This is a genomic window from Actinomadura sp. 3N407, assembly GCF_052245875.1.
In the GTDB taxonomy this organism is placed as follows: domain Bacteria; phylum Actinomycetota; class Actinomycetes; order Streptosporangiales; family Streptosporangiaceae; genus Spirillospora.
Window position 1 is genome coordinate 1 of sequence record NZ_JBQQBP010000032.1, and the last position, 57343, is coordinate 57343.

Here is a 57343-nt window from a genome sequence, read left to right on the forward strand (position 1 = left end):
ATGCGGACGATCTCGTCCTTGTGCTCCTGGGTGAAATGCCGCCTCTGTCGTGCCAACGGCCTTCCTTTCCGGTTCTCTCCCCAACTCTAGTTGGGGCCCTGTCCGGAAGATCCGGGGCACCTCATGGCGAGCACCTTCGCGGCGCTGCCGCACCGGTTTACCTGCCGGCGCACTGCGGCGGATGCGGCCCCTGGCACGGCCGGACACGGTGCTGCGCTGTCACCGTGACCTCATCGCGGGCCGGTGCGCCGCCCGATCCAGATCCGCGCGGCCGGGCCGTCCACCGACCGTCCGCTCCGTTCGACTGCTGGTGCTTCGCCTGGAGCGGGAGAACCCGAGCGGGGGCTACCGGCGGGTGCACGGCGAGCTGCTGGTGCTCGGCGTCTGCCGCCTGACCTGGGCTGGTTTGGTGGGCGATACTGGGATTGAACCAGTGGCCTCTACCGTGTCAAGGTCGTCCGCGATCATGACTGACCTGCGGCTTTTCGAGATGTCGCAGGTCAGCGGCGGTCGTTGACGCTCGTTGGCACCCGGTCAGGACGGTTCGGGAACCCTCCGTGCTCCCGTTGCTCCCGGTTCAGGGCGGGAGCAACGGGAGCACGATGGGGAGTGGTGTGCGCGGCTCGCGATTTCGTGATGGGTGTTCCGGTCGAAGGATGATCAGCGGCTTGGGCGGGTGTGGGGCCTGTGAAGTCCCTGGAATCGGCGGATTTGACGGAGGTCGTCCGCAGGTGATGCTGCTGGGTGCTGACGTGTTGACGATGGGCAACCAATCGGCGGGGGTGCCGATTGGTTGCCTAACGATGCCGAGCCAGCAGTCGCTGGCCTTCGGGTCCACCCAGGTCTAGCGGATCGCGGGATGGTCGGTGGCCAGCCGGTCGATCAGGGTGGTGCCTGCGATCGAGTCTTGGACGGAGGCGGCGGTGACCAGCACCGCCACTAGCAGTCCGAGGGTGTCGACCACGATGCTGCGCTTGCGGCCGGCGATCTTCTTGGCGGCGTCGATGCTCTGGTCGGCGGCCGGAACTTTGGGTGGAGGTCTTGACGCTCTGGGCGTCGATCACGGTGGCGGAAGACTCGGCGGGGCGGCCTTGGTGGACGCGCACCAGCCGGTGCGGCAACCCGGGCAGTCGGGTGAACAGCTCCTCGTCGCGCCAGGTGCGGAAGTAGCCGTAGACGGTCTGCCAGGGCGGGTAGTCGTGCGGCAGGTAGCGCCAGGGGATGCCGGTGCGGTCGACATACAGGATCGCGTCCATGATGGTGCGCAGATCGTGTTCGGGTGGGCGGCCGATGTCCAGGGCTTGGACGATCCGCGGGCGGTGCACGGTGTTGCCGCGCCCGGCGGCAAGGTCGTCGAACGTCACGGCGTACCCTCTGTGAGACACGTCGGCTGATGTCATCGTTCATGGGAGGCCCCACGAGACCGCATCCCTTGGACTCGCCCGGTGCCCCGCCCGCCATCCCGAGGTCTTGGTCGTCGCCGTCAATTCGGATGCCCTCGCGGCCCTGGATCGGGCGCATTTCGACGATGCGGTGTTCGTCACCCGAGAGGGTTGGGCGCGCGAATCGCCTCAAGGCGCACTCCGAGTCCCGGTGGACCGGGCTACCGAGCCGGCTTCGGTCGACTGTCCCTTCGGGACGGACGCCGGCAGCCACTCCGCGGCGGGTCATGGGTGCCTGGCTGTGGGGCCGCGTGCAATTCTCTGTCGGCCGAACACCGCTGCGGATGACCCTTGAGGGCACACCTCGGTGTTGAGAACCCGGCTCATTGTGCAGTGAGAGTCACCGCGACCTCGGCGCCGTAGAAAACGCCCGCCCGAAGCGCGAGCCACGACCGCGGTGTCCGTGATGACTGCGATGCGGTCACTTCACTTCACTGCGCGACATGGGACGGCGGGCTCGACGCAGTTCGCCTTTGTGACACCCGTTGCAGTGCGCGACCAGAACGCCACATCGCGGGGTGAATGGGCCGCTGTTCCATAGGTGGCACGGAACCCCCTCTGCACGCGATGCGATCGGCACGCATGCTCAGTTGTCTGTCACGGTAGGGAGGGCGCATAGTCCGGTGGCGCGCTGCCACCAATCATGGCGGTCAACAGGGCGCTGCAGTCGAGGGAGCCAGCGACGATCTCATGGAAGCGGTTACGAGGAGTGCGTGGACCGAACCCGCTCACAACGAGCTCAAGAGCGACACATCGGTCGTCACCGAACACCGGAACCTGGATCAGGGTTGCGTGCTCCGCGGGCTCGGGGTGTCGGCAGTATCCGGCGTACTCGGTTGTGAGCGCCTCCCACAACGGTGCGAGCACGGCGCGATCACGGTGCGCGGATGAGACAACGGCGTCGAAGTGCTCACTCATCGTGTGGCCAAAAGAGATCGCGTATCCGTTCTCCCGGACCAGGGCCAGGGTTTCCTCGATGAGTTCGGTGTCGACTCGGCCCATGAGGTGTCGCGCATTCTCGACCCACGTGTGGCGAAGATCGGGGCCGCACCACGCGGCGAACGCCGGCGCCATTGGGGCCGCGAAGGGGAAGCACATGCCGATGTGGGGCGATCGCGCGTCCGCAGCGGTGAGGACGACGACCTCATCGCGGACGACGGTCGACAAAGAACACTCAACGCCAAGATCAGTCGCCAACTGTTCCACGGCGTCCCCGAGCACGGTGGCATGGCGCAGCCGTCCGCCCAAGTCGTCCAAGTCGAACTCCATCCGTGGGATTGTGAACGAGCCGTAGCCGCCGTTAAGGAACAGCAGCGGCATCCCGCCGGTCCGCGGACCCAGACCGAGATCGCTCACTTCCCCGAGTGCCATGACATGGTCGCCCGCAGGCAAGACGCTGTGAACGGTGGCGTCGAACCAGGCCACAGCATCCTTGAGCCGAGGGATGCCGTGCTCGTCGTAGTCCCAGACGTCCCCTGTGAAGCGGTCCTCGACTGCCGACGCAAAGAAGTCGCGGCAGAGGCTCTCGTGTCCCGCTCCGAGGACGGATGCGCGGAAACGGCCGCTTCTTTCGATGTGGGGGAACGTCGTCGAGGTCTTCTGCGCGAGGAAGCCCACCAGCGGCGGGTCCACCGACACCGAGTTGAAGGTACCAACGATCATCCCGACCGGCTGCCCGGCCTGATCGATGCTGGTGATGATGGTGATTCCCGTGGGGTACTGTCCCAGAACCGTGCGCCAGCGCGACTTCGGTGAAGAGGTGCTGGTCGACTGGGTGGCGTTCCGCCCGGTCTGAATTGTCATTGGGACTTCTCCCTTCAGTGGATCCGGTTAGTAGAGCTCGATCTTGAGCTTGTCGGAGAGCGCGCGGGACACGCAGAGTGCGATCTCGTTGCCTGCCGCCTTGTCAGCGGCCGACAGGCAGCTGTCGCGGTGATCTGCCTCGCCCTCGAGGATGCCTGAGACGCAGGAGCCGCAGATCCCCTCTTGGCACGACTTGAAGACCTCGATCCCGTTCTCCTCGAGTACTGACAGGATCGAGCGGTCGGGCGGGATCTGGAAGGTCTCTCCAGACGCGAGCTCGACCGTGAAAGCGCGATCAGCAGTGGTATCGATGTCTTCCGCCACGAAGTGCTCGACGTGGACGTGGTCGGCACCTACGACCGGTGTGAAGACGTTCGTGACCTGGGCCATGAAGCCGTCGGGGCCACAGGTGTACACATAGCTGTCTGCGGTGAGGGTCGTGGTCAGCGGTGTCAGAACGCTCGCGTGCTCTTCGCGGGGCCGACCGATATGCAGTGTGACGTTGTCGCGAAACTCCACACGCTGCTCGAGCAGGTCAGCGAAGGCGACGTCGTCCCGCGATCGGGCAAAGTAGTGCAGCTCGAAATCGGCCCCGCGGCTGTGGAGTTCGTAGGCCATGCTTAGCAGCGGGGTGACGCCGATGCCCCCGGCGACCAGGAGATGTCTGTCCGCGTCGTCGGCGATACGCATCAGGTTGCGAGGTTTCCCGATTTTGAGATGGTCCCCCGCTGAGACCTGGTGCAAGGCCTCCGAGCCGCCTCGGGACAATGCTTCACGCTTGACCGCTATCACGATGGAGGACTGATCGCTCGGGTCACTTGCAACGGAGTATTGCCGCAGCACGCCCGTCGGTCCTGTCACGTCGATGTGAGCACCTGCCGGGAACGGCGGGAACGGCGTCCCATCAAGCGTCTTGAGCCTCAGGGACCGGATCGCGGGGGTCTCGGCGATGACCTCTGCGACTTCCACCGGCAGCGCGTCGCTCACCGCACAGACTTCCTGTCCGCGGCGATGCCGCTGTCCGTGGGTAGCGTCAAGGTGCCGTTCATGTCGTTGTCTCCTGATGTGGTGAGCCGGATCACAAAGATGTTCGGACAGGCACGCCGACGATGCGAAGGCGTGGACCGCTCACCGGACCGTGGGCCCGAACCGTTTCAGCTACTTGTGATGCCATTCGGGTGTCGTCGCCACGGTTCGGCCGTGCCGAACACGCCAGACTTCGTCCCAGGTCGCTCGTCGCCGTCGCGTTCGGCGACCGCCCATGAAGGAGGTCAGCAGTTGTCAGTCTGGAAGTCGTTCCGTCCTCGGGGCACTCCCCATCCGGCCGCGCTCACACTCGCCAATGAGCGGGTCATCTTTGTCTCCGGGATCGGTGGCCACAGGGAGGACGGGACTCTCGGCGAGAGCGCGGCGGAGCAAGCGCGTCAGACCATCGCGAACATTGAGAACCTACTCAAACGTGAGGGGTCGGGTCTCGATGAGGTCGTCTGGATCAGTCCCTATCTGGTCGACATCAATGACATCGATGCACTCACCGCTGCGGTGTCGGAAGCCTTTGGCGACGCTCCGCCCGCGGCCGCGGCGCTGGTCGCCGACGTCCTACTCGCTTCTCCTGACATGAAGGTGGAACTCGAGGCCGTGGCGGTTCGTGGCTCTCGTCGAGAGCTCGTCGAGTCATAGCGACCGTCGCGGGAGTGAGCGTCGCGGTGCCAGATGTAGAGCTGCAAGGTCGACGCCGAGGCCGTGAAACTTGATTCGGGGAACTTTGTTCGACGAGCAGGCCCAGCTTCCGAGGCCTGCGTGGGGCCGCGGCGGCGTTTCATAGCCGCGGCCCCGGGTCGGTCCGAGCCACGGATCTCCACGGGGCCGCTTCCGCTGGCGCAATTCAGGCGCACTCCCACCGGCACCCGCCAAGGTCGCCAGTGGCCCGTACCGAGCCGCACCCGGTACAGCGACGATGACGGCCGGATGAGCCGGATCTCGGCCAGAGGAGCAACAAGGCGGGAGGCTGAGCGCAGCCTCATGACGGTTTCGCCGAGCGGTCGACCTACCGCTCGTCGGGTGAGGTCACGGCCGACAGTTCGTTCACGAGTCTCGTTGAAGGATGGCTCGCAAGTCTCGATCTCGAGGGCAAGCTGCCATCCAGTACCCGGGCGCTGTACGAGCGCAACATACGCCAGCTGGTCAAGGCGGTTTGAGGGGCAACACGCTGCCTGAGAACACTGTGAGCAAGGTCGACCAGTTGATCAAGAAGCTCGCCGTTGTCAACGGCGGCTGAATTCTGACCCTCTGGGGACGGGCGGGTTCCAGGGTGGTTTCGCATGATCGTCGCAACAGCGAGGCTTCATGATTGCAGACGTTCAGCGAACACTGTGGTGGGAGTGCGCCAGCCGAGGATCCGTCGCGGCCGGTGGTTGAGGAGGCCTTCGACGCGTGTGAGGTCGGCTGCGGTGAAGCGGCGCAGGTCAGTGCCCTTCGGGAAGTACTGGCGGAGCAGCCCGTTGGTGTTCTCGTTGGTACCACGCAGCCATGGACTGGCGGGCCGGGCGAAGTAGACGCCGTCGCTGAAGTGCCAGGCGAGCAGGTCGTGCCGTGCCATCTCCGAGCCTTGATCCCAGGTCAGACTCAACCGAGCAGCGTCGGGCAACGTGTCCAGCACGGAGACGACGGCGTCCACGAAGGCCTCGGCGGCGTGGCCGATAGGCAGATGGACAAGGCGCACGTACCGGCTGGTGCGGTCGACCAGGGTCCCGATCGCCGACTTGCTCATCCGCCCGACGATGTAGGGGTCGGACCGGGGCGCGGTTCCAGGGTTTCTCCTGGCCCGTCTCCCCGGCCCGCCCTCCGCACCGGACGAGCGCGTCTCCGCGCATCCGGCGCTCCACGGGCTCTCTGTGTCAGGTGGCGGCGAGGGCCGCCACGATGCCCGTCCATGGTGTGGGGATGTTGTTCGCGCGCCACCGGTAGCGAGTGACCTCGACCTGCATGGTGTCGAACATGACGATCCCCTTCTCCGCCGGTCGGTTGCCCGGCCTGCCGGTCAGGAACTTGCGGTGGAGCTCCTTCCATGTGATCCCGAGGTGTCGTTTGCGCAGCCATGCCGTGACCCGACGCCAGACGTAGGCGTCGAGGTAGTGGAACGTCGCTTTGGACACCCCGTGCCGGAAGTAGGTGCACCATCCCCGCAGCACCGGGTTGAGCTGGCGCAGCAGGGCTTCGAGCGTCAGGTGCCGTGATCTGTTGGTGAGCGCCCGCACCTTCGCCATGATCGAGAGCAGTGCCTTCTTCGATGGGTAGGTGTAGACGGTCTTCCTGCCGGTCCCTGCCTTGGTGCGCCGTTGGATACGGAACCCCAAGAACACGAACCCCTCGTCCAGGTGGACCACGCGGGTCTTGGACTCCGACAGCCGCAGGCCCAAAGGGGCCAGCACGTCGGCGACCTCCTCCCAGAGCGCATCCGCGTGAGCCTTGGAACCGCATACCATGATCGCGAAATCGTCCGCGTAGCGGATGATCCGGTAGTAGGCCCCGCCGTTCTTGCGGTGCTTCTCCCGCTGCCACCGTGTGCCGTGATCGTCCTTGGCGCAGAAAAACTCATCCAGCGCTGACAAAGCGATGTTGGCCAGTAGCGGCGAGGCGATGCCCCCTTGCGGCGTGCCGGACGCCGTCCCCTCGACCTGCCCCGCCTCGGACATGATGCCCGCCTTGAGGAAGGCCTTGACCAGGGCCAGAACCCGCTTGTCCCCGATCCGCCGCCGCACCCGGCCAAGGATCGCCGAATGGGACAACTCGTCGAAGCAAGCCGCGATGTCGGCCTCGAACACCCAGTGATAGTTCCGGGAGCCCAAAGCGTGGATCTCGGCAATCGCGTCCTGAGCCCGGCGCTTCGGGCGGAAGCCGTAGGACACCGGCTTGAAGTCCGCCTCGAAGATCGGTTCCAGCACCAGCACAAGGGCGGCCTGAACGAGCCTGTCCATCGCGGACGGGATGCCCAGACGCCTGAACTTCCCCGGTGACCCGGCCTTGGGAATCATGCGATCCCGGACCGGCAACGGCGTAAACGTGCGGGCCTTCAGCTGCTCGCGCGTATCGTTCAGGAACGCCGTGACCTCGGCCTCACCGCCGATGGCGGCCGGGATCACCCGGTCCACCCCCGGCGACCGTGCGCCCTTGTTGCCGCTCACCCTCGCCCACGCGACCGTGAGGAAGTCGGGGTGATGGATGAGGTTGTACAGATCATCGAACCGGCGACCAGGATCGTTGGTCGCCCACAGGTGCAGCTTGGCCTGCATCCGCCGTACCCGTCGCTCCGCCCAGAACGGGTCGGGCCACGGCTCACCGGTATTCACCAGCGTCTCCGTCCATTGCAGTGTCTCGCTTGCATGAATCCGCTGAACCCCTTCGCCATGTGCACGGGCTTTCCCCGGCTCGGACTACTACGGGTCCTCCGCCCCGCTCCCGGGCCATCGGCGGACAACGCGCCAACCCGCTGCGACCGGCCTGGACGGCCGGGCACGGACGGGAACCCAGGGACGGTTCCCACGTTCACCATGAACCGATCGTCGGGTGAGGTGGCCAGCTATGCCCCTGCGGTATCGCCACGACTACGCCGCAGACCTTCACCGTGGCCTCCCGGCTGGCGACCTGAAACCGGCCCAGGAGTTCCCCGCCCGTGATGACGGGCGGGTGCGCACCGCGATCCAGCCCATATCCACCGGATTTCGAGCTGGCGGGAAACTTAAGGGGCGTGACAGCGCTGGTTCCTCTCGTCCACCTTCCCGTCTCGCTTGCCGGACCCGAGCCATCCGGTAGTGCTGGCCCGTCCCGTCGTTGTCGGGGCTGCTTGCCGGCCTCACCGGCGTCTCCCGGATCGGCCTGCCCCCAGCTTCGTTACGCTGCTGCGACAGCGCAGCGACGGAGTCCTTTCACCTCCGCTCGGTTGCATGGCGCCTCGTGGCGCTCCAGATCACCTTCCCAGTCCCCGATCCGGCTGCGGAGCTCGACCACGGGTGGGCGAGCATCGATCAGCACCGCGGGAGAGATGAAGCGGATCTGGCGCTGATCGGTCCGCCGGCGGCGCTTGCGCAGCGGCCGCCCGGTACGCAATCGCTGAGTGAGTGTCCTGCTCAGGCCGCCTTTCCCGCCGTAGTAGAGGGCTTGGTAGATGGTCTCGTGACAGACGTGCCACCCGGGCTTGTCGGGGTGTTCAGCCCTCAGCCAGGCGGCGATCTGCTGCGGACTCCATTCCAGCTCCAGCTTCTCCTGCACCACGGCGCGCAGCCCGTCGTCGCGCACGAGCTTGCCGGCACGTTCACGGCGTGCGTTGCCTCGGGCACGGGCGTGCGCCAGGTCGGCGTCGTAGATGCCCTGGTCGTGCGGACGCATGTTGCGCTTCAGCTCCCGCGAAACCGTCGACGGTTCCCGGCCCAGCCGACGTGCGATCTCGCGCACCCCATGGCCACGCTCGCGCAGTGTGGCGATCCTCTGCCGCTCCAGCAGCGACAGGTACCGAGACGACCGGGACCCCTCGGCCACCCGGGCCGGGGGGATGCCGCCCCGCTCGGCCCGCCACCGGTATCCGGTCTTGCGGCCAATCCCCACCTGGCGGCACGCCTCAGCCGTCCCGACACCGGCGAGGATCAACTTCCAGTACTCGTCCTCTAGCTCCAGCTGCCGCTTGCGTCCCCGTCGTCCCAACTCCACACCCCTTCACATACCAGGAGTGTTGCGACAAGTACTGGAACCCGCCCGTCGCCTGGGGGTCAGTTTTCACCCGTCGTCGAGTGCGCCGTGAGGTGCTGTTGATTCGAGTGGAGGTGAGAGACCTTCACCGCCTTCCCTGTCGCAGCGGGGAGGTGGAGTTGAGGGCAGCCTGATCCGGGTGGTGCCGGGGAGGGCGGCAAGCGGCCCTGACAAAGCCGGGACGTGTCAGTACCGCCAGATGGGGCGGGTCCGGCGAACGTGACGGAAAGGAGTACGCAAGGAACCGGCGTTTACGTCTCTCAAGCGTGTACCGGCTCAAAATCTGGTGGATAGGGGCCGGGAGCGGTGCGCACCCGCCTTCGGGCGGGGAACTCCTGGGCCGGTCTTCGGCGGCCGGCCGGGAGACCACGGTGAAGTGCTGCGGGGTAACCGTGGTGATGCCGCAGGGACCGAGCCGGACTCCTCCTTCGTCGAGCGAATCACAGTGAACACGGGAACCGCCCTGGTCCTGCCCGTCCGCTGCGCCTCCAGTGCGGTGGTCGGGCTGGGTGCACCGACCGCCGACCGGTCCAGGGCGGGGCGGAGCCGCCGTAGTACTCCGAGGGCAGGAGAGCTGGCCACATGGGGAAGGGCGGCAGCGGTTTCGAGAAGGGACGGATGCTGCAATGCCGAAAGACGCGCCGCCGAACGGCGGCGCCCACGATGACGCCCCTGCGGGGTCGTGGTCGCGGGTATCGGAGATGCAGGCCAAGCTTCACCGTTGGGCGGCGGCCGATCCCGGCCGCAGGTTCGACGATGTGTTCAACTTCGTGCACGACCCGGCGACGCTGATCGTGGCGTTCGACCGGGTCGCGGGCAACACCGGATCCCGAACTCCCGGCGTCGATGGCCTGACGGTCACCAATGTCGAGGAGCGCATCGGGGTCCTGGGGTTCCTGGACGACCTGCGAACCAGCCTCAAAGACGGTTCGTTCCGGCCCTTGCCGGTGCGGGAGCGCACGATCCCCAAACCGGGCGGGTCGGGCAAGGTCCGCAGTCTCGGGATTCCCACGGTCGCGGACCGGGTCGTGCAGGCGGCGCTGAAGCTGGTGCTGGAACCGATCTTCGAGGCCGACTTTCAGCCGGTCTCCTACGGGTTCCGGCCCAAGCGGCGGGCACACGACGCCATCGCCGAGATCCAGCGTTACGGCACCAAGCAATACCGCTGGGTGCTGGACGCCGACATCGAGGCGTGCTTTGACTCCATCTCCCACTCGACCCTGATGGACCGGGTGCGGGCCAGGGTCAAGGACAAGCGGGTGCTCGCGCTGGTCAAAGCGTTCTGCAAGGCCGGGATCCTCACCGAACTCGGCCAGCACCAGAACACCTACGCCGGCACACCGCAAGGGGCCATCCTGTCCCCGCTGCTGGCCAACATCGCCCTGTCGGTGCTCGATGAGCACCTGCACGGGCCCTGGCGGCCGGGCGGGGCCATGAGCACCCCGAGCCGACGCGCCAGACGCCGCGCCAAGGGCCTGCCGAACTGGCGGATCGTCCGCTACGCCGACGATTTCGTCGTGCTCGTGCACGGCACCCGCGGCGACGTCCACGCCCTGCGCGAAGACATCGCTGATGTGCTCGCACCGCTGGGCCTTCGGCTCTCACAAGCCAAGACCCGCATCGCGCACATGAGCGAGGCGTTCGACTTCCTTGGGTTCCGCATCCAGTGGCGCCGCAAGCGAGGCACGAACAAGTGGTACGTCTACACCTTCATCGCCGACCGGCCCGTCCGGTCGTTGAAGGACAAGATCCGTGCCCTGACACACAGGCTGTCCCAACAGCGTCCCAGGGACGTGCTGATCAAGCTGAACCAGATCATGCGCGGCTGGGCCAACTACTTCCGGCACGCGGTCTGCAAACACACCCTGGACTCCCTGGAGAACTTCGTCTGGCACCGGGTGGTCCGCTGGTGGATGCACCTGCACCGCTGGAAATGGAAGGACGTCCGCCGACGCCTCACCGGCCCCACCGGCCGATGGCGCAGACCCACCGCGGACGGGATCGAACTGTTCAACATCGCCTCGGTCCCGGTCACCCGATACCGATACCGAGGCAGCAAGATCCCCAACCCCTGGACCACACCCAACCACACCTGACGGCAGAAGCCGTGGAGAGCCCGTTGCCGAGAGATCGGCACGGCGGGTTCGGCGAGCGGCCTGGGGAAACGGACCAAGAGCAATCCCGGCACCGCGCCCCAGGCCGACTCAACCAGCCGTGACGAAGAAAAGCCGGGCAGGCGCACACCGTGCTGAGCCTCACCCTCGGATTCGCCGTCCTCTACGACGCGCAGCGGAAGACCCCCGGCCGCGACATCGCTCGGATGCGCAAGTCCCCGAAGCAGGCGATGGCGCTGACATCGGCCAGGTCGAGGCAATTAGAGTGGGGCCGTGCGCGGCTGGCTCCGAGGCCCCGGATTCTCGGGTCCACCGCCGGACGGCTAACTGGAGCAGATCATCGAGGTCATGCTCGGCACCTCGGCATCACCCGAAGACGATGACGTCGACACGGACCGTGTCGGTGCTTTCGTTCACCACTGAGGTGCTGCGACGGCGCCTGGTGAACTGGTCTCCGAGGACCCGAGCACCCGATCTTCTTCAGTCGCAACGGCACGCCGCGAACGACCAACGACATCCGCCGTCGCCTGGAGCCAACCGGCAGCTGCGAGCGTCGGTTCACTGACCGGGCCACAGGCTCCGGAGCCGGCTGCCCGCTCAGCAAGACTGGCCGCTCAGCCGCCACTCCTAGTCGGTCAGGGGACACAAGTTAGCCATGACAGGCGTTGAGATGAAGTACGGATATGCGGACACCGCCTTGGGGCAGTTGCACTACGTGGAAGCGGGCCAGGGAGAGCCGATCATCGTCCTGCACCAGACGCCGCGGTCCCTTGACGAGTTCGCCGAGCTGGTTCCACTGCTGGCGCCCTCGCGCAGGGTCATCGCCATGGACATGTACGGCTTCGGGATGTCGGCCAAGCCCGATCCGTCCGAGCCGCAGACGATCGAGATGTACGCCACGGGCGTGCTGGCGCTGGCCGACGCTCTCGAGCTGGAGAAGTTCGCGGTCCTTGGCCATCACACCGGCTCTTTCGTCGCCTCAGAGGTCGCCTCGAGGGCGCCCGAGCGCGTCACCGCCGCGGTTCTGTCCGCCGGTGAGTACATGGATGCGGCGACCCGCGCGGCCGAGAGCGAGCCGAAGGTGGACACCGCCACTACCCAGGAGGATGGCAGCCACCTGGTCCAGTTCTGGCAGGACCGGTACCCGGCCTACCCGGTGGGCCGTCCGGACATCCTCAACCGGTTCGTCCGCGACGTTCTCGCTCCGGGACTCGACCCGAAGAATGGGCACCTGGCATGTAGCCGCTACATGATGGAGGAGCGCGTCGGCCTGGTCACCTGCCCGATCCTGATCGTTGCTGCAACAGAGGACCCGGTGTCCTACCCGCACACCGAGCGGTTGCAGAACGGGTACCCGAACGCAAAGTCCGTCCAGGTGGCGGAGATCGTCGGCGGGCACGTGCCGCTCATGGAGGAACGTGCAGAGGACGTAGCACAGGTTGTTCTGGCCTTCCTGGCCGGCGTCGTTGCATAGAACCACCCTTAGCGATTTCGGAAGGGCGCCCCGGGATCGGGGCGCCCTCCCGGCGTTGTGGGCGAGTGTGCCTCAGACAGCCATCTGGGGACGGTTCTGTTGCCACGGGCGAGCGGTCTCGAAGGCCCGAGCGGACGCCAGGACGGTGGCGTCCGTGAGGTGGCGACCCGCGATCTGGAGGCCGACCGGCCGGCCGTCGGAGGTGAATCCTGCCGGGACGCTGATCGCCGGCATCGGCAGCATGTTGAACGGGTAGGTGAGCAGCCAGCCAAGGATTTGCTCACGGACCGACGGGCCGACCCACGACGGCGCGAACTGGCTGAGCGGGAACGCCGCGCTCGTCAGCGTGGGTGAGAGCAGGAGGTCGAAGTCCTGCATGAAGGTTTCGAAGGCGTCGTACGCCATTCCCCGCAGAACGTCGGCACGACCGAAGTCCACCTCGGTGAGCTTCTCGGAGGCGAGCACCAACTCGATGAGGTTGTCGTCGACCTCGCCACGGAAACTGCGCCAGTCGGCGGCGTCGCGCAGGCCGGCGTACCCGGGAACCCAGACTCCCTCCCACATCGCCTTCTCGAGGTCGTGCCACGGCGGGGTGGCCTCCACCACCGAGGCACCCAGCTCGGAGAAGGCCTCCGCCGCCGCCCGCACCACCGAGGCGACCTCGGGGTCGATGTGGTAACCGGTGCCCAGGTCGGGAGAGTAGGCGATCCGCAGCCGCTCGGGGGTCTGTCGGACCGCGGAGGCGATCGCCGGCTCCGCGGGCAGGCTGAGGAAGTCGCTGGAGTCCGGGCCGGTCACGACGTCGTACATCAGCGCGGCGTCGTCGACCGTGCGGGTCAGGGGACCGTGGAAGAGGTTGGTCGCCGAACGGGAGAGGGTGATCCGCTGAGGGATCCGGCCCAGCGAAGGCTTGAACCCTACGACACCGCAAAGGGAAGCCGGGATGCGTACTGACCCGCCCCCGTCGGTGCCCTGCGAGAGCGGCGACAGACCGGCAGCGACCGCAGCCGCGGCGCCGCCGCTCGAGCCGCCGGCAGTGTGGTCATGCGCCCACGGATTGTGCGTCGGGCCGTACAGGTGGCTGTTTGTTCCGCCGTAGTAGCCGGCTTCGGGGGCGTTGGTCAGTCCGAGGAATAGGCCGCCTGCCTCGCGCATGCGGTGCGCTACGACCTCGTCGCGCTCCGCCATGCGGCCCACGAAGGGCTTTAGTGACAGCGTGGCCGGCAGGCCCGCGACATCTGTGAGGCACTTGATCGAATAGGGCACACCATGGAGGGGACCCAGGTCCTCACCTCGCCCGCGGCGGGCATCGAGTTCGGCTGCATCCGCGAGGACCGTGGACCGGTCGAAGTACACATAGGCATTGAGCTGGGGGTTCAGGGCCTCGATCCGGTCGGCGAAGACTGTCGCGACTTCGACGGCGGAGACGTCACCGGCAACCAAGAGGTCACGAAGCTCGGTGGCTTGGGCCCAAGCGATGTCGTCAGCATTCATTCGGTGGCTTCTCCTCGTTGGACGCCAGTGGATTGGTTGTGACCTAGTGCACGGCGGGGAGGCTCCATGACATCGGGGTCGGACAAGCTCGCCGCGTGCATCATCAAAATCGCACGCGCGGATTCACTGTTCAGACCCATCGGTCCGGCCAGCGAACCGGCGTCTCTGTCCTTCGGAGCCGCGATGGTTTGATCGGGCCCACGATCAGGAACGGCAACCGAAAGTGAGCGCGCGATGAAGATTGGCATGATCTCCGAGAGTCAGGTCAACAAGGGGATGTCCTTCGGTGTCCGTTTGCGTGAGGTCCTCAAGGAGCTCACATTCGCCGAGGAGATGGGGTTCGACTTCGCGGGCACCTCCGAGCAGCACTTCATGGACGGCCAGTGGGCCGTCTCGGCGCCCGAGATCGTCCTGACCGCGCTGGCGGAGCGGACGAGCAGCATCAAGTTGCGCTACATGGCGTGCGTCGCGTTGGGATTCAACCACCCGGTCCGTGCGGCGGAGCGGTTCGCGACCCAGGACATTCTTGCTCCGGGTCGGCTCGAGGTCGCGACCGCGCGATCGAACAACGCTGTCTACCAGCGCGGCTTCGGTGTCAACCCGGCGACGACCAGCGAGGAGCAGCAGGAATGGCTCGAGGTTGTCATCCGCTCGCTCCTGGAGCCCGAGGTCGAGGTCCACGGGAAGTTCTTCGACGTCGGTCCGGTGACGGTGACCCCGCCGCTCGAGCGCAAGACCCCTCTGCCGTTCTACATGACCACCACGAGTCCGGCGAGCCACACCGTCGCTGGCAAGCTGGGCCTGGGCTGTATGACAGCTGATACGTTCATGGGCTGGGAGTTTCAGCAGCAGCTCGTCGACGCCTACAAGAACGGCTTCGCCCAGGCCAAGCCGATCGGTGGTCTGTACGAGCCGACCTACGCGCTGTGCGGGTTCACTTTCCCGGCGTACTGCGCGGCCACCCGCCAGGAGGCGTTCGACCACGCCCGGGTGAACTCCCTGGGCCTGATCAACCACGTTATCGAGCTGGCCGAGGGTCTGTCCGGGACCGGCGCTCCGGGCTACCAGTATTGGGGTGAGCTCGCCGAGAACCTGCACAAGCACGGCCACGACCTCGACTACGTAGAGAAGAGCACACCGATGCTCATGCTCGGCACCCCCGACGACTTCATCGAGAAGATCAAGCGGCTGGAGGAGATGGGCATGACTGAGGTCGTGCTGAAGCTCGACGGGTTCGGTCACGCCCGCACTATGCGTGCCATCGAGATGGTCGGCAAGTACGTCATCCCCGAATTCAAGGCCCGCCAGGGCTCGATTCCGCCGAGTGCCCTGGAGCGCGTTGGCATCGAGGGCGTCGAGACTTTCCAGCTCTGATCACCATGGGGAGTTCGAGGAAGCCTGGCTACGTCGAGACCCGCCTCGGTTGGACTCACTACGTCGAGGAGGGCGACGGCCCTCCGCTGGTGATGCTTCACCAGACGCCGCGCTCGGCCGACGAGTTCTGTGAGCTCCTGCCCCTCGTCGCCGTCAGCCATCGCGCCATCGCGGTCGACATGCCTGGTTTCGGCTCCAGCCCGCCGCTTCCGGCGCCGCAGACCATCGAGGCCTTCGCTGACGGCGTCGTGGCGTTTCTGGACGCGCTGGGGCTGGAGGCAGTGACTCTCCTCGGGCACCACACCGGCGCGGTAGTCGCTCTCGAGATCGCAGCGGCTTTCCCGGACCGAGTTCGCGCGCTCGTGTTGTCGTCCATGGGCTTCGTCGACGCGGAATCGCGGCAGCGGCGACAGGCACATGCCATCCCTGACGATGTGGAGTGGACTGAGGACGGAGATCGTGTCAAGGCGCTGTGGGAAGGGCGGGCACCCCTGTTCCCGCCCGGCCGTGGGGACCTGCTCCAGCGTTTCGTCCGGGACGCGATAGCCCCGGGCATCGATCCCGCGGAAGGACACCGGGCGGTCGGCCGGTACCACATGGAAGACCGCATTCCCCTGGTGAGCGCGCCCACCCTCCTCATCGGCGCGACCTTGGACCCGGCCTTCCCGGAGCTGCCGCAGGTACAGCAAGCGCTCACAGCTGTCAGCCAGGTCCGGACGGTTGTAGTCGAGGGCGGTCGACTGCCCCTCATGGAGCTGAACGCTCCCGAGGTCGCTGCCGCCGTACCCAACTTCCTGGCTGAGATATTCGGCGAGGACACCGTCACAGAGGAAGGCCGGCCATGACCCGAGCCGAGGTAGCGTCCCAGCAGATCGAGCGGTTCCGGCCGCGCGAGCCGTACCAGATGATCATCGGAGGGCGATGGCTCCCCGGGGACGAAGGCACCTTCGACGCGGTCGATCCGAGCACCGGCGAGGTCTGGGCGACGATCCCAGAGGCAAGCGAGGCGCAGGTGCGCCTGGCGGTAGACGAGGCACGACGCGCACTTGTTGATTGGCGCCGATCGAGCCTGGGAACGCGCCAGCGCATCCTGTCTGCCATCGCGGACCGCGTCGAGGCAGACCCCGACCGATGGGCTCGCCTCCTCCCTACCGAGAACGGTCGGCCGATGCGGGAGGCCTACGTGGCCGACGTACCGGCGTGTACGGACATCTTCCGGTATTTCGCCGGCGTCGTGCGCGGCTGGACGGGAGACCAGATCCCGACTGAGGACGCAGACGCCCTCGTGTACACGACGCGGGAGCCTCTCGGCGTGATCGCCGCCGTGCTGCCGTGGAACTCCCCGATCATCACCCTGGCGAACAAGATTGCGCCTGCGCTCGCGGCCGGCAACACCGTGGTCGTCAAGCCGAGTGAGTTCGCCTCTGCGAGCATCCTCGAGTTCGCCCGGCTGGTAGACGGCCTGTTGCCTGACGGCGTCCTGAACGTCGTCACGGGTGGTGGGGCCGTGGGAGCCGCCTTGGTGTCTCACCCGGACGTGGCCAAGGTGACGCTCACGGGAGGAGGGCCGACGGCTCGCAAGATCATGGCGGCCGCGGCGGAATCGCTCACACCATGCCTCATGGAGTTGGGAGGCAAGAGCGCCATGATCGTCACTCAGGACGCGGATTTGGAAACTGCAGTCGCGGACGCCGCGAAAGGCATCTTCTTGTCGAACGGAGAGGTGTGCGTTGCCTCGTCGCGGCTCCTGTTGCACGAAGACATCGCCGATGAGTTCCTTGGTCGGATAGCGTCGGTCGCAGCGTCGATCAAGGTCGGTGATGCGCTGGACCCGGAGACGCAAATGGGGCCGCTAGTGTCTCGCTCTCAGTTCGAGCGTGTGAGCGCCTACATCGAGGGTGCACGGGCGGAAGGGCTCGTACAGTGTGCTGGCTCGGAATCTCTGGACCTGCCGGCCTCGAACCAGCAGGGCTTCTTCGTGCGTCCCACGATCTTCGAGAACGCCAAGGCGAACGCGCGGATCGCTTCGGAGGAGATCTTCGGCCCGGTCGTGGTGACCGAACGCTACACCGACGACGACGACGCGGTAGCCCGCGCCAATGGCACGAGGTACGGGCTCGCCGCAGGGGTGTGGACGCTCAACGTCGCTCGCGCCCACCGCATCGCCGGCCAGCTTGAAGCCGGGATCGTGTGGGTCAATAAGTGGTTCGACCTGGCGACGGGTGTTCCCATGGGTGGCATCAAGGACAGCGGCTTCGGCCGTGAACTGTGCCGTGAGACTCTGCTCGAGTACAGCGCGCCGAAGGTCGTGAACGTAGACCTGGGCAGCCCCCGCCCGCAACTGTGGGGATGAGCCGACAGCAGCCCGTCGTCAATCCATGAGCGCGAGGCGTGGGTCAGCGCAGGCACGGTGGTCGGCTCGGGCGTCGGCTCGGGCGTCGGCATCTCGCCGAGGGCGGTCCACCGCTCGTTGTCACGCCTCGTTTCGAGGAGGCTGGAAACGCGCACTCGACCCCGGCTGATCGGGCCGCAAACGTTCGACGCGGCGGTCATCGGAGCTGGATATGCCGGCATTTCGGCGGCGCAGGCCTTTTCGTGGACGCCGGCATGACCTGCATCGTCCTGGAGCGTGACCAGGTGGTGTCCGGTGCTTCCGGCCGCAACGGGGACCTGCTCTCGAGTGGATGTTCGTCGCGTCCGAGATCGCATCAGCCATTCCGGATTGCGTGACTGCTGCCGTCCTGCCCTCCTGTCGGCCAGCGAGGACGCCGACGGTGAGTTCCAGCGAGTCGTCACCGACCAGATCACCCACGGGGGCGTGGACGAGAACGGCATGGACGTGGTGGTCGTTGTCGTGACCCCACTCGAGGACGGGGAACACTTGAAGCAGCTCTGGGCGAAGCGGCAGCCCATCTACCCTCCGGGTCGTCCCGACCTCCTGAACCGGTTCATCCGCGATGCGCTCGCCCCAGGAGTGGATCTTGCCGAGCGGCACCTCGCCTGCGCCAGGAACGTGATGGAGGAGCGGGTTGGCCTTGTGACTGCTCCGGTTCTCCTACTCGCCGCGACTGAGGATCCGGACCCTACCCGCACACGGGCAAGGTCGCCGGGCGTTCTTCGTCTCGGTCGGTATCTGACCGGGGCCGTCCTGGTAGGAGTAGTGCGTCTCGGCCGGACGTGCCGGAGGGCGCAGCCCCGACCAGGGAGCCCTCCGGCGTCTGCGGGTCTACTGGGGGACGACGATGTGTGCGGACACGTGGGTGCCGGCCTCGTTCAGCCAACCCTTCGAGTCGGCGTACTCGAGCATGCCGTCGAGACCCGATCGCCGCTCAGGGTGAGCCTTGGTGTTGAGCTCGCGTCGGAGCAGGTCGACACTGACCCAGAGATGGTGGGGAGCGTGGTGCGCTGCCACGTCCGCACTGGACTTCACCACATCGATGAACTCGTCGTGCGAGAGCCTGCCCACCTCGATGTGGAACTCGGTGAAGTTGTTCTTCTCGGTGACGGTGAACCCGTCCTTGGTTGCCAGGATGATCATCAGAGTTCGAGCTTCCCGACGTTAGCGATGCCCATGCAGACGTGTCCGTTGTCGGGGATCGGCTCCGGATTGCCTTTGAACTCGGGGATGACGTACTTGCCGATCATCTCGATCGTCTTCTTGGTCTTGGCGTGGCCATAGCCGTCGAGCACGGCCATCAGCAGCTCCGGCGCGGGGGTCGACCACTGGCCCTCCATAGAGCGCTGCTCGGGGAACCCGATGAAGTCAGACCACATCTCCTCCGCGAAGTTGAGCTCGTCGATTGCTTCGCGCAGGCGCACGCCGTCCGACATGCCGCGACAATCTCCTGCTCCAGAAACGACTCCGAACATCACCGCAACCCCTCGGACGTGATGGCGCTTGAGGCCCCACATCCCCAAGCGCAGATTCGACTGGCATGTGCGCTCTTTCGGCATTGCTGCCGGCGAGGTCTGCCTTGACGGGAAAGTCTGCTCGCATTCGTAGGGCGGCGCACGATTCGGGCCGCTCAGCGAACCGCTGCGGCAGACAGCGCGGTCGGACCACATGAGATCGTCAGACACGTGCACGACTTGACCGTCGACCATGGTGAGCACGACGACCTTGTCGAGCAGGTCGTCGATGTGATCGTCATCCGGCCAGGTCGGCACGCTGACCGAGCGATAGCGTGCCCCGCCAGCCATCGTCGCCTTCGCGCTTGGCGGCTTCCCGCGTCATGAGGGCGAGCGCGTCGAGGGAGGTGATCGTTTCGGCGCGGTCGTCGACCGGGACCGGCCCTTCCAGTAGCACGCGCGAGTGACGACGTGCTGACCGCCGGCCGCCAGTCGGGCGACACGACCGGCGCGTCGGAGGTGATACTGGGGCGGACACAGGCCCCGGAGGGCGGAGCCGAGGGGCTCCATGCGTCGGCGGCGAGTCTCCGGCATCGAGGTAGCGAATGTACTGACGATCACCGGGTTCGTGGTCCAGCCGATGTCGTGCTGCGCCATCTTGCGCAGATCTTCGGGGTAGAGCTCGGTACCGTGGTTGAGGTAGTGAGTGCGATCGCATGGGCGGCGAGCTCGATGAGGCAGTCGATCACGACCTCACTGGTCTTGTCGCCGATGCAGTGCACGGCTAGCTGCAAGCCGGCGTCGTCGACAACGCGGACGATCTTGCGTAATTCCTCGACTCGACTCTCGTCGTCGGCGCCGGCCAGAACCAGATGACCGCAGCGGTGGCCTTCGTGCACTGGCTCCTTGTGCCAGGTGGTGCCGTTCTGCGGCGTCCCGTCGGCGAAGATCTTCACGCCCCCGCACCTCAGTCGTCTCTGGTCGAGGCCGTGGGCGCTGAACATGTCGGCAAGGCCGGCGTCGAGGTGCCGCTTGACGCCGGCGGCGTCTCCCCCTCCCATGCCGTTGGGCATTGCGAGCACCGTGACGCACATGGTCAGGTCGCCGGAGCTGGCCAGGTGGCGGAGCACGTCGATGGCGGCCTGGGACCCGGACCCGTCGACGAGGCTGACGTGGCCAGGGCCGAGTCCTGGCTCGGTCAACGCAGTGATCCCGAGGCATGTAGATCTTGTTGTCCCTTGAGATAGGTCTCGGCCAACTCCTGTCGGGACAACGGCGGGATCCGCTCGATGAGAAGAGAGATGGCGGCGTCGGTCAAGAATCCCTCGGGTGCGCCCTTTGCGTCTCGGTAGATCACGCCGCTGCTGGAGTCTGCCGTGTCGGCGGTGATGCCAGCGAGTTGGAGGGCTACGGAGTTGACGGTGAGGGAGTGGCCGCTCCAGCCGAAGAGGACTACCGGGGTATCCGCGATGCCGTTCTGGTCGAGCGCGGCGTCGATGTCCGCGGCCGTGATGTTCCGGCCCAGCACCGAGCCGTCCCAGCCGTGACCGTGAATCCATTCGGTTCCTTCGTTCCTGTCCCTGGACAGGAACGAAGGAAGGTCGGCCAGGTCGTTGAAGACGTCGGCGGTCATCCGGACGTTTGCGTGGTCGGTGGTCGGTGGTCGAGTACGCGGTGAAGTGCAGGTGCTCGTCGTTCAGTCCCGGCAGGACTTGTCAGCTAGGGCACCCGCCTCGCAGCGGGGTGAAGGCGCTGGCGGTTTCCTGGACTCCGCGAAGCGTTGAACAGCGGTTCGAGCGGGCCCGACGTCAGCGGTGGCGACGGATCGGACGAGGTGATTGCTCGTCGCGGCTTCAACTCTAACCAGAATCCCGCCTAGGCGATCGACCGGCGCTGGTGGATCCTCCACATGGTCAGCGTCTCTGCTCCGCACTGCGATCCGGGTTGTCCTCGGTCCGCTGATCGGACCGAGGACAACCCGATCGAGGAGCCGAACTGGTCGTCTCCCGGCGTGAAGGATTAGGTAATGCACGGCGTGCGCGACGCGACAGGGCGTGACAGGAGGTCGGAAACTCGTCACTTGGAAGTATCTGATGTCGCGACGGCCGGCGTCTCCGGAGACGCCGAGGATTCCGTGACACGCACCCGGAACGCGTTGCTCGACGCGGTCATCCAGATCGCGGGCGCGAAGGGTATCGAGAAGGTCACCTACCGCTCGGTCGCCGCTGAAGCGGGGCTGTCACACAGCCTGGTCCGTTTCTATTTCGGCTCTGGGGACGCGATGCTTACCGAGGCCCTCGAGTGTGCCGCTTACACGTGATCTATGCCTCCGACGAATGGACCGAGGCGGTGCTCGCACGGCTGCGCGGCGCTGTCCGGGCGCTTCAGGGCTGCGGAGAGCAGCAACTGTAGTCAACGCGATGTAAACGGCACGCTCTCGTTACGGTGGAAACGCCGAACCCACGGGACCCGGCACCCGTGTGCCGAGCCCCGCGCGTTCGTCCGCCGACCTACAGCCCGCTTGCGTCACGCGTCCCAGAGGACCGGGAGCTGGCGGACGCCACGCAACATGAATCCGTTGATCACGGGCTCGCGGTCGGGGTCCAGTCGCAGGTTCGGCAGTGCTTCGATGACTTCCCGAAGGACGATCGCACCCATGTGCCGTGCCAACGCGTGGCCGGAGCAGTGGTGCAGGCCGTAGCCGAAGCTGGCGTTGTCCTTCTTGGCCCGGAAGATGTCGAACTGTTCCGGATTTTCGAACCGGGACTCGTCGTAGTTCGCGGACGGGATCAGCAGCACGAACTCTGTGCCGACGGGGAAGGTCATTCCCTGGAGGGTGACCTCCTTCGTAGTGATCTTCTCGGCCTGGTTCAGCGGCGGCAGCCAGCGCAGTCCTTCCTGCAGTGCCGGCGACAGGAGCTCGTCCGGGTTGGCCCGCACGGCCTCCATCTGGTCAGGGTTGAGCAGGAGACCGTAGAGCGTCGCTGCGCACGCATGGCCGGGCTCTTGGAATCCGCCGGTGATCAACACTCGGAGGGTTCCGATCAGGTCATCGAACGTCCTGGGTCGCTCACCCTTCAAGTCTCCGTGAATCATGTGCGAGAGCAGGCTCTCGTCGGGCTCAGCCGTGAGCTCCTCGATGCGCTTGCGGAAATACTCATCGCTCTCCTCGATGGTCTGCTGCGCACGACGCTTCCACTCATCGTCGTCGAAGACATCCGCGAGGGAGCCGGCCAGTGCATGAAACCAGTCCTGACGTCGGTCGTCGTCGACCCCGGTCAATCCCATGACGTCCCCAACGATGGCGACGCTGACCTTCTCCAGGAGGTCGAGCGAGGCATCGGCCTTGCCGAGCGGCTTCAGCTTGTCGATGTAGCGACGCACGGCCGGTCGGATGAACTTGTCCGTGTAGTTCGGCACTTTCCGAGGCCGTAGTGGCGGGTCGACAGCCTGGTGTAGATCGCGGTGGAGGTCCCCATCGGCCGACAGGATGCTAGGCCCGAATGTGTGCTCCGTGATCTTGGACGCGAGCATGCTGCGATCGTTCCCCAGGGTGAAGCAGTCGTCCCACAACGAGACGAACCACTGGTTGTACGGCTCGAAGTACGCGACAGGGCACTCCTCGCGCATGCGCTTGAAACGCGGGTAAGGATCGCGGTCCATCTCCTCGAACGTGAAGTCGGACAGGAAGGTGCGCGGGTCTGCCTTGGCCTCGGCGCCGGTGTCAGGGGTCATCTTCTGCTCCTCCTGCATCATCGTGGAAGGCTGGTTCTGAGTTGGAGACGCGTCCTTCTGGAAAGGGCGACCTGGAGACAGCCGGTCGGCATCGAGGTCCATTCGACCTCTGTGAAGCGCGTCACGGGTGCCGTCGGTCCGCTTAGTGGACCGACAGCACGCAGCGCCACCTCACCGTTCTATTTGACCTTTCGCGAACTCGGGATAACAGCGCCGACTCGTGCCGCTCGATCAGGTTCACCGGCACAGCCACGTCGTCGAACATCCAGTTCGGCAGGTCGATCGACATCGTCGTGCCGCGAACATACCCGACCACGGCGAACCTCCCGCCTGGCCGGACCCAGTGCCCGCGGGGGAGGAGGTCTGAACCACACCAAGTGTCGATCACCAACGTGGCCGAACGGTCGTGGTCCATCAACGCAAGCGTCTCAACGTCCTCCAGCGTGATCGGCTCGACGCCGCGAGGCAGGTCAGCGACACGCTTGCGTCGCGACACCAGCCCGAGTGTGGCGGCAAACCCCACCCGTGAACACGCAGAGCGCTCATGGTCGCAGTGGCACTCAACGTCTCTCCTGATGTTGGAACGGATGTCAGCAAGGTCCTTGCTGGACGTTGGCAGGCGGCTGCCGGAGTGGTCCGGCCAACGGACCGCGAAGGGGAACTTCAGCCGTCTGTGCAGCAGTTTGGTGCCGAGGCTCTCCCAGACATGGGACGCTCCCCGCGATCGCCGGGAGCCAGAACATCGAGGAAGGATCAGCGTGACCGTCACGGACGTGCAAACGCACCTTGCACCGCGCTTCGATCGGCTGCCCGAGGGCATCGTTCGTGACGGCGCTGCAGGTCACGCTCGTCGAGATCGGGCAGACCGTCCTGCTCGACAACGACGCCGTGCGACTTTGGGAGGTGGTGCTCGACCCGCAGGAGATCCAGCCATGGCACGCCCCGGGGTCCCGTCGCGGCACTCGCATGCGTCCAACCAGTTCATGTTCTGCCTCACGGGTCGGTACACCTACGTGCCAACCGGGATCACCCTCACCGAGGGTCCTTCTACTGGAATCAAGGGCAGCCTCCACGGCCCGACGCACGCGGAGCAGGAGTCCATCCTCCTCGAGGTTACGACGGCCCGCACTACCCGACACAGCCCGACTGGTACTCGTCCCCTGACGACGCGCGCTGCCCCAAGGCGTCCCAACCTTCGGCCCTGTGGAGAGGAACCCCCATGCCCAAGTCCCAGGTCGTCTCCGAGAAGCTCGCGGAACCGAACGGCCACTTCGCCCAAGCTCCCCAGTTCCGTAGGAACCGTGGACGACGTAGTCCGCGGTGGCCGTGACGCCCTCGCTCGAGTCCGGGACGAGGGCGGCAAGGTCACGCCGTGCCCCCTCGACGCAGTGAAGCTCGGCTCGCCGGTGCAGCGGCTCAACCGCGACGTGCTGTGCACCGGATGGAACTACCTCGATCACATCTACGAGTCTGAGGGCAAGCGCGAGGGTCAGGATCCGGACAGCCTCCCTGAGCATCCCGCCTTCTTTACCAAGGGCCCGGACACGATCGTCGGCCCCCACGACGACATCGCGTTCGACCCGAAGCTTTCAGGGAAATGGGACTACGAAGCGGAGCTCGCCCTCGTCATCCGCACCGGGGGCCGGTCAATCGACGAAGAGAACGCGCTCGATCACGTCTTCGGATGGTGTATCGCGAACGACGTGTCACAGCGCGACCTGCAACGAGCCCATGGTGGGCAGTGGCTGAAAGGCAAGAGCATCGACGGCACCATGCCGCTCGGTCCGTGGCTCACCACCTCTGACGAGGTGACGGACCCGCACGACCTGTTGATCGAGTGCGAACTCAATGGACGTCTTCTACAGCAGGCGTCCACGAAAGAGATGGCCTTCACGATCCCGCGGATCATCGCCGAGCTCAGCCGTGGCATGACGCTCCGACCGGGCGAACGTGATCCTGACAGGTACGCCGAGCGGCATCGGCAATGCTCGTGAACCGCAAATCTTCCTCGGCGACGGCGATCGACTGGTTACCCGAGTCGGGGCCTCGGAGTGCTCGACAATGTCGTACGCCGCACATCGCTGGTCTGACCCGCGCACCGGACGCCGAGCTCGCTGGCAGCGAGAACACGTCCCCGGTGCCGGTGCCCGACATCAGTCGGCGCCTTGCGGACAACCCAGGTCGCCGCAGATCGTCGGTCGCCGCTCTCACCTGTTGACAGGCCTCGTCCGGTGAGGCCGCCAGTCCATCGAGGTTGCCGCTGAAGACGGCGCAGTTTGCGGCGCCCTGGGCCGACAGAGGGCGAGCCCCAGGGGCGCCGGGACTCGGTACTAGTTCGCCTCAGCGAGGTAACCCTCTTCGGCTGAGAGACGTAAATGAAGAACCACAACCCACATAGCCTGGCGGTCGTCGGCAGTTCATCCGCAACGAGGAGACATCGTGCAGAAGGTGCAGGGCGTCGTCGCCCGTACGCAGGGGCAGCCGGTCGAGATCGTGACGATCAATGTCCCGGGCCCGGGCCCGGGCGAGGCCGTGGTGAAGGTGCTGGCGTGCGGGGTCTGCCACACCGACTTGCACTACCGGGAGGGCGGCATCAATGACGACTTCCCGCTCCTGCTGGGCCACGAGGCCTCCGGCATCGTCGAGTCGGTGGGGCCGGACGTGACCGGTGTGGCGCCGGGCGACTTCGTGGTGCTGAACTGGCGAGCGGTGTGTGGTGAGTGCCGGGCCTGCAAGCGTGGCGATTTGCACTACTGCTTCAACACGCACAACGCGACCCAGCAGATGACGCTGGAAGACGGCACCGAGCTGAGCCCCGCGCTGGGGATCGGCGCGTTCGCGGAGAAGACCTTGGTTGCGGCGGGCCAGTGCACGAAGGTGGATCCGGAGGCCCGTCCGGCCGCGGTGGGACTGCTCGGATGCGGTGTGATGGCCGGCATCGGTGCTGCGATCAACACCGGTGCCGTGACCCGCGGCAAGTCGGCGGCCGTGATCGGCTGCGGTGGCGTGGGCGTCGCCGCGATCGCCGGCTCGGCGCTGGCCGGTGCGAGCCCGATCATCGCCGTCGACATCGACCCCAAGAAGCTGGCGAAGGCCAGGGAGATGGGCGCGACCCACACCGTCGACTCCTCGGCGGGCGACCCTGTCGAGGAGATCAAGCGGATCTGCGCGGAGAGCTACGATGGTGCCGACGGTGCGGACGTGGTGATCGAGGCTGTCGGTCGGCCCGAGACGTGGAAGCAGGCGTTCTACGCGCGCGACCTGGCCGGCGTGGTCGTGCTGGTCGGCGTGCCGACCCCGGACATGAAGATCCCGGAGCTCCCGCTGATCGACGTGTTCGGCCGTGGCGGGGCACTGAAGTCCAGTTGGTACGGCGACTGCCTGCCGAGCCGTGATTTCCCGATGCTCGTCGACCTCTACCGGCAGGGGCGGCTGGACCTGGACGCGTTCGTGACCGAGGAGATCGGGATCGACGGCGTGGAGGCGGCGTTCGAGCGGATGCACCACGGCGACGTGCTGCGCTCGGTGGTGATCCTCTGATGGCCGGGCAGGTGCGGGTCGACCACGCAGTCAGCAGCGGCACGTTCAGCCTCGACGGTGAGACGTTCGAGGTCGACAACAACATCTGGGTCGTGGGTGGCGACTCCGAGTGCGTCGTGATCGACGCCCCGCACTCGGTCGACGACATCCTCACCCTGGTGGGGGAGCGGACCGTGAAGGCGATCGTGTGCACCCATGCCCACGACGACCACGTCCGGGTCGCACCGGCGCTGCGGGACCGGGTGGTCGCCCCGATCCTGTTGCACCCCGACGACCGCCCGCTGTGGGACCTCACCCACGGCGGTGCCGACGGTCACCTGTGGGACGTCGACCTCGCCGACGGCCAGACCATCGAGGTCGCGGGCACCACGTTGACCGTGCTGCACACGCCGGGCCACGCGCCCGGGGCGGTGTGCCTCCACGCCCCGGACCTCGGCTGTGTCTTCACCGGCGACACGCTGTTTCAGGGCGGCCCGGGCGCCACCGGCCGCTCCTACAGTGACCATCCGACCCTCGAGGAGTCGATCCGCGCGAAGCTGTTCGCCCTGCCCGACGACACGGTCGTCCACACCGGCCACGGCGACGACACCACCATCGGCGCGGAACGTGTGCTGATGGTCAGCAAAGCGGTCCGCCAGCGTGTGCGGGCCCGCCTGCCCGGTGAGGAAGCCAGCCCGTAACCGCTGGCGTCATTGTTCACGGTCGGGCGGATGTGGACTTTCGTTGGACCTCATCGCCCCTCCAAAGCCCGCAGAACTGTGAACCATCAGCATCCAGGCCGGGCAGGAGCCGGGGCGTCAGGATTGCGTCCCTGATCGCGAGCACCGAACCGCCGTCGCGGTCGGTTCCGAGCCTCTCGCGTTTACCGCACAGGTCGCCCACTTCGACGTCGAGAGCGTCGGCCAGGGCCATGAGGGTGGACGTCCGCTGGCCGCGGCGGCGGCCTTGCTCCAGCATGGGCACCTCGACCTGCCGTCCACAGCGAGCGGCCGACCCACCTGACGCACATAGGCCCGCCGTCCACCGGGCGCGCGTCCCTGCGGCACTTCTGCGGCTGGGCCGCTCGGGGCTGGCGCCACGGCGAACGGCCCCGCCCGCCGACCTTCGAGATCTCGCCTCCACCTGCGGGGGCGTCCCCCGACGTGACGCCGAGCAGTCTGGCTTGCTGGATGAGCTGCTACCAGTGGCCGGGGTCGAGGGTGAGGATGTCTTGATCCGGGGCCTTGCTGTCGCGGACGCCGATGGTGTGGGGAGCCACGACGGCGATCTCGACGCAGTCGTTGGCGGACATGGACTGACGGCTCTTACGACCCGTCGCGGTGGGTACCGATATATGGGACAAGTTCCCCCCTGTACTACTTGAAGTCCCGACGCGCAACGGGTCCGTGGATCTTGTTGAGGAGCGATGTTCTCTCGGAGATACCCGAAGGTTGCTCAGCGACGCTTGGGGCCGACGCCGAACTCCATGAGGTCCTCGCCGACGGTCAGTTTCCCGCTGTACCCCTCTTGGGCCTTCCGCCAGCGGTCCGCCGGATTGTTCGGCGGGACGAGGTGAGACAGGACAAGGTTCTTGGCCCCGGTGGGCTCGGCCACGTCCCGCCCCACTTGCTCGATGCTTGTGTGCGAGGCGAGCAGATGCTGCTTCAGCGGATCGCCAATCGACGACGGCAGGGAAGCGGCGAGGTCCTCGGCGAACTGCGGGTCGATGACCTCGTGTACCAGGTAGTCGCAATCCTGGGCCAGATCGATCAGGTTCTGGCTTACGCACGTATCTCCGGAGATCACGATGGATCCGTCCGGGGTGTCGAAGCGGTAGGCGAAAGCGGGCGCTGTCGGACGGTGGTCGACCAGCGTCGCGGTGACCGTCACGTCTCCGTCCTTCCACACCTCGATGGGTGCGTCGAGGCGTGGCGGAATACCTTCCGGCGTAACCGCCCAGTACGGGGAGATGTCGATGTCGTGGATGTCGAATGTCCGGTCGGGGTTCAGGTCGTTGGTGTCCCTGGCGCGGTCGTTGAAGTCCGCAGCGAAGGCCTGGCGGAGGTAGGCGGTCATTGCGGCGATGCCGGGAGTGGGGTCTTCCGGGTTGAACGGCTCAGGTGCGGGACGTCCCGGCGGAGAAACGCTGACAAGGCTGCCGCGAACACCGGGGCCGACGACCCGGATGGGTTCCTTGGTGGGCCTGCCGCTGCTGTTCGCTTTCGCGGTGGCGTACACAGCCGGCCACTCGACGAGGTGGTCGCTATGCAGGTGGGTGAAGAAGATGCCACGGACGTTGGCCATGGACGTTCCTCCGGCTCCCTCGGCACCGAGTCCGGCTTGAAGCAACCGCATCTGCGCCCCGTGCCCGAGGTCCACGAGGTAGACCTTGTCTTCGTAAACAACGGCGGTGCTGACGCCGTAGCGGTTCTCACTCATAAGCGCGGGGCCGCCTGCGGTGCCGAGCAGGATCACGCGCGTGCGGTGTTTGGGCCCCGTGTTCCTGCCAACTGATTCGGTCGACTCACAAGCTGTGACCCCAGCCAATCCCCCGGCGACGGCCACTGCACCTGCGACCTGTAGAAAGCCACGCCTGGACGCCGGCGGCACCTGATTAATGGCTTTCGACATGGCATCGTCGCACATCATGTCTCCTTGGAGAGTGGTTGCGCGATAACTATCTGCTTGTGGCTTATGGCTGTTTGGCGGACGGTCCGCTGAGCGGACTGCGGCGGACCGTCCGCTGACGCCTGGCCGAGTACCAATAGGGATGCGCTGGCGCCAGAACGGCTCAGTGTCAGGGTGATTGCTGCCGCTCACGCGCATGGCGCTGGTCTACGACCCGGCGCGGGGTCCGTTCGGCGCGGTGCCGGTGTCGTTCCGGATCGACCGGGGGCTGGAGTTCGCCGCCCGCGCGGTGCGGGATGTGTTCGCCGCGCTGTGCGTGGCCCCGCATCGGCTGCCCGCCCATCAGCCGCATCGCAAGGGAAAGGTGGAGCGGCTGCACGAGACCATCGACCCCACGCTGCTGTGCGGGCTGCCCAGGTTCACCGGAGGCCCGCGCGATGCCGCCGGGAAGCTGTACGGGCCGCCGGATGACCGGGCGTCCACCCGTGCCCGCGCCGCCGACGACCAGGTGCGGGCCGATGCGGATCGAGCGGTTCGCCCAGACCTTCGCCGACTGGGCTGGTTGGTACAACCTGGAACGCCCGCACGCCGGGCTCGGCGGCCGCACTCCGGTCCAGGCGTGGGGTGAGAACACCGCCGCGCTGGCGCGCATCAGCGCCGAGCGGCTCCGGCATCTGCTGCTGGCCGAAGCCGAACGCACGATCGGCAAGGACAGCATCCGGTTCAGCAGCCTGGCCTACGTCGCGCCCGAGTTGCAGGACCGGGGCGGGCAGGAGGTCGCCGTCCGGTACATGCCGCACGACGACCGCTTCATCGAGGTCTACCTGGACGGGGCGCACCTGTGCACCGCGCATCCGGCCGAGCGTTTCACCCCGGAACAGACCGAGGCATTCCGCGAACACTCCCGCGCCGAGACCAAGTGACTGGGCCGGATGCGCAGCCGTGCGCGCGGTGTCCGCCACCGTCGGGGATGTTGCCGAGTTTCTTGATGTCGACGTGCACCAGGTCACCAGGCACGGGGGTTCGTAGCGGCGGACGGGCCGGCCGGTGGTGCGGTCCAGGTGCGCCAGTGGCGGGCAGTGGTCCAGGACGCGGTGCACGATGGAGGCGTGCAGGCCGAGCTGCCAGGCGATGTGGGCCGGGCCAATCCGGCGGGTCACCCGCAGCTTGATGATGCGGTGCTCGGTGCGCCGCGGGGTCCGGCGCGGGCTGTGGTGTGGCCGGCTGGACCGGTCGCCCATCCCGGCGGTGCCCTGCTGCCGGTATCGGCCGGCCCACCGCCACGGTTGTGTGCGAGACCTGGAAGCGTTCGGCGGCCCGCCGCGGCGACCGGCCGTCCTCGACGACACAACGGGCCAGCTCCAACCGGCCCCGCGCGGCGCCCGGTTCGAGGGCTTCGCGCAGACAGGATCGGTGAGCGCGGACTGTCTTCTCCAGGGCCTGCCCGAGGTTCTGATACAGGTGAAATCGGTCGGCGACCTGGGTGGCCTCGGGGGCGCCCTTGCGGGCCCCGTCGGCATACGAGCCAGCCCTGTCTCGGCAGATCACCGCACCCCCGGATGGTCCTTCAGCCAGGCGGCCAAGTCCTCGGCGGTTGACCGTCCAGCAGATCGATAGGCCGGTGGGTGTCCAGGTCCACCATATGAAACAACCCCGGAGTTCCCTGGAGCCTCTGTCCGCACCGTAGTCCCTGGACCTGGGCTTTCTTGATCCATTCATGCTGGTTGTGTCATCTGAGGAGATCTCGGGATTTCTGAGGTTCTATCGTCTCGCTTGTTCATCTTTCTGGTTCGGTGAAGGCGAGGAGACGCGAGTTGAGCCTTGCAGTCGTACGGGATCTGCGTGAGGTCCGCGCCCCGGTGGGCCCGGAGGAGATCGCGGGCTTTGAGATCGACGTGCTGGCCGGGTTGGTGCTCGCCCGTGCCGCCGCTGGGCTTACCGACTCGACAATCAGCGCGGAAGTGATCCAGCTCGAGCAGAGCCGGGTGTGGTTCGGGCGGCCGTTGTGGGAGATGGAGCCGGCCGACGTCGATGTGTACTTCGGCAAGGTGCTGCGCACCGCGGCCAAGGGCACCAGGTTGGCCCGTGCCCAGGCGCTCAAGACCTACTTCCAGTTCATCGAGCTGAGACACCAGGCCGAGATCCACCAGATGACCGGCCGGGTGATCGAGTGCCCGATCGATGAGATGAACCGGCCGCGAGGGCAGACCAGGGCGGCTCTGCGGATCCCGCCGTCAGCGCAGCAGATGGAGCGGCTGTTCGCGGGGTGGCGGGAGGAGTTGGCGAGCTGCCGGAAGTTCGCGCCGACCGCCCGCAACTATGCTGCGTCGCGCCTGCTGGCCGAGGTCGGCGTCCGGGTCAACGAAGCCCGTCACCTCGACCTGGCCGATATCAAGTGGGAGCTGGGCCGGTTCGGCAAGCTCCACGTCCGCAAGGGCAAGGGCTCTCGCGGGTCCGGCCCGCGAGAGCGCATGGTCCCGCTCATCAACAACGCCGGAGCGACGCTGCGCTGGTTCGTTGAGGATGTGTGGGGCCATTTCGGTGACGATCACACCCGGCCCGGTGTTCCGCTGCTGCTGTCGGAACGCAAGAACGCTGATGGCACTGCCGCCCGGGTCAGTGCCGAGACACTCCGCTCCGGACTCGCCGCGGCCGCCGCCCGTCATCTTCCGGACTGGTCCGACAGGGTGACCCCGCACGTTCTCCGGCACTACTGCGCCTCCCAGCTCTACTTGGGCGGGATGGACCTCATCGCCATCCAAACGATCTTGGGTCACGCCTGGGTGGCCACCACGATGTCCTACGTCCACGTCCAGGGAACCCATGTCGAGGACGCCTGGATCGCCGGCCAGCAACGAGCCGCCACCCGATTGGAAGGACTGCTGAAATGAGGTGGAATCTACGGCTGGCCGCCGCCAACCGCGGCATCTGGAAGGCCAGCGAGCTGCAACGGATGCTCGCCGAGCACGGCCTGGTCGTCAGCGCGGGGAAGATGTCTGGCCTGTGGTCCGGGGAACCGGCCAGCATCAAGCTGTCGGACCTGAACGTCATCTGCGTCGTGCTCGGCTGCGGCGTCGAGGAACTCCTTATCCCCGAACCCGACAAAGTTCAGCGTCCTGCGGAGGAGGGAGCTGACCAGGCCGCTGCGACGTCATCGGTGCCTGGATCGGTGTCTGGTGGGCCGGCGGTGACGCCCAAGCGCCGGACCGGTAGGTCGCTCCCACCGCCATGACCGAGGCCCGGATCAAGCCAGGAAAACCGGCCGTCAGCTGCATCGGCTGTTTCGCTTGGGGTGTGCTGCCCGGGCGCCGCTGCCGATCGTGCTCCACTTTCGACCGTCTCCATCAGGTGGGTGAATGCGCCGCCTGCGGGCGAACCGCGGCGATCAAACGGGGTTACTGCCGGCTGTGCTGGTTGCAAGCCAGCCTGCAGGTCAAATCCGACGGCCGGGTATATGACATGGAGCCCGTTCTGCGTGAGCTGCGAGGCCAGCAACTGTTCTTCTTCGGTATGCATCGCCTCCGCCAGCCCGGTCCGCTGCTGGGTAAACAAGGACGGAGACGACCACGGGCGCAGGCCGCCGACGCCAGCGGGAAAGCGACCGGGTGGATTCAGCTCCGGCTTCCGTTCGAGGTCCAGCATGACTACTCGGGCTTCGACCGGCGCCTGCACGCCGACCTGGCCAACCCCACCCTCGTGCAGGCCAGGCTCGCAGCCCGAACATTCGGGGAGGCTCGCGGCTGGGGCCGCTGGCTGGCCAAGGACGTCGACCGCAGCCTGGTCATCGCGCTGTCCGGGCATACCCCTGATGACACCGTCCGCATGTCCGAACTGGCCCCGATGCTGCGCGCCCGCGGCCTGGGCGTCGAGCGGACCGCTGAGATCCTCGAGCACCTCGGCCTGCTCAACGACGATCGCGTCCCGGCATTCGAGGCCTGGCTGGAACGCAAGCTCGACGGCATGACCCCCGGCATCAGCGGTGACGTCGAAACCTGGATTCGTGTCCTGCGCAGCGGCGGGCCACGCACGAGTGCCCGCAGCCCGCAGACCATCTTCAGCTACCTCAACGACATCCGCCCGATCCTGCTCACCTGGTCAAGCGACAACGACCATCTCCGCGAGACCACCCGCGACGACGTTCTGACCGCGATGAACGTCCTGCACGGCAGCAGACGCCACTTCACCCTCAGCGTCCTGCGGTCACTGTTCGGCCACTGCAAGAAGAGCGGCACGATCTTCCGCAATCCCACCTTCCGCATCCACCACTCCGGCAACGACCCCGGCGTGATCCTGCCCCTGCAGCCTGAGGACATCAGCGCGGCGATCGACGCCGTGACCACACCAGCCCACCGCCTCGCCCTGATCCTGGCGGCCGTCCACGCCGCCCGGACCCAAGACATCAGGCACCTGCAACTGGACGACATCGATCTCGGCAACCGGCGACTCACCCTGTCCGGGACGGCCCGCCCCCTCGACGACCTCACCCACCAGGCCGTCCTCCAATGGCTGACGTTCCGTCAGACCACCTGCCCGAACACCGCCAACCCACACGCTCTGATCAACCGACGGTCCGCAGTGAAGACCAGCGCCGTCGGCCGGGTCTGGCTCACCAAACCATTCTGGGGCCTGGAAGCCACGCTAGAGCGCCTGCACGTCGACCGACAACTCGAAGAATCCCTCGTCCACAGCGGCGACCCGCTACATCTCGCCGCGATGTTCGGGATCCACGAGAACACCGCGATCCGCTACGCCAACGCGGCCCGGCAACTCCTCACCACCACAGCAGAAGACCAAGACCCAGCCAGTTCCAACGAACCCAAGGGTCCGACGGCCCTATAGACCCCGAAGAACCGCCAGTTCATCGTGAGGAACCTTCAGTTCGCGCGAACTCCGGGGCTTCGGACGGTGCCGTAGGAATTCCCGCGTCGTTTGGCCCAATCGTTGACACCCAGCACCGTGATCTTCCCGACCTGCGGATCAGGCAAGGTCCGCAGCATCCGCAGCAGAGTGGATCGGCCGACCGGCACGCCGGCCAGCGCGGCCATACGAGCCCCCGCCCGCCCGGCCAGTGCCACCGCGATCGAAGTGAGCAGACCGCGCAGCGGGCCGGTGCGACGCATGCGGCTCGGTCAGCCCGTCGACCTGCTCGGCGAAGATTTCCCGCTCGCATGCGCTCTCGCCACAGAAGAACCGGCGCACCTCCAACTCGACTCCCAACGGCCGCCCGCACGCCGCCAGGTCCCACAGGGTTCGCCGATACCGGCTGTGCACCCGAGCCGACGACCGCCCGCACCTCGGGCACGATGCCTCGGTCGCCGAGATGCACGCCCTGACCCGGACGGTGTCGTCGAGTTCCTCGACATCCAGAACTCGCACGTCCTTGAGAGCCGGGCAGAACAGATGAAGGCAGGCATCGTCGCCCGCCAGCGCATGCAGCACAATTGACCCCACGGCCGCTCGTTGGTGATCAGGTTCTCGACAAACCAGATCGTTGACGAGCGGCCGCTTGCATGCGCGGCCCGTTACGGACTCGCGATCAACGCCGATAGAGGTACCCCAGCACTGTCCGAGCTTCACCCTGAGTCACTCGATCATTGAGAGTGGGCCAGAGCCCAAAGACTCTGCACACAACAAGCCCAGTAAGATCTCGCTCGCTGACACCGCCGACCGGCAGGATCAATGTTTTCGCTAGTCAGGCAATGTGTTGGATACTACGGCGCCCCAAAGAGAGGAACCCGCCCATGGCTCATCCGGAGCGGTTCGCCGTTCACATCCCCGATGATGTTCTGGCGGACCTGTCGGTGCGGCTGGACCGCGTCCGGTGGCCGTCCACCGCTGTTGACGCACCGTGGGAGAGCGGCACCGACTCGGGGTTCCTCCATCGCCTGGTCTCGTACTGGCGCGAGGGGTTCGACTGGCGGGCCCGCGAGGAGGAGTTGAACCGCTGGGGTCACTTCCGTGTCCCGATCGGCGGCTCCCGGATGCACTTCATCCATGAGCCTGGTCGCGGCCGGGCGCCGGTCCCGTTGCTGGTCCTGCACGGTTGGCCGAGCACATTCACTCAGATGACGCGAGTTCTGCCGCTGTTGAGCGATCCGGCGGCGCACGGCGGTGCGGACAATGACGCCTTCAGCGTGGTCGTGCCCTCACTCCCCGGATTCGGTTTCTCGGACGCCCCGACAGAGCCCGGCATGAATCCGGCCGCCATGGGCGAGCTCTTCCACACCCTGATGACCGAGGTCCTCGGCTACGACCGGTACGCCGTACGGGGTACCGACTACGGCCTGACGATCGCGCTGCAAATGGGGCTGACCCATCCGGAGCACCTCATCGGGGTGCACATCGGCGGCACGCACCTGGAGGTGCACGATGTCCCCGACGACCTCTCGGCCGCCGAGCAGCGCTTCGTCGCCGAGTCCCGGCGCTGGTACGCCGACGAAGGCGCCTACAACACCCTCCAGGCCACCAAGCCGCAGTCTCTCGGCTATGCGCTGAACGACTCTCCGGCAGGACTGGCCGCGTGGATCGTCGAGAAGTACCGCACATGGTGCGCCCGCCCGGACGACGTGCTTTCGGTGTTCGACATGGACGACCTGCTCACCACGATCACCCTGTACTGGGCCACACAGACCATCACGCCGTCCATGCGGTTGTACCGCGAAGACCGACTCCGGCCTCCCGCCGCAGGAAGGCTGACCATCCCGCTGGCCGTGAATCAACCCGAACTCGAGGAACTCCACACACCAAGAGAGTGGTGGCAGCGACTGCACCCGGTCCAGCGATGGACCCTCCTGCCCGGGGCCGGCCACTTCCCCGAATGGGAGGCCCCCCAAGCGCTCACCGACGACCTGCGTGACTTCATCCGCGCACTGCGCTGATCAAGCAGACCGCCCCGCCTCCACAGCACAGCACGCTGGGCGAGTCGCGTTCCAGCGACCGCCACCCCGATACCGCGCCACCCCGCGCTCAACGATCAGCTCGCAGCGAGCCCGAGGTCTGACGTAGGGGTTCGGTGACCGGACCGCTGTCGTGCCATCGCGCCGACCGACTGGCAGCGTTGGCTCCCGATACCCGTTCCAAGGAGGCTTCTGCGTGCAGACCGCCCGGCTCCTCATCGGCGACGAGTGGGTTGACTCCTCCAACGGGTCGACCAGCGGGACCGTCAACCCCGCGAACGGCGAGGAGATCGCGGCCTTCGCTGAGGCGACCTCGACCGACGTCGACGCGGCGGTGGCTGCGGCGAGGACCGCGTTCGAGTCCGTCGACTGGCGCTCGATGACGCCGGACGCACGAGGGCGGCTGCTGTGGCGGATCGCGGACCTGATCGAGGAGAACGCCCGGGAACTGGCCGCCCTGGAGACCCTCGACCAGGGGCAGCCGACCTTCGTCAGCAGCAACATCTCGGTGCCGCTCGCCGCTCAGGTCTTTCGTTACTACGCGGGCTACGCCACCAAGATCGAGGGCAAGGTCTCACCGGTCTCGATCCCCGACCAGTTCACCTACCAGCGGCGTGCGCCGTTGGGGGTCTGCGGGCTCATCACGCCCTGGAACTTCCCGCTTCCGATCGTGGCATGGAAGCTGGCGCCGGCGCTCGCCACCGGCAACACCGCGGTCCTCAAGCCCGCCGAGCAGACCCCGCTGTCCACGGTGCGCCTTGCCGAGATCTGCCGTGCGGCCGGTGTGCCGTCCGGGGTGGTGAACCTGCTCACCGGCGGCCCGGACGTCGGCAAGGCGTTGGTGGCCCATCGCGGTGTCGACAAGATCTCCTTCACCGGCTCGACAGCCGTCGGGCAGGAGATCGTGCGGGTCTCGGCCGACGACCTCAAGCGGGTCGGGCTCGAACTCGGTGGCAAGGCGCCGAGCATCGTCTGCGACGATGCAGACATCGACGCCGCGGTGCAGGGCAACCTCCAGGGCGGCCTGTTCAACACCGGTCAGGCGTGCGGTGCCTTTACTCGCTTCTTTGTGCACCGGTCCCGGGTCGATGAGTTCGTCGGCAAGTTGGGCACAGCCGCCGACGCCCTGCCCATCGGGCCCGGCCAGGATCCGGGGACCGTCGTCGGCCCGCTCGTCTCCGCCGAGCATCTTGAGCGCGTCGCGGGCTACGTCCGCAGCGGCGTCGAGGAGGGCGCGCAGCTCGTGACCGGTGGTGAACGTGTCGGCGGGAGCCTCGCCGGCGGCTATTTCTTCCGCCCCACCGTTTTCACCGAGGTGACCGATGAGATGACGATCGCCCGTGTGGAGATCTTCGGCCCGGTTCTGTCCGTCATGCCGTTCGACGATCTGGACGAGGCCGTCGCGCGGGCCAACGGGACCGACTACGGATTGGTCGCCGTGCTGTGGACCAAGGACGTGGTCGTGGCCCACTCGTTGCCCCAGCGGATCGAGGCCGGGACCGTCTTCGTCAACCAGATTCCGCTGATCGACCCGGGCGCCCCGTGGGGCGGTTTCGGGCTGAGCGGCTGGGGTCGCGAGCTCGGCTCCTACTCCCTCGACGAGTACACCGAGCCTCAGTCGGTCTTCATCAACCTGGGGTGATCACCCCGAACCACCCAGCCGAGACGGTGAACTCAGCCCCGCCGGGCATGGTGTCGTAGCCGGATCGGGTCTTGCCCGAGGAAGGAGCAATCCCGTGCGCAGTTCGCTGTTCGACGCCCTCACCGCGGAGGAGATCCGCACCGTCGTGCGTCTTGTCCGCGCCGAGGGGGTCGGTGGCCCGCGCCCCGGATTCGGCGCCGTGTTCACCGACGAGCCGGACAAGGCCCTGCTCCGGGCCGGAGTCCAGGTGCCGCGGTGCGCCCGCGCTCTGGTCGTCGACCGGATTGTGGGCCACAGCCACGACGTCCTCGTCGATCTCACCGCACAGAAAGTGGTCGCCTCGCGGCTGATCGAGGACGGTGCCGCGCCGATGCTCGCGGAAGAGATCGGGATTCTCACCGAGACCCTCAAGACCGACCCCCGCTACGTCGAGGCCCTTGCCAAACGCGGCGTCACCGACCTGTCATTGGTCCAGTGCGACCCCTGGGGCGTTGCCAATCGTGCCGAGATCGGCGTTGACGGCAAGCGCCTGTGGGGCGCAATCTCCTATTTGCGGCACGACCCGGATGACAATGGTTACGCGCATCCAATCGAGGGTGTCGTCGGCGTGGTCGACATGGTGAAGCGCAGAGTCGTTGCGGTCCACGACTATGGGTTGCGCCCGATGAACGAGAGTTGCTCGAACTACACGCCCGAGCATCACCAGCCGATGCGCACCGACATCGCACCTCTCGAGATCGTCCAGCCGGAGGGCGTCGGATTCCACATCGATGGTCCGGAGCTGACTTGGCAGAAGTGGCGGCTCCGGGTCAACATGCACCCGCTCGATGGGCTGGTGCTGCATGGCGTCGAGTACAAGGACGGCGGCGAGTACCGCTCGATCATGCACCGCGGCTCGCTCGCCGAGATGGTCGTGCCCTACGGCGACCCGCACGACGAACACTATTGGCGCAGTGCCTTCGACGCCGGCGAGTACGGGCTGGGCAAGATGGCCAACTCGCTGACCCTCGGATGCGACTGCCTCGGAGAGATCGTCTATCTCGACGCCGTGATGGCCGATGACTTCGGCGAGCCGACCGTCATCAAGAACGCGGTGTGCATCCACGAGGAGGACGCCGGCATCCTGTGGAAGCACACAGACTGGGTCACCGGGAAGGTCGACGTCCGCCGCTCGCGCAAGCTCGTCATCAGCTTCATCGCGACCGTCGGGAACTACCACTACGGCTTCTATTGGAATCTGTTCCAGGACGGGCACATCGAGGTCGACATCAAGCTTCTCGGCATCGTCCAGACACGCGCCGTTGAAGCCGACGAGGTCACCCCGCACGGGACCCGTATCGCGGAGAATCTGGTGGCGACCCACCACCAGCACCTGTTCTCGTTCCGGCTGGACTTGGAGATCGACGGTTGGGAGAACAGCGTCTACCAGAACGACGTCGACGGGATCCCGGTCGGTCCGGAGAACCCGCACGGCAATGCCATGGCCGTGACCAGGGCCCTTATTGCCCGAGAGAACGACGGTGACGGGCTCACCAACCCACAGACCGCGCGAAGCTGGTCGGTCGTCAACTCCGGAAAGACCAACCGGTGGGGCGTTCCCGTGGGCTACAAGTTTTTGCCGGGCTGGGCGTCGGACACCCTGATCGCCCAGGCTCCTTCCATGATCGCCAAACGCGCCGGCTTCGCCACCCGCAACCTGTGGGTGACGCCGTACTCGCCCGCTGAGATGCACTCCGGTGGTGATCACCCCAACCAGGACCGATCGGGCGCCGGGCTGCCGACGTGGACGAAGGCGAACCGGGCAGTGGAAAACACTGACGTCGTGCTCTGGCACACCCTCGGAGTCACACACATCCCGCGCTCGGAGGACTGGCCCGTGATGCCCACCGAGGTCGCCGGCTTCATGCTCGTCCCCACCAACTTCTTCGACCAGAATCCCGCCCTCGACGTGCCCGCCAACGAGGCGACGCACTGCAGCACGGGCGAGGGCGCCTGCCACTGATCGACCGACCGCCCCCGTGCGTCGGTGACTCGGCGTCTTTCCCCAAGGGCGCCACCATCCGCATCAGTGTGCTGGCGCCGCTGCGCCAGTTCTTCGTTGACCATCTCTGAACTCGTCCGTGTCCGGCGACGGGAGGAAATCGATGACTACGACCACGTACGTCAACGGCGCGATCTACACCTGCGATCCCGCACGGGAGTGGGCCTCGGTCCTCCTGGTCAGGGATGGCGTCATCATCAGCGTCGGCGACCGCGCCGAACTCGCCCAGCAGATCCAGGCCGCCGACGAGGTTGTGGATCTCGATGGCCGGATGGTGATGCCCGGTGTCCACGACGCCCACACACATCTCATCAGCGGCCTGAACAGAGCCGAAGTCGCCTTCCCGCCGGGAGCGGACGAGGACGCGATCGTCGCCGCCCTCCACGGATGGGACGGTCCCAGGCCGGTGGACGCGAACGGGAACGAATGGCTCATCGGTGGCCGTTACTGGCCCGGTGCCATCGACCCGCACAAGGCATTCCTCGATGAGGCGTTCCCGGACACCCCGGTCATGCTGCACGACCGCTCGGCCCACAACGAGCTTCTCAACAGCCGGGCCCTGGAGCTGGCCGGCATCAATGCTTTGACCCCGGACACCACCCACGGGAAGATCATCAGGGACGCCTCGGGCGAACCGACCGGCGAGCTGTACGAGCACGCGCGGTGGCCCGGCTATCGGGTCGTGGGGCAGCACTCCGAGGAAACCGTGACCGCCGCGATACGGTGGGCGGTCGAGCTCAACCACCGCTACGGCGTGACCTCCCTCCAGGACGCCTCATCAAGCGCACAACTGCTCACGGTGCTGCGCAAGCTGGACGAGGGCCATGACCTCAACCTCCACATCGCAGCCCACCTGGTCTGGCGTGAAGAGTGCTTCGGACAGGCCAGCCTGGCCGAGCTCGACGAGATGATCGATCACCACGCCGACTGGGCCAGTCAGCACGTGGACACCCGTTTCGTGAAGTTCTGGCTCGACGGCTCACCCATTCCGCCGTACTGGACCCACTCGTGCGTCCATGAAGACGGGAGCGTCGAACGGGAGAAGCTCCTCATACCCGACGACGAGTTGCGGGCGGCGCTCGTCCGGTTCGACAAGCTGGGTATCTCGGTGAAGATCCACTGCGGGGGCGAGGGGGCGATCCGTACCGCTTTGGACGCCATCGAATACACTCGCGAAGTAGACGGGCCCAGTGGCCGACGGCACGAGCTCGCGCACTGCGGCCGGGTCACCACGGCAGACTTCCCGCGGTTCGCCGCACTCAAAGTCGGTGCCGAGATGTCGCCTGCGGTCTGGCACATCCCGGAGCACAACGTCACCGAGGACTTCTATTTTGACGAGGTCGTCGCCGCGGGCGCGGAGATGACCATGGGAACCGACTGGAGCGTCTCGGAGTCGCCCAACCTCTTCCCAGCGCTCCAGGGGGCGCTCCAGCACGGCCGGCACTCCATCGATCTCAAGACCGCCCTGGCAGCGCTGACGATCAACGGCGCTCGCGCGGTCGGCGGTGATGATCGCTGGGGCTCGCTCGGGGTGGGGAAGTCGGCTGATTTCATTGTCCTGGACCGCAATCTCTTCGCGGTCCCCGTTGACGAGATCGGGGGCACTGTCGTGCTCCAGACCGTGTTCGAGGGGCGGACGGTATACGAGGCATCCGGTCCACCGATCGGCTGAGCACCTCCCCGCCGCAGGCAGTCCATGCGGGCTGCGCGGCTGCATGTCCGGAGATGCATGAGCTGCGGAGTCTTACTCGAGGAGGGCGGTTTGGTCACTGAAGCCGCCCTTGTCGTCGAGTGATCCGTGCAAGACGCTGGGGTCACGACTAGCGTCACCCCGGTCGCTGCGACCCACCGCGGGTCGGTTGGCGATACTCCTCACCGCACAGGAGGAAATACGGATGGTTACGAGCTTGCGAGCCCCAGAGCTGGCGAAGTCGTGGTGGCGCACATGTCTCGGTCAGTACCCCACAGGCGTCTCGATCATCACGACGGTCGATGGCCTGGGCGCGCCCACGGGCATGGTGGTCGGCACGTTCACCTCGGTATCCGAGGACCCACCGCTGATTGGCTTCCTAGCCTTGCCCTCATCGAAGACCTTCCAGCAGATCCGGCGCAGCGACCGGTTCCGGGTCTCCGTGCTCGGGGCAGGGCACGAGGAGCTGTGCCGCGACTTCGCCTCCAGCTCGATCGACGACCCTTTCACCGAGGACAGCTGGGACTACGACGAGTACGGCATCCCGCGCCTGCGCGACGCTGTCGCCTGGTTCGACGCGACGGTGCACGACGTGCTCCCAGCCGGAGACAATAAGTTCGTCCTGGGACGGGTGCACGACCTGGGCATCGGCGACGGTGTCGGCGCACTCCCGCTGCTTTTCCTCAAGGGCGGCTACGGCTCCTTCACCTCGCTGCGACTGGACTTCGACGCCCGCCAACTCGGCGGCCGTCTCCGGCTCGCCTCGGAGGTGACCGACGCAGTGGCGGAGTTCGCGGACCGGGTGGAGGTCGAGTGCATGCTGGCCACGGTCGCACACGACTCGGTGGTGGTCCTGACGGCGGCGAACGCACGCGCGCAGCTCGTGGGCATGACCTTCCCGTTCGCCGCGCCGATGGCCCCGGGCTTCGCGGCCTGGTCGGACGAGGAAACCCGCAGCCGCTGGATGCGCAGGGCCCGCCGACTGCTGGGCAACGTGGACCACGAGTTCATGCGGGAGACGATCGACTGGGTGCGTGAGTACGGCTACGCCCTGTCGTTCGGGGACACGATGAGCGCCGGTTTCGACGCCATCATGGGGTCCCCCGAGGTCGGGCAGGACGAGGTCGCGCAGCTGTGGGAGCAGATCGCACACGACTACCGGATGCTCAGCCGCAGCGAGTTCCCTGAGCGTCACGTCAGCATGGTCCAAGCTCCCGTCTTCGGCCGAGACGGCATGGCCGAGCTTGAGGTCGTGGTCGGCGGCTTCGGCCCGGGCTGTGATCCCGAGCGCTACCGGGAAGTGGTCGCAGCGACCCTTGACTTCAGCACTGAGCTGACCCGGATGGTCGGCGGCACGCCGCCGGACGACTATGACCCGCGGCTGCCCTGACAGCCCCCGCCGCACCCGCGGGGACGCGACCGGGGCGGGGGCGGCGGTCCGACAGGTCGGACGCCGCCCCGCCAGCGATGAGACGGGTGTGGCGTCACACGCGCGAGGAGCCCAGCGCGTCGTAGCGCTGACGGTCCCGGCCGCGCAACCGGAGGGCGACGCCGATACCGATCACCGCGACCGGCAGGAAGACCAGGGGCATGCCATTGGTCACCGAGGACGTGGAGCCGCTCAGCGCCGAGTAGTTGCGGATTGCGGCCACCGTGCAGGCGCCCAGCAGCAGGGTCGCCAGCACGGGAGTTCCGACATGGGCCACGGTGACCTGTCCTCGTCGGTAGAAGAAAATCGCCACGGAGAGCGAGGTCAGGGTCAACATCGCGAGCAGGCCCAGCGCGCCGAGACCGATGAGCGAGGTCCCAAGGTCCAGCAGCGGGTCGAGCCCGGCGGCGGCGTAGGCCGCGCAGGTGACGCCGAAGATCAGGCCGGTGAGCACCAGGCCGGCGGCCGGGGTGCCGGCTCGCCGGTAGGTCCTGGCCAGGCCTCGTGGCAGGACTCCGTCCCTGGCCAAGGCGAAGAAGTAGCGGGCTGCCGCGTTCTGGAACGCGAGCAGCCCAGCGAAAATGCTGACCACGACCAGGACACTGATGACGTCGGCCCAAACAGAGCCGACGTACCGCTCGGTGACTGCGAACGTGAAGGCGCCCGGTTCCTGTGCGATCAGACCGATCGTCTGATCGAATCCGGCGCCGGCGATGAGGCACCAGGCGGTAACTCCGTCGAACAGGCCGATGATTGCGATCACGTAGTAGGTGGCACGGGGAAGGGTCCGGCGCGGGTGCGCGGTCTCCTCGCTGTAGATGGCCGTCGCTTCGAAGCCCAGGAAGAAGGTGAAGACGTAGACCGCGGCGACGCCGGGGGAGCCGCTGAACACATGGCTGGGGCTGATCGCGTCGAGGGAGAACGCGCCCAGACCGGCTTGTGCGACGATCGCGACGTTGAGGACGGCGATGACCAGCGCTTCGAGGAGCAGCACGACCACCAGGACTCGCGCCGAGAGATCGATACCGAGGACGGCGAGGACGGACGCCACGAAGGCGCCGAGGATCGAGACCATGAGCCACGGGACGTTGATCCCGATGAGCCGGTCGATCAGGTCGGCCCCGAAGTAGCCGAACCCGCCGGCGACCGAGGCCCCCAGCGCTAGATAGGCCAGTACCAGGACGTACGCGGAGCCCAGACCGGCCGGCTTCCCGAGTGCCTGGGAGATGTAGGCGTAGAAGGCACCGGTGTTCTGGATGTGGGGGACGATTCGGACGAAGCCGATCGAGAAGAGGGCCAGCACGATCGCGACCAGGAAGACCGCTCCCGGGGTGCCCACCCCGTTGCCCAGCAGGATCGCCAACGGCACGAGAGCTGTTACGACCGAGAGCGGGGCGGCGGCCGCGATCACCAGGCCGACGACATGCGGCGTCCTGAGGGTGCCCTTCTTGAGGTGATCCGGTGGAGCGCCCGGTACGGGATTGTTCTGGGCAATGGGATCTGCGCGTTCAGTCATCTGCACTCCTCGTGCACGAGTGGGCCACCATGTGCCCCAAGCCTGCTGTCCGGCGCGGTTGGCGAGCCGAGAACTCGTTGGCCCTGGTCGGTGCGACGTCGTTGGCGTTTGCGCGAGAACGTCCCAGCCCATAAGCGGGCCGGGAAGATCCGGGTTCGCTCTGTGGACCGGGTTCGGATATGCGCCCCCCCCCGGGCCGTCTGTCGAGCCTGGGCGTGGTCCAGTTGCTCGGATGACGTCGTTGCCGCCCTGGTCTCGCACCGGCGGTCCGCCAGGTGATCCGTTCGGTTGGTGGCGGTCCGCGCCTTTCCTAGGTTGCGAATACAGCGACCTAGGGAGAGGAAGACGCGTGTCGAAGTCCACTGGCGCCGTGGTGCTGGACCCGAGGTGGTTGCGCGAGTCGGCGGCCCGGCTGATCGAGGCGACGGGGCTGCCGGAGCCCGCTGCCCGGACCGTCGCTGCGTCACTGGTCGACGCCGACCTGCGTGGTGTGCCGTCGCACGGTGTGATGCTGCTGCCGATGTACATCGGTCGGCTTCGGGCCGGGTCGGTCAGCTTCGCCACTGAGGCGGAGGTCGTTGTCGACCTGGGGGCCGTCGCGGTACTAGACGGGCAGCACGCTCTCGGTCAGCTGACCGGGGACCAGGCGATGGGGCTCGCGGTCGCCAAGGCCCAGGAGTTCGGGGTGGGCGCCGTCGCGGTACGTCGGGCCTTCCACTTCGGGAGCGCCTTCCGCTATGTGGCACAGGCCGCGGAGAAGGGCTGTATCGGGCTGGCTGCTGCCAACACCCGGCCGCTCATGCCCGCGTGGGGTGGTGCCGAGGCCGTGGTGGGGAACAACCCGATCGCCTTCGCCGTACCCCGGCCCGGAGGCGAGCCGCTGATCCTCGACATGGCGCTCTCAGCCGCGGCGCTCGGCAAGATTCGGCTCGCCGCTGCAAGCGGGCAGCCGATCCCCGACACTTGGGCCACCGATGTCATCGGCCGACCCACGACCGACGCCGCGCAGGCGCTGGAGGGGATGCTGCTGCCGATGGCAGGCCCGAAGGGGTTCGGGCTGGCTCTGGTCGTCGACGTACTCACCGGCGTGCTGTCTGGAGGGGCTTTCGGGAGGGGGGTGCAGGGGCTGTACGCCGATTTGTCCCGGCCGAACGACTCCGCCCAGTTCTTCCTCGCGATCGACGTCCATGCGTTCTCCGGCACCGCCGAGTTCGGCGAGCGGGTAGAGGAGTTGTGCCGCCAGGTGAGCGGTTCCGCGCGGGCTCCAGGTGTCGACCGGGTCTATCTTCCCGGCCAGCTCGAGGAGGAGCGGGCGGCGGAGGCGACCAGGACCGGGCTCAGGGTTCAGTGGTCGACGCTGTCGGATCTGAAGCGGCTCGCCGCCGAACTGGGCGTGGAGCTGACCTTGCCCCCGTCGGCGCAGGAGGTGGACGCGTGAGGGCGAGTTTCGATGCTGGCGGCAGCGTGGTCGTCGTAACAGGTGGTGCAAGCGGCATCGGTCGGGCGCTGAGCCTGGCCGTCGCGCAGGCGGGTGGCATCGCCGTCGTCCTCGACGTCCAGGTCGCATCGGAGTTGGCCGGGACTCCCGGGGTCGAGCCGGCCGTGGTGGACGTGTCGGACCGGGCGGCCGTCGTCGCCGTGGTCGAGGAGGTCGTGGCGCGACACGGCAAGGTCGACGCGCTGGTGGCCGGTGCCGCGGTGCAGCCGCGGACCACCGTGTCGGAAATGGCCGAGGGGGAGTGGCGCCGGGTCCTTGCGGTGAACCTCGACGGCGTGGTGTGGGCCTGCCAGGCTGTGCTGCCCTCGATGGTGGCCCGGCGGCGGGGGAGCATCGTCCTGTTCACCTCCGGTCTGGCCGGCATGGGCCGCGCGGAAGCCTCCGCCTATGCGGCGAGCAAGGGCGCCACGGTCCCCTTCGCCAAGTCCCTGGCGGCGGAGGTCGCCGGCCAGGGAGTTCGCGTGAACGTGATCGCGCCCGGTGTGATCGACACTCCGCAGTTCCAGGCCGCGAACCCTGAAGGCGGTGAGCGTGAGCACTGGCTGCGCACCACGGGCATCGGCACGCCCGAAGACGTCGTCGGCCCGCTGCTGTTCCTGCTCTCCGACGCCGCGACCATGACCGGCTCGATCCTCACTCGCGAGCGTGCGTTCTCCGGGAGCCGGCTCGACGAAGGACGTGCCCAGTGACCATGTCCAACCTGCCCGTGGCAATCGTCGGTGCGGGTCCGATCGGCCTCATCACTGCCCTCGGCCTGCATCACTACGGTGTCCCGGCGGTGGTGTTCGAGGAAGACCGGCGCCTGTCGATGGACACCAAAGCGGGCACGATCCTGACCAGGACGCTGGAGGTGCTGAGCCGGTACGGCGTCGTGGACGACGTGCTGTCGAAGTCACTGCGCATTGATGAGATCGGCGAACTCGACCGGGCTACCAACGAGCGAACCCTCAGCGTCCGGACCGGCGAACTCACCGAGGACACGCGGTTCCCGTTCGTCATCAACATCCCCCAGCATGAACTCGAGCCGATCCTCCAGGCGGCCCTCGACGAGCGGTGCCAGGGTGCCCTGCACCTGGAGCATCGTCTGCGCTCGGTGATTCGACACGACGACCACGTGGAACTGCATCTGGAGACGCCGGACGGTGACCGGGTCGTACGGGCCGCCTACCTCCTTGCCTGCGACGGTGGCCGTTCGACGGTCCGGGAGCAGTTGGGGATCCAGGTCGAGGGGAAGACCCTCGCCGAGCGGTACATGCTGGTCGACCTCGCCGTCGACCTCGACGGGGCCAACCCTCGGGACTACCCGTATCTCGCGTACTTCGGTGACGCCGCCGAGTGGATGATTCTGGTCCGCCAGCCGCACTGCTGGCGCTTCCTCTTCCCATTGCCCGATGGCCGTCCTGCACCGGACCACGATGAGCTGAAGAAGAAGGCGCTGCGCTTCATCGGCGATGTCGATGACATTTCGGTCATCGGCACCAACATCTACGCCGTCCACCACCGGGTCGCTCGGCAGTGGCGGCGCGGGCGGGTCTTCCTCATGGGGGACGCTGCCCACCTGATCACTCCGATGTGGGCATTGGGTCTCAACACCGGCGTCCTGGACGCCTCGAACCTGCCCTGGCGGCTGGCGTGGGTCCTGCGTGGGTGGGCCACCGAGCAGGTGCTGGACGGTTACGAGCTAGAGCAAGCGCCGCTGGCGACCCTGGGGTCCGGGGAGATGGCCGAGGCCGCCCGCGCGTACATGGGCCGTCGCGCGCACAGCGTGGAAGCCATGACCGAAGGCGACTGGGGGAACGCCTTCACGCGGGCGCTGCTCGGTGTACGGCTCGACGTCGAGGAGGCCGGCAACTGGTCCATGGTGCGTTCGGGCGACCGTCCGGCTCCGGTCCTGGTCGGCGACCGTGCACCGGACCTGCCGATGTACGGCCCCGACGGAACCGTCCACCTGCACGACCTCGTAGCCGACTCCTTCGTCGCCCTGTATTTCACCGACAGTCGGCGACGGCCCGTACTTCCCGAGGACAGCCCGGGGCTCCGCCACTACGTCGTGAGCCGTTGGGACGCGCCGCTCGACTCAGGCGTCCGGGAGCGTGCGCTGTTCGACCCGGCCGACCGGGTCCGGCGCCGGTTCGCCCTCGAGATGGACAGCGCTGTTCTGCTCCGTCCGGACGCTCACGTCGCCGCGATCGTCCCCGTCGACGGCGAGGCCGGTCCGCATGTCCTTGACATCCACCGCCGCATCGTCGGTGGCCCCGACTGCGAAGGAGCAGCATGAGTGCGTCCAAGCCGATGGCCGACCCCGACGGGAACCGCATCGCCCTCGGCCCTGTGGGCCAGGAGGTCGTCTTCGAGAACGACGAGGTCCGGGTCTGGGAGATCACCCTCGAGCCCGGGGCCCGGCAGACGTGGCACCAGCACGAGAACCCCTATCTGGTGATCGCGCTTGAGGCGGCCGACAACCGCATCGACAGCATCGCCGGCGGCGAGCCGCGCTTGGTGCACGAGGAGGTCGGCGGCGTCGTTTACCGCGAACCCGGCGAAATCCACATGCTCACCAACCGCGGGACGACCCGGTACCGCTCGCGCCTGGTCGAACTGAAGTGCCTGGGTGAGAACAACCAGTGAGGACAGACATGAGCAACCCACCTGCCCGCCCGGACACCGTGTCTGAGGAGGAGTGGGCGAACAACCTCAGCGAGCCCGCCGCCTACTCCGGCGAGGCACCCGACAGCTCTCGAGAAAAGGAGGTCTCCCAGAGGGACGGCACCGTGCTCGCTCGCTTCCGGGAGATCCTGCTGCGGACGGGGGACCTGGACTGGGTCGACAAGACGCTGGCGGGACTGTCGCACAAGATGCTCTGGCGCAACGACGAGACGGGCGCCTCGATCGCCCTGGTCCGGTTCGAGAAGGGCTCTGGAATCCCCGACCGGCACAGCCACGCGTCGAACCAGTTCATGTTCTGCCTCAGCGGCCGTTACACCTACGTGCCCACTGAATTCACCCTTATCCCGGGCTCGTTCTACTGGAACCCGAAGGGAAGCCTGCACGGCCCGACCTTCGCGGAGGAGGAAACCGTTCTCCTCGAGATTTACGACGGACCGCATTATCCGACTCAGCCGTCCTGGTACTCGAGCCCAGAGGATGCCCGCTGACCCGGGCCGCCAGCGCCGATCACCGCACCGAAGGAGTCCCGTCGTGCCTAAGAAACTTGTGACAAGTCCTGACCTCGCGCCGCCGAACGGCAACTTCGCCCAGGCGACCCTCATCGAGCCCGGCGCCCGCCTGCTGTTCATCTCCGGCATGACCGCCCGCAACAGGAACGGCGGCGTGACGGGAGTCGGCGACGTCACCGCCCAAACCCATCAGGTCTGCCAGAACCTCCGCGCGGCGGTCGAGGAGGTGGGGGGGACGCTTGGCGACATCGTCCGTCTGGATGTTTACGTCCGGAACATGGAGGATTTCGACGCCATTCACGAAGTGCGGCAACATTATTTCACCGACGAGCCGGCGGCGTCGACGATGGTCGAGGTGTCCAAGTTCGTGAACAAGGATTACCTCATCGAGATCAACGCTATCGCGGCGCTCGGCTGAGGCGCGTCATGAAACTGTGCATCGTCAGGCACGCCTCCGGGCTGCGGACGGGCGTCGTGCGGGACGACGAGGTCGTGCTCCTTCCACCGCAGGCTCCGAGCGTCGACGACGCCGTCCGGAGCCGAGAGGCGCTGGCCGCGATCGAGGATCACGCGCGACGTGGAGAGGTCTGTGCCTTGGGGGACGTGGAGCTGGCGGCCCCTCTGCAACGGTTCAACCGGGACATCCTTTGCAGCGGTTGGAACTACTGGGATCACTACGAGGAGTCCCAGGGCAAGCGCGAAGGCCAGGACCCGGCTGCCCGTCCGGAGCATCCGACGTTCTTCACCAAGGGACCGGGTACGGTGATCGGCCCGGCCGACAACATCGCCTACGATCCCGCGATCTCCGGCAAATGGGACTACGAGGCCGAGCTCGCGCTCGTCATCGGCCGGGCGGCACGCAATGTCGACCCGGAGGAGGCTTTGGGCCACGTCGCCGGTTATCTGGTCGCCAACGACGTTTCACAGCGCGACCTGCAGCGCGCTCACGGTGGCCAATGGCTCAAGGGCAAGAGCATTGACGCGACGATGCCGATCGGCCCATGGGTGACCACGTCGGACGAGGTCGAGAACCCTCACGAACTTCAGATCAGTTGTGAGCTCAACGGCGAGATCCTGCAAGACGCATCCACCCGGCAGATGGCCTTCGGGTTGGGGGACCTCATCGCCGAGTTGAGCTTCGGGATGACCCTTCACCCGGGCGACGTCCTGCTGACCGGCACGCCCAGCGGGATAGGTAATGCGCGTGAGCCTCAGATCTTCCTCCGTGACGGCGACTTCCTCGTGACCCGCGTCAGTGGTCTGGGCGAGCTTCACAACCGGGTTGGGCATATGACGGCCGGGGCTGGTGCGTGATGGGCGGCATCGACGTGCACGCCCACCTTGCGCCCCGGCTTCCGGTGAAGGGCGCGCTGCCGGGGCCCTCGAACCTTTACGAGCCCGCCGCGCTGGTCGACTGGCTCCGGCAACGCGGCCTTGTCGCGGCCGCGGTCTCCGTCCCGCCGCCGTTCTACCGCCAGCAGCTCGATGCGGACGAGGCGCGAACCTGGGTTCGGTCTCTCAACGACGGCCTCTGCGAGCTCCTCGCGCCGTACCCTCAGCTGGTACCGCTCGGCTACCTGCCGATGGAGCACCCGGACGTGGCGCGAGCCGAGCTCGATCGGCTTCACGGGGACCACCGCTGGGGCGGCTTCACGGGGGCGGCCGGCGGTCGGTCCGTACTCGACGCCCCTGACCTCGCGAAGGTATGGCGAGGACTGGAAGAAAACAGTTCGGCCCTGCTACTCCACCCAGGGCACTCACCGGATCGGCGGCTTGAGGCGTACTACCTGGCCAACCTACTGGGCAACCCCGTGGAGACAGGTGTCGCCCTCGCTCAGTTGCTCTTCGGTGACGTACTCGGACGCCACCCGGCCCTGAAAGTGGCTCTGGTGCACTGCGGAGGCGTAGTGACCGCGGTCACCGGGCGATGGCGGCAGGGGATCGAGACGGCCCGGCCGGGAGTCGAGCCATTGAGCCGTGACATGGCCGAGGCATTGCACGGCGTCTGGGTGGACAACCTCGCACACGACGCCGCACTCATCGACCTCGCGATCAGCTGCTTCGGCCGGGACCGGATGGTCCTCGGCAGCGACTGGCCGTTCCCGATGGGGAACGACGACCCGCAATCCGCGGTCGCTCACCTCGATGATGAGCTCGCGGCCGCCATAACCGAGGCCAACGCCCTCGACCTCCTCGGCGGTCGTGAGGTGTGGCGGAAGGTCGTTGGCAGCGCGTGAACCGGGCGGCGCTGACCGGGCCTGTCGGCACACCAGTTCGGCTTGTGCCGATCCGCACACCGGACCGATCCCTTGGCTGCCCGGCACGACCCGCACAGGATCATCAGAACGAGGGCAGGAGAGGTATGGCATTGAGTGATGCCCGAGGGCTCCACCCGAGAAGCATCCCGGCGTTGCTGCTGCGGGCCGCGGAAGAGCACGGGGATAAGCCCCTGGTGCGCTTCGACGACGCCGAGCGCAGCTTCACCGGGATGGGCACGGTCGCCAGAGAGACCGCGACCGTGCTGGCCGCAGCCGGCATTGGACGCGGCGACCGGGTGGTGATGATGGCGGACAACCGAGTGGAAATCCTCGACCTGGTCGTGGGCTGCGCGTGGCTGGGAGCCGTCGTCGTCCCGGTGAACGCGGCGTTGCGGGGCGAGGCGCTACGACACCAGGTTCAACATTGCGAGCCGAGACTCGTGGTCGTCGACGCGACGGCCGACCGTGCCCTACAGGACGCGGTGGGAGAAAGCCGGCCGGCGACCTGCGTCCTAGGCCCGGAGGGCGGCGAAGGCCTGGCGCAGCGGTTCGGCACCGGCGATCTCGCCAATCGATCCATCGCCGCCACCTGCGATCCCGCCCCGAGCCGCCCGGGAGACACCGCCGCGATCCTGTTCACCTCGGGCACCACCGGACCGGCGAAGGGCGTCGAGTGCCCCCACGCGCAGTTCCTCGCCTGGGGGCGCAACGTCGGCGACCAGCTTCACCTGTCTGCCGACGACGTCCTCTACACCTGTCTGCCGCTCTTTCACGTCAACGCGCTCGGAACGTTCTTCCAGGCCCTGCACCACGGTGCGACCATGCTGGTCGGCCCCAAGTTCTCCGCGTCGAGATTGGGTGAGCGGCTCACGCAGACCGACGCCACCGTGACCTACCTGCTAGGCGCAATGGTCAACATGGTGCTTGCCAAGCCAGAGACTCCGAGCGACCGTGCCCACCGGGTCACCCGTGCCCTCGCCCCAGGCACCGGCTCCGAGAGCGCACGGCAGTTCCGAGAACGCTTCGGCATCGAGCTGGTCGACTCCTACGGCTCCACCGAGACCAACGCGGTCATCGGCAGTGAGCCCGGCACGACCCGGCCGGGGTGGATCGGCCCCTGTCGCGCCGGGTTCGACGCGCGCGTAGTCGACGAGCACGACATCCCAGTGCCTGACGGCGAGTCCGGCGAGCTGGTGCTGCGGGCCACGGAGCCGTTCGCCTTCGCCACCGGCTACTTCAAGGAACCCGCAAAGACAGTGACCACCCGGCGGAACCTGTGGCTGCACACCGGTGACCGAGTCGTCAGATCCGAGGACGGGTGGTTCCGTTTCGTTGACCGGAAGGGTGACTCGATCCGCCGCCGCGGCGAGAACATCTCAAGCCACGACGTCGAACAGGCCATCGGATCTCACCCGAACGTCAGCCAGGTCGCGGCATACGCCGTGCCGTCCTCGCTCAGCGAGGACGAGGTCGCCGTGGCCGTGGTCGTGGAGCCCGGACATGAGCTCGCTGCTCATGACATCGTCGCCTGGTGCCAGGACCGGCTTGCGCCGTTCGCCGTTCCCCGCTTCGTGCGAGTGATGGATGATCTCCCGCTGACCCCTCAAGGCAAGGTCCGCAAGCAGGTGCTACGAGACCAGGGCACCACGGCCGCGTGGGATCGCGAGATCGAGGCCGTGCCCGAGAGGACGGTGCAGGCGTGAGGATCTTGTGGCAAAGCTTCACCGCTTCCGGATCGGAATACCACGCCGCCCTGCAGGAGCACCTGAACAGCCTGGCCAGGACAGGCACGACCGTGGAGGTCGCGGGCCTGTCGCCGGCCGACGACACCGTCCACCGCCTGTCGGAAGCCCGATGCGGCTACCAGGTCGTGCGGCAGAACCTCGACGCCCCGCAACGCGGCTACGACGCGGTCGTGATCGGCCACTTCCAGGATGGTGGGTTGCACGAGCTGCGCGGCGCCCTCGACGTCCCGGTCGCCGGACTCGGCGAGTCCTCCATGCACCAGGCCATGATGCTCGGAGAGGCGTTCGGCTTGGTCACCATCCACTGCGGATTCTCGTGGTACCACCGCCAGCAGGTCGAGCGGTACGGGATCCAAGCTCGGTTCGCCGGGGTGCGCGCCATGGAGACCACAGCGCAGACCTACTTCCGGGCCTTCAAGGGAGATGAAGAGTCCCTGGCCCTGGTGGGGAAGCAGTTCCGGGAGGAGGCCATGCGCCTGGTCGAGGCTGGCGCGGAGGTGATCATTCCCGCGGGCGGGCTTCCGGCGCTGCTTCTGTGGCGCATGGACATGCTCCCGGACCTGGATGGCGCGGCGGTGCTGGACCCGATCGGCACGGCTCTGGGAACCGCGGAGATGTGGGCGCACCTCGGCTCCCGCCACCTTCAACCTGGGCGCCGCGGACCGTTCGCCAGCCCCGACCAGGCCGTCTTGGACGACTTTCGGACCCTGAGTCCGGAAGCAGATTGAAATCACCTTAAGAGGAGAGAAATGAGCAGCATCCAGCGCACCGCCCACGCCGTCTGGCAAGGGGCGCTTGACACGGGGCACGGCGAGCTGAGCGCCGAGAGCGGAGCCTTCACCGACCTCGTCTACACGTTCGCCAGCCGCACCGCTGAGAAGCCGGAGCATACCGACCCCGAAGAGCTGCTCGCAGCCGCCCACGCGGGCTGCTTCGCGATGGCCCTCAACAGTGAGCTGACCCAAGGGAAGGCGACCCCCGCACGGATCGAGGTGAGCGCCGAGGTGACCCTCGGGCCCACGCCAGAGGGGCGCCGCATCACCCACAGTTCACTGACCGTAGAGGCACGCTTCGACCAAGCGGTCGAGCCGGACTGGTTCCAAGGCAAGCTCGGCGCGGCGGACCGCCGCTGCCCCTTCTCCGCGCTGGTGCGTGCCAGTGGCGCGGTCGAGGTGTCCGGCACGGTCGTGCGGTGAACGGTCGAGGCCGCGACGATGACCGGAGGGAGGGAGAGTGCGTGCGGTGATCACCGCGGCGTACGAGACGCCGTATGAACGGCATCCCGGCGTGCCGGTCGGCACGCAGACCCTGCTCGCCGATGCCGTGCTCGGCCTTCTCCGGGAGGCCGGCCTCTCCCTGCAAGACGTGGACGGATTGGGGGTGAGCAGCTTCACGATCCACCCCGACCACGTCATCGACGTGGCCTGGAAGCTCGGGATCAGTCCACGCTGGCTCATGCAGGATCCACTCGGTGGGGCAAGCGGAATCAACCTGCTCCAGCACGCCGTCCGCGCGGTCGAGGCCGGCGACGCTTCGGCGATCGTCCTCGTCGCCGGTGACCGCATGGACAAGCAGAATCTGCGCAGCCTCAACGCCGGCTACAACCGCGTCACCCAAGAGCATCTGGCTCCACTGGGGCTCGGGGGCCCGAACCCGCTGTTCGCCATGCTCACCCGCCGGCACATGGAGAGCACGGGCCTGTCCGAGGCGGACTACGCACAGGTCGCGCTCGCCCAGCGCCGCTGGGCCGCGACCAATCCCGGGGCGGTGTACCGCGGCCCACTGACCCTTGAGGACTACCTCGCCGCCCGCGTGGTGAGCCCCCCGCTGCGCATCTTCGACTGCGTACCGATCGTCTCGGGCGCCGACGCCATCCTCGTTCAGGCGGACTCAGGCGGGACGCGAGCCCCGAGGGTCGAGGTCACCGCGATCAAAGCGGGCCACAACCCCGATCACCAGGTGGGGAGCGGACTGGTGACGGGACTGGCCGCGGTCCACGACGAGTTCTGGGAGGCGGCAGGACTAGGCCCCCAAGACGTCGACTTGGTCGGCGTGTACGACGACTACCCCGTGATGGTGGTCGAGCAGCTCGTAGACCTGGGTTTCGTGCCGGACTCGGACCTGGAGCGCTTTCTGAACCACCAGCTCAAGGAAGCCGTGCTCCCGGTGAACACCTCCGGAGGCCAGCTCTCGGCGGGACAAGCAGGCGCAGCCGGCGGCATGCACTTCCTGGTCGAGGCCGTGAACCAGCTCCTGCACCGGCGCGGGGGCGGACAGGTGGAGGGCGCGCGCACGGCCGTAGTGGCAGGCTACGGAATGGTCCTCTACCGCTACGGAGCCTGCTCGAACGTCGTGGCCTTGCGAAGGGTGGACCGATGATGGGTGAGCAGCACGGTGTCACCATCCTCCAATGTGCGGGCTGTGCCGAGGCATGGTTCCCCAGCCGGGTGCTATGTCCGGCTTGTGGCTCGGATGGCTGGATCCCCGCTCGGGTGACCGAGTGCGAAGTGGAGGACGTTACGGAGCCGCCTGGACGCCCACGAGGTGTCGCCACAGTCCGCAGCCGGGGAGTGAGGATGGTGGCCTCGGTGCCCCTCGGCTCCCTGCCAGGTGACCGGCTGCCCCTCTCCTCGACCCGGGAACTGGAAGGCGTGGCGTGGATCCCGGCACCCGACCCGCACCCCACCGGCTGACACCAGGGCGCTGAAGCCCGGCGGATCCGGATGATGTGCCGGCTCCAGTCCGCCGGAGCCGCAGCTCGTGGACGCCTTCGTCTAGACCGCGATCTGGGCACGTCGGGACGTCGGTCCCGCCCGCGAGGCGCCCGTCGCAGCCGGCAGACGACGGCTGATGTCACCGGCGGTGGCCCAGAGCGCATGGAGGACCTGCTGATCGTCCTTGCGTTCCATCGGCCTCGTCACCGAGACAGCGGCGACTACGCGGTCGCTGCTGCCGTGGGTCACCGGCACCGAGAGCGTCTTAAAGCCGGTGAGGCACTGCTGGCGTTCCTCGGAGTAGCGTTGCTCGCGGATCCGGGCGAACGGGGCACGCAACTCGGAGTGGTGGCCGACACCGAGCGTGGTGAGGGCTTCGCGGTCGAGGTGTGTCAGCGCTTGCGGATCGCCGTGGGCGAGGAACAGGCGCCCGGAGGCGGTGAACCAGCTTGGGACACGAGTGTCCACCGCGGTGACGACGCGCATCTCACGGCGCCCGACGAGCCGCTCGAGGTAGACGCAGTCAAAACCCTGCGGGACGGCGAGGTGGATGGCGGCTTTCATGGCTGCGTGTAGATCCATCAAGGCAGGACGCGCGACGCCGCGCAGATTGGCAGGACCCGGGACCAGCTGACCAAGCTCGAAGATACGCCAGCCGAGTTGATAACCCTTCGGGGTTCGCGTCAGGTAGCCGAGCTCCACTAGTTCAACCGCCAAGCGGTGGGTCGTCGCCTTGGGGACGCCCGACCTCCGACTCAGTTCAGTTAGCCCGAGCGTAGCGGTCTCATAGGTGAAGGCGGCCAGCAACTGGTGGGTCTTGGCGAGTACCGAGGGGCGCGGACCTGCGGCCTCGTCCTCGATCTCGTCGTCTGTGGTGTAGGGCATGACGTCCCTTGGCCGTTCTCGGTTAAGTAACCCCAGTTTTGCACGCTCGTCCTGTGATTGTCATTACTATGCGTTGATCAAATGCGGGCCGGGCACGCTTCCGGTCAGTCTTGACGTCGACGACCGGCGCGCCGCCACCCATGCGGTCACGTGCAAAAACATGCATGCCGTCGACGTCGAGCAGGTAACCAGCCGTGGAGGCGCCCGCCGACGACAGCAGCCTTCGCCTGCGCTCGCTCGGCCGAACAGGAAATTACGCGCGACGCAGTTCGGAAGCCATTGCGGTCCAGTCAGCGAACCGCGTGATTGTGCTGTTCACCATAACGTTTACAGGCTGGTCTCTATAGGTCACGCTGCCTCGCTGTAGACGCCAGTTCTGGCACGCCTCGATGTGCCAAACCCGACGTCGAGGCGAGTGCTTCCGAACCGACCCGCGCGCTGCTACGAAATGAACGATCTCGAAAGGAGACACCATGGCTGACATTACCGTCCGCTACGCGTATGCCGACACACCTCTCAGACAACTGCACTACGCGGAGGCCGGGGTCGGCGTGTCAATCCCCTGAAAGTGTGGAGACTGGTTATGCCACCTTGGCCCCGGCGTAGTGGGCTGTTGTGGCCCTCCTCTTCTCGGTGATCTGCTGCTCGAACACCACCGGCGGTAGCCCGTCGTTGGCGC

The 57343-nt window shown here is 67.0% G+C and carries 49 protein-coding genes and 4 pseudogenes; 31 read left to right on the plus strand and 22 right to left on the minus strand.

The features are described from left to right. Positions 1-797: 797 nt before the first annotated feature. The 3 genes from ACTWPP_RS41970 to ACTWPP_RS41980 form a co-directional block, all read right to left on the minus strand. On the minus strand, positions 798-1364 hold the full coding sequence (locus ACTWPP_RS41970) for a transposase (protein WP_443110055.1): 567 nt from the start codon (positions 1362-1364) through the stop codon (positions 798-800). Between the two features lie 675 nt (positions 1365-2039). Further along, complete coding sequence (locus ACTWPP_RS41975; RefSeq protein WP_443110056.1) at positions 2040-3245, minus strand: flavin reductase family protein; 1206 nt, start codon at positions 3243-3245, stop codon at positions 2040-2042. 27 nt (positions 3246-3272) lie between these two features. Then, positions 3273-4232: a PDR/VanB family oxidoreductase gene (locus ACTWPP_RS41980; RefSeq protein ID WP_443110057.1), complete on the minus strand. Its 960-nt coding sequence runs from the start codon at positions 4230-4232 to the stop codon at positions 3273-3275. A 24-nt stretch (positions 4233-4256) separates the two neighbouring features. On the opposite strand from ACTWPP_RS41980, the gene ACTWPP_RS41985 reads away from it, so the two are divergent. Beyond that, complete coding sequence (locus ACTWPP_RS41985; protein WP_443110058.1) at positions 4257-4925, plus strand: RidA family protein; 669 nt, start codon at positions 4257-4259, stop codon at positions 4923-4925. Between the two features lie 664 nt (positions 4926-5589). On the opposite strand, the pseudogene ACTWPP_RS41990 reads toward ACTWPP_RS41985, so the two are convergent. The 3 genes and pseudogenes from ACTWPP_RS41990 to ACTWPP_RS42000 all read right to left on the minus strand — a co-directional run. Then, a pseudogene (locus ACTWPP_RS41990) lies at positions 5590-6027 on the minus strand (IS30 family transposase); the annotation flags it as partial. Between the two features lie 115 nt (positions 6028-6142). After that, positions 6143-7594: a group II intron reverse transcriptase/maturase gene (gene ltrA, locus ACTWPP_RS41995; RefSeq protein WP_443110059.1), complete on the minus strand. Its 1452-nt coding sequence runs from the start codon at positions 7592-7594 to the stop codon at positions 6143-6145. A gap of 613 nt (positions 7595-8207) precedes the next feature. Further along, a pseudogene (locus tag ACTWPP_RS42000) lies at positions 8208-8948 on the minus strand (IS30 family transposase); the annotation flags it as partial. A 665-nt stretch (positions 8949-9613) separates the two neighbouring features. Here ACTWPP_RS42000 and ltrA (ACTWPP_RS42005) point away from each other — a divergent pair. Both ltrA (ACTWPP_RS42005) and ACTWPP_RS42010 read left to right on the plus strand, forming a co-directional pair. Further along, positions 9614-11083 carry a group II intron reverse transcriptase/maturase gene (ltrA, locus tag ACTWPP_RS42005; RefSeq protein ID WP_443110060.1) on the plus strand — a complete coding sequence of 490 codons (1470 nt, stop codon included), beginning with the start codon at positions 9614-9616 and terminating at the stop codon, positions 11081-11083. A gap of 673 nt (positions 11084-11756) precedes the next feature. After that, a complete protein-coding gene (locus ACTWPP_RS42010) occupies positions 11757-12575 on the plus strand; it encodes an alpha/beta fold hydrolase (RefSeq protein ID WP_443110061.1) in 819 nt (272 codons plus the stop codon). Positions 12576-12647: 72 nt separating this feature from the next. Here the strand turns inward: ACTWPP_RS42010 and ACTWPP_RS42015 are convergent, their stop codons facing one another. Together ACTWPP_RS42015 and ACTWPP_RS42020 are read right to left on the minus strand one after the other, a co-directional pair. After that, complete coding sequence (locus ACTWPP_RS42015) at positions 12648-14069, minus strand: amidase (RefSeq protein ID WP_443110062.1); 1422 nt, start codon at positions 14067-14069, stop codon at positions 12648-12650. Continuing rightward, on the minus strand, positions 14066-14317 hold the full coding sequence (locus ACTWPP_RS42020) for a hypothetical protein (RefSeq protein ID WP_443110063.1): 252 nt from the start codon (positions 14315-14317) through the stop codon (positions 14066-14068). Before ACTWPP_RS42020 ends, ACTWPP_RS42015 begins: the two co-directional genes overlap by 4 nt. On the opposite strand from ACTWPP_RS42020, the gene ACTWPP_RS42025 reads away from it, so the two are divergent. The 3 genes from ACTWPP_RS42025 to ACTWPP_RS42035 are packed head-to-tail and all read left to right on the plus strand — an operon-like array spanning position 14304 to position 17796. Beyond that, positions 14304-15443, plus strand: a complete 1140-nt coding sequence (locus ACTWPP_RS42025; protein ID WP_443110064.1) for an LLM class flavin-dependent oxidoreductase — start codon at positions 14304-14306, stop codon at positions 15441-15443. The two genes, ACTWPP_RS42020 and ACTWPP_RS42025, sit on opposite strands and share 14 nt — an antisense overlap. Positions 15444-15448: 5 nt before the next feature. Beyond that, positions 15449-16288 (plus strand): alpha/beta fold hydrolase, encoded by an 840-nt coding sequence (locus tag ACTWPP_RS42030; RefSeq protein ID WP_443110065.1) that lies wholly within the window; start codon positions 15449-15451, stop codon positions 16286-16288. Beyond that, a complete protein-coding gene (locus tag ACTWPP_RS42035; protein ID WP_443110066.1) occupies positions 16285-17796 on the plus strand; it encodes an aldehyde dehydrogenase family protein in 1512 nt (503 codons plus the stop codon). Before ACTWPP_RS42030 ends, ACTWPP_RS42035 begins: the two co-directional genes overlap by 4 nt. Positions 17797-18669: 873 nt before the next feature. Here ACTWPP_RS42035 and ACTWPP_RS42040 read toward each other — a convergent pair. The 4 genes from ACTWPP_RS42040 to ACTWPP_RS42055 form a co-directional block, all read right to left on the minus strand. Beyond that, positions 18670-18981 carry a hypothetical protein gene (locus ACTWPP_RS42040; RefSeq protein WP_443110067.1) on the minus strand — a complete coding sequence of 104 codons (312 nt, stop codon included), beginning with the start codon at positions 18979-18981 and terminating at the stop codon, positions 18670-18672. Then, positions 18981-19643: a hypothetical protein gene (locus ACTWPP_RS42045; RefSeq protein ID WP_443110068.1), complete on the minus strand. Its 663-nt coding sequence runs from the start codon at positions 19641-19643 to the stop codon at positions 18981-18983. Before ACTWPP_RS42045 ends, ACTWPP_RS42040 begins: the two co-directional genes overlap by 1 nt. A 266-nt stretch (positions 19644-19909) precedes the next feature. Next, positions 19910-20494, minus strand: a complete 585-nt coding sequence (locus ACTWPP_RS42050) for an amidohydrolase family protein (RefSeq protein ID WP_443110069.1) — start codon at positions 20492-20494, stop codon at positions 19910-19912. Then, positions 20491-20925 carry an amidohydrolase family protein gene (locus ACTWPP_RS42055; RefSeq protein WP_443110070.1) on the minus strand — a complete coding sequence of 145 codons (435 nt, stop codon included), beginning with the start codon at positions 20923-20925 and terminating at the stop codon, positions 20491-20493. Before ACTWPP_RS42055 ends, ACTWPP_RS42050 begins: the two co-directional genes overlap by 4 nt. Before the next feature lie 393 nt (positions 20926-21318). Here ACTWPP_RS42055 and ACTWPP_RS42060 point away from each other — a divergent pair, with 393 nt between their 5' ends. Next, a complete protein-coding gene (locus ACTWPP_RS42060) occupies positions 21319-21612 on the plus strand; it encodes a TetR family transcriptional regulator (protein WP_443110071.1) in 294 nt (97 codons plus the stop codon). A 206-nt stretch (positions 21613-21818) separates the two neighbouring features. Here ACTWPP_RS42060 and ACTWPP_RS42065 read toward each other — a convergent pair whose 3' ends face one another. Both ACTWPP_RS42065 and ACTWPP_RS42070 read right to left on the minus strand, forming a co-directional pair. Next, positions 21819-23129 carry a cytochrome P450 gene (locus tag ACTWPP_RS42065; protein WP_443110072.1) on the minus strand — a complete coding sequence of 437 codons (1311 nt, stop codon included), beginning with the start codon at positions 23127-23129 and terminating at the stop codon, positions 21819-21821. 40 nt (positions 23130-23169) lie between these two features. Next, positions 23170-23523 (minus strand): hypothetical protein, encoded by a 354-nt coding sequence (locus ACTWPP_RS42070; protein WP_443110073.1) that lies wholly within the window; start codon positions 23521-23523, stop codon positions 23170-23172. Between the two features lie 805 nt (positions 23524-24328). Here ACTWPP_RS42070 and ACTWPP_RS42075 point away from each other — a divergent pair. The 3 genes from ACTWPP_RS42075 to ACTWPP_RS42085 all read left to right on the plus strand — a co-directional run bounded on the left by ACTWPP_RS42075 (position 24329) and on the right by ACTWPP_RS42085 (position 27247). Next, entirely contained in the window at positions 24329-25021 is a 693-nt protein-coding gene (locus ACTWPP_RS42075; protein WP_443110074.1) for a fumarylacetoacetate hydrolase family protein, read from the plus strand. Positions 25022-25463: 442 nt separating this feature from the next. Beyond that, on the plus strand, positions 25464-26567 hold the full coding sequence (locus tag ACTWPP_RS42080) for an S-(hydroxymethyl)mycothiol dehydrogenase (RefSeq protein WP_443110101.1): 1104 nt from the start codon (positions 25464-25466) through the stop codon (positions 26565-26567). Next, the gene (locus ACTWPP_RS42085; RefSeq protein ID WP_443110075.1) at positions 26567-27247 is read left to right on the plus strand and encodes an MBL fold metallo-hydrolase; all 681 of its coding nucleotides are present in this window, start codon (positions 26567-26569) and stop codon (positions 27245-27247) included. Before ACTWPP_RS42080 ends, ACTWPP_RS42085 begins: the two co-directional genes overlap by 1 nt. A gap of 16 nt (positions 27248-27263) precedes the next feature. Here ACTWPP_RS42085 and ACTWPP_RS42090 read toward each other — a convergent pair whose 3' ends face one another. The 3 genes from ACTWPP_RS42090 to ACTWPP_RS42100 all read right to left on the minus strand — a co-directional run bounded on the left by ACTWPP_RS42090 (position 27264) and on the right by ACTWPP_RS42100 (position 29195). After that, a complete protein-coding gene (locus ACTWPP_RS42090) occupies positions 27264-27524 on the minus strand; it encodes a hypothetical protein (RefSeq protein WP_443110076.1) in 261 nt (86 codons plus the stop codon). A 220-nt stretch (positions 27525-27744) separates the two neighbouring features. Then, positions 27745-27945: a DUF397 domain-containing protein gene (locus tag ACTWPP_RS42095; RefSeq protein WP_443110077.1), complete on the minus strand. Its 201-nt coding sequence runs from the start codon at positions 27943-27945 to the stop codon at positions 27745-27747. A 56-nt stretch (positions 27946-28001) separates the two neighbouring features. Next, positions 28002-29195, minus strand: coding sequence for an MBL fold metallo-hydrolase (locus ACTWPP_RS42100; protein ID WP_443110078.1), 1194 nt, complete (start codon positions 29193-29195; stop codon positions 28002-28004). Between the two features lie 497 nt (positions 29196-29692). Here ACTWPP_RS42100 and ACTWPP_RS42105 point away from each other — a divergent pair, with 497 nt between their 5' ends. Continuing rightward, positions 29693-30097: a Mu transposase C-terminal domain-containing protein gene (locus ACTWPP_RS42105; RefSeq protein WP_443110079.1), complete on the plus strand. Its 405-nt coding sequence runs from the start codon at positions 29693-29695 to the stop codon at positions 30095-30097. A 4-nt stretch (positions 30098-30101) separates the two neighbouring features. On the opposite strand, the pseudogene ACTWPP_RS42110 reads toward ACTWPP_RS42105, so the two are convergent. Beyond that, a pseudogene (locus ACTWPP_RS42110) lies at positions 30102-30893 on the minus strand (helix-turn-helix domain-containing protein); the annotation flags it as partial. Between the two features lie 140 nt (positions 30894-31033). Here ACTWPP_RS42110 and ACTWPP_RS42115 point away from each other — a divergent pair. From ACTWPP_RS42115 to ACTWPP_RS42125, 3 genes are read left to right on the plus strand one after another with little or no spacing between them, the layout of a single operon-like run. Next, the gene (locus ACTWPP_RS42115) at positions 31034-32065 is read left to right on the plus strand and encodes a tyrosine-type recombinase/integrase (protein ID WP_443110080.1); all 1032 of its coding nucleotides are present in this window, start codon (positions 31034-31036) and stop codon (positions 32063-32065) included. After that, positions 32062-32406, plus strand: coding sequence for a helix-turn-helix domain-containing protein (locus ACTWPP_RS42120; RefSeq protein ID WP_443110081.1), 345 nt, complete (start codon positions 32062-32064; stop codon positions 32404-32406). Before ACTWPP_RS42115 ends, ACTWPP_RS42120 begins: the two co-directional genes overlap by 4 nt. Further along, positions 32403-34013 (plus strand): hypothetical protein, encoded by a 1611-nt coding sequence (locus tag ACTWPP_RS42125; RefSeq protein ID WP_443110082.1) that lies wholly within the window; start codon positions 32403-32405, stop codon positions 34011-34013. The genes ACTWPP_RS42120 and ACTWPP_RS42125 overlap by 4 nt, the downstream gene beginning before the upstream one ends. Positions 34014-34048: 35 nt before the next feature. On the opposite strand, the gene ACTWPP_RS42130 is transcribed toward ACTWPP_RS42125, so the two are convergent. Together ACTWPP_RS42130 and ACTWPP_RS42135 are read right to left on the minus strand one after the other, a co-directional pair. After that, the gene (locus ACTWPP_RS42130; protein ID WP_443110103.1) at positions 34049-34294 is read right to left on the minus strand and encodes a hypothetical protein; all 246 of its coding nucleotides are present in this window, start codon (positions 34292-34294) and stop codon (positions 34049-34051) included. 67 nt (positions 34295-34361) lie between these two features. Then, a pseudogene (locus ACTWPP_RS42135) lies at positions 34362-34751 on the minus strand (transposase family protein); the annotation flags it as partial. 164 nt (positions 34752-34915) lie between these two features. Between ACTWPP_RS42135 and ACTWPP_RS42140 the strand changes: the two are divergent. From ACTWPP_RS42140 to ACTWPP_RS42160, 5 genes are all read left to right on the plus strand, one after another. Continuing rightward, the gene (locus tag ACTWPP_RS42140) at positions 34916-36052 is read left to right on the plus strand and encodes an epoxide hydrolase family protein (protein WP_443110083.1); all 1137 of its coding nucleotides are present in this window, start codon (positions 34916-34918) and stop codon (positions 36050-36052) included. A 214-nt stretch (positions 36053-36266) separates the two neighbouring features. Next, positions 36267-37712, plus strand: coding sequence for an aldehyde dehydrogenase family protein (locus ACTWPP_RS42145; protein ID WP_443110084.1), 1446 nt, complete (start codon positions 36267-36269; stop codon positions 37710-37712). 94 nt (positions 37713-37806) lie between these two features. Next, positions 37807-39714 carry a primary-amine oxidase gene (locus ACTWPP_RS42150; RefSeq protein WP_443110085.1) on the plus strand — a complete coding sequence of 636 codons (1908 nt, stop codon included), beginning with the start codon at positions 37807-37809 and terminating at the stop codon, positions 39712-39714. 118 nt (positions 39715-39832) lie between these two features. Then, on the plus strand, positions 39833-41425 hold the full coding sequence (locus ACTWPP_RS42155) for an amidohydrolase (RefSeq protein WP_443110086.1): 1593 nt from the start codon (positions 39833-39835) through the stop codon (positions 41423-41425). A 223-nt stretch (positions 41426-41648) separates the two neighbouring features. After that, positions 41649-42833, plus strand: coding sequence for a flavin reductase (locus ACTWPP_RS42160; RefSeq protein ID WP_443110087.1), 1185 nt, complete (start codon positions 41649-41651; stop codon positions 42831-42833). Between the two features lie 94 nt (positions 42834-42927). Here ACTWPP_RS42160 and ACTWPP_RS42165 read toward each other — a convergent pair whose 3' ends face one another. Continuing rightward, a complete protein-coding gene (locus ACTWPP_RS42165) occupies positions 42928-44388 on the minus strand; it encodes an APC family permease (RefSeq protein WP_443110088.1) in 1461 nt (486 codons plus the stop codon). 349 nt (positions 44389-44737) lie between these two features. Here ACTWPP_RS42165 and ACTWPP_RS42170 point away from each other — a divergent pair, with 349 nt between their 5' ends. From ACTWPP_RS42170 to ACTWPP_RS42225, 12 genes are all read left to right on the plus strand, one after another. Then, complete coding sequence (locus ACTWPP_RS42170) at positions 44738-45826, plus strand: Ldh family oxidoreductase (RefSeq protein ID WP_443110089.1); 1089 nt, start codon at positions 44738-44740, stop codon at positions 45824-45826. Further along, positions 45823-46575, plus strand: a complete 753-nt coding sequence (locus ACTWPP_RS42175; protein ID WP_443110090.1) for an SDR family NAD(P)-dependent oxidoreductase — start codon at positions 45823-45825, stop codon at positions 46573-46575. Before ACTWPP_RS42170 ends, ACTWPP_RS42175 begins: the two co-directional genes overlap by 4 nt. Before the next feature lie 2 nt (positions 46576-46577). Continuing rightward, positions 46578-48164, plus strand: coding sequence for an FAD-dependent monooxygenase (locus tag ACTWPP_RS42180; protein ID WP_443110102.1), 1587 nt, complete (start codon positions 46578-46580; stop codon positions 48162-48164). Next, on the plus strand, positions 48161-48514 hold the full coding sequence (locus tag ACTWPP_RS42185) for a hypothetical protein (protein ID WP_443110091.1): 354 nt from the start codon (positions 48161-48163) through the stop codon (positions 48512-48514). Before ACTWPP_RS42180 ends, ACTWPP_RS42185 begins: the two co-directional genes overlap by 4 nt. A gap of 8 nt (positions 48515-48522) precedes the next feature. Further along, on the plus strand, positions 48523-49041 hold the full coding sequence (locus tag ACTWPP_RS42190; protein ID WP_443110092.1) for a cupin domain-containing protein: 519 nt from the start codon (positions 48523-48525) through the stop codon (positions 49039-49041). A gap of 43 nt (positions 49042-49084) precedes the next feature. Further along, positions 49085-49480 carry a RidA family protein gene (locus ACTWPP_RS42195; RefSeq protein WP_443110093.1) on the plus strand — a complete coding sequence of 132 codons (396 nt, stop codon included), beginning with the start codon at positions 49085-49087 and terminating at the stop codon, positions 49478-49480. An 8-nt stretch (positions 49481-49488) separates the two neighbouring features. Beyond that, positions 49489-50376 (plus strand): fumarylacetoacetate hydrolase family protein, encoded by an 888-nt coding sequence (locus ACTWPP_RS42200; protein WP_443110094.1) that lies wholly within the window; start codon positions 49489-49491, stop codon positions 50374-50376. Then, entirely contained in the window at positions 50376-51299 is a 924-nt protein-coding gene (locus ACTWPP_RS42205; RefSeq protein ID WP_443110095.1) for an amidohydrolase family protein, read from the plus strand. Before ACTWPP_RS42200 ends, ACTWPP_RS42205 begins: the two co-directional genes overlap by 1 nt. A gap of 173 nt (positions 51300-51472) precedes the next feature. Then, complete coding sequence (locus tag ACTWPP_RS42210; RefSeq protein ID WP_443110096.1) at positions 51473-53023, plus strand: AMP-binding protein; 1551 nt, start codon at positions 51473-51475, stop codon at positions 53021-53023. Continuing rightward, positions 53020-53793: an aspartate/glutamate racemase family protein gene (locus ACTWPP_RS42215; protein ID WP_443110097.1), complete on the plus strand. Its 774-nt coding sequence runs from the start codon at positions 53020-53022 to the stop codon at positions 53791-53793. Before ACTWPP_RS42210 ends, ACTWPP_RS42215 begins: the two co-directional genes overlap by 4 nt. A gap of 21 nt (positions 53794-53814) precedes the next feature. Continuing rightward, positions 53815-54261: an OsmC family peroxiredoxin gene (locus ACTWPP_RS42220; RefSeq protein WP_443110098.1), complete on the plus strand. Its 447-nt coding sequence runs from the start codon at positions 53815-53817 to the stop codon at positions 54259-54261. A gap of 37 nt (positions 54262-54298) precedes the next feature. Further along, complete coding sequence (locus tag ACTWPP_RS42225; RefSeq protein ID WP_443110099.1) at positions 54299-55444, plus strand: thiolase family protein; 1146 nt, start codon at positions 54299-54301, stop codon at positions 55442-55444. A 395-nt stretch (positions 55445-55839) separates the two neighbouring features. Here ACTWPP_RS42225 and ACTWPP_RS42230 read toward each other — a convergent pair whose 3' ends face one another. After that, positions 55840-56664: an IclR family transcriptional regulator gene (locus tag ACTWPP_RS42230; RefSeq protein WP_443110100.1), complete on the minus strand. Its 825-nt coding sequence runs from the start codon at positions 56662-56664 to the stop codon at positions 55840-55842. Between the last annotated feature and the right edge of the window lie 679 nt (positions 56665-57343).

What these genes read in the sequence shown, in the direction of transcription:
- ACTWPP_RS41975 (WP_443110056.1), bottom strand. Translation starts at nt 3,245, where the DNA reads ATGACAATTCAGACCGGGCGGAACGCCACCCAGTCGACCAGCACCTCT.
- ACTWPP_RS41985 (WP_443110058.1), top strand. Translation starts at nt 4,257, where the DNA reads ATGCCGCTGTCCGTGGGTAGCGTCAAGGTGCCGTTCATGTCGTTGTCT.
- ltrA (WP_443110060.1), top strand. Translation starts at nt 9,614, where the DNA reads ATGCCGAAAGACGCGCCGCCGAACGGCGGCGCCCACGATGACGCCCCT.
- ACTWPP_RS42010 (WP_443110061.1), top strand. Translation starts at nt 11,757, where the DNA reads ATGACAGGCGTTGAGATGAAGTACGGATATGCGGACACCGCCTTGGGG.
- ACTWPP_RS42015 (WP_443110062.1), bottom strand. Translation starts at nt 14,069, where the DNA reads ATGAATGCTGACGACATCGCTTGGGCCCAAGCCACCGAGCTTCGTGAC.
- ACTWPP_RS42025 (WP_443110064.1), top strand. Translation starts at nt 14,304, where the DNA reads ATGAAGATTGGCATGATCTCCGAGAGTCAGGTCAACAAGGGGATGTCC.
- ACTWPP_RS42020 (WP_443110063.1), bottom strand. Translation starts at nt 14,317, where the DNA reads ATGCCAATCTTCATCGCGCGCTCACTTTCGGTTGCCGTTCCTGATCGT.
- ACTWPP_RS42030 (WP_443110065.1), top strand. Translation starts at nt 15,449, where the DNA reads ATGGGGAGTTCGAGGAAGCCTGGCTACGTCGAGACCCGCCTCGGTTGG.
- ACTWPP_RS42035 (WP_443110066.1), top strand. Translation starts at nt 16,285, where the DNA reads ATGACCCGAGCCGAGGTAGCGTCCCAGCAGATCGAGCGGTTCCGGCCG.
- ACTWPP_RS42040 (WP_443110067.1), bottom strand. Translation starts at nt 18,981, where the DNA reads ATGATCATCCTGGCAACCAAGGACGGGTTCACCGTCACCGAGAAGAAC.
- ACTWPP_RS42045 (WP_443110068.1), bottom strand. Translation starts at nt 19,643, where the DNA reads ATGGCTGGCGGGGCACGCTATCGCTCGGTCAGCGTGCCGACCTGGCCG.
- ACTWPP_RS42055 (WP_443110070.1), bottom strand. Translation starts at nt 20,925, where the DNA reads ATGACCGCCGACGTCTTCAACGACCTGGCCGACCTTCCTTCGTTCCTG.
- ACTWPP_RS42060 (WP_443110071.1), top strand. Translation starts at nt 21,319, where the DNA reads ATGCACGGCGTGCGCGACGCGACAGGGCGTGACAGGAGGTCGGAAACT.
- ACTWPP_RS42065 (WP_443110072.1), bottom strand. Translation starts at nt 23,129, where the DNA reads ATGGACCTCGATGCCGACCGGCTGTCTCCAGGTCGCCCTTTCCAGAAG.
- ACTWPP_RS42085 (WP_443110075.1), top strand. Translation starts at nt 26,567, where the DNA reads ATGGCCGGGCAGGTGCGGGTCGACCACGCAGTCAGCAGCGGCACGTTC.
- ACTWPP_RS42090 (WP_443110076.1), bottom strand. Translation starts at nt 27,524, where the DNA reads ATGCTGGAGCAAGGCCGCCGCCGCGGCCAGCGGACGTCCACCCTCATG.
- ACTWPP_RS42100 (WP_443110078.1), bottom strand. Translation starts at nt 29,195, where the DNA reads ATGATGTGCGACGATGCCATGTCGAAAGCCATTAATCAGGTGCCGCCG.
- ACTWPP_RS42105 (WP_443110079.1), top strand. Translation starts at nt 29,693, where the DNA reads ATGCGGATCGAGCGGTTCGCCCAGACCTTCGCCGACTGGGCTGGTTGG.
- ACTWPP_RS42120 (WP_443110081.1), top strand. Translation starts at nt 32,062, where the DNA reads ATGAGGTGGAATCTACGGCTGGCCGCCGCCAACCGCGGCATCTGGAAG.
- ACTWPP_RS42125 (WP_443110082.1), top strand. Translation starts at nt 32,403, where the DNA reads ATGACCGAGGCCCGGATCAAGCCAGGAAAACCGGCCGTCAGCTGCATC.
- ACTWPP_RS42130 (WP_443110103.1), bottom strand. Translation starts at nt 34,294, where the DNA reads ATGCGTCGCACCGGCCCGCTGCGCGGTCTGCTCACTTCGATCGCGGTG.
- ACTWPP_RS42140 (WP_443110083.1), top strand. Translation starts at nt 34,916, where the DNA reads ATGGCTCATCCGGAGCGGTTCGCCGTTCACATCCCCGATGATGTTCTG.
- ACTWPP_RS42160 (WP_443110087.1), top strand. Translation starts at nt 41,649, where the DNA reads ATGGTTACGAGCTTGCGAGCCCCAGAGCTGGCGAAGTCGTGGTGGCGC.
- ACTWPP_RS42165 (WP_443110088.1), bottom strand. Translation starts at nt 44,388, where the DNA reads ATGACTGAACGCGCAGATCCCATTGCCCAGAACAATCCCGTACCGGGC.
- ACTWPP_RS42180 (WP_443110102.1), top strand. Translation starts at nt 46,578, where the DNA reads ATGTCCAACCTGCCCGTGGCAATCGTCGGTGCGGGTCCGATCGGCCTC.
- ACTWPP_RS42185 (WP_443110091.1), top strand. Translation starts at nt 48,161, where the DNA reads ATGAGTGCGTCCAAGCCGATGGCCGACCCCGACGGGAACCGCATCGCC.
- ACTWPP_RS42190 (WP_443110092.1), top strand. Translation starts at nt 48,523, where the DNA reads ATGAGCAACCCACCTGCCCGCCCGGACACCGTGTCTGAGGAGGAGTGG.
- ACTWPP_RS42200 (WP_443110094.1), top strand. Translation starts at nt 49,489, where the DNA reads ATGAAACTGTGCATCGTCAGGCACGCCTCCGGGCTGCGGACGGGCGTC.
- ACTWPP_RS42205 (WP_443110095.1), top strand. Translation starts at nt 50,376, where the DNA reads ATGGGCGGCATCGACGTGCACGCCCACCTTGCGCCCCGGCTTCCGGTG.
- ACTWPP_RS42220 (WP_443110098.1), top strand. Translation starts at nt 53,815, where the DNA reads ATGAGCAGCATCCAGCGCACCGCCCACGCCGTCTGGCAAGGGGCGCTT.
- ACTWPP_RS42230 (WP_443110100.1), bottom strand. Translation starts at nt 56,664, where the DNA reads ATGCCCTACACCACAGACGACGAGATCGAGGACGAGGCCGCAGGTCCG.